The sequence below is a fragment of the Cupriavidus taiwanensis LMG 19424 genome (genome assembly GCF_000069785.1).
In the GTDB taxonomy this organism is placed as follows: Bacteria; Pseudomonadota; Gammaproteobacteria; order Burkholderiales; family Burkholderiaceae; genus Cupriavidus; species Cupriavidus taiwanensis.
In genome coordinates this window covers 1483116-1539411 of sequence record NC_010530.1, presented here as the reverse complement: position 1 = coordinate 1539411, position 56296 = coordinate 1483116, and the positions used below count along the sequence as shown (strand labels likewise).

At 67.0% G+C, this 56296-nt stretch carries 52 protein-coding genes and 2 tRNA genes (2 of these 54 only partly in view); 36 read left to right on the top strand and 18 right to left on the bottom strand.

Annotation, left to right across the window (positions count from 1 at the left end; translation table 11 throughout):
- The 5 genes from RALTA_RS22525 to RALTA_RS22505 all read left to right on the top strand — a co-directional run.
- A protein-coding gene (locus RALTA_RS22525; protein ID WP_025585127.1) for a URC4/urg3 family protein crosses the window boundary here: on the top strand, window positions 1–734 show its 3' portion. 565 nt of this gene lie to the left of the window's left edge; only the last 734 of its 1299 coding nucleotides appear in the window; the start codon falls outside the window, past its left edge; it ends in the stop codon at window positions 732–734.
- 72 nt (window positions 735–806) lie between these two features.
- Window positions 807–1502: a uracil phosphoribosyltransferase gene (gene upp / locus RALTA_RS22520; RefSeq protein ID WP_041232572.1), complete on the top strand. Its 696-nt coding sequence runs from the start codon at window positions 807–809 to the stop codon at window positions 1500–1502.
- Window positions 1502–2182: a TetR/AcrR family transcriptional regulator gene (locus RALTA_RS22515; protein WP_041232571.1), complete on the top strand. Its 681-nt coding sequence runs from the start codon at window positions 1502–1504 to the stop codon at window positions 2180–2182. The genes upp and RALTA_RS22515 overlap by 1 nt, the downstream gene beginning before the upstream one ends.
- A gap of 32 nt (window positions 2183–2214) precedes the next feature.
- Complete coding sequence (locus RALTA_RS22510; RefSeq protein ID WP_012356244.1) at window positions 2215–3501, top strand: amidohydrolase family protein; 1287 nt, start codon at window positions 2215–2217, stop codon at window positions 3499–3501.
- Window positions 3502–3597: 96 nt separating this feature from the next.
- Window positions 3598–3684: transfer RNA gene (locus RALTA_RS22505), tRNA-Leu, on the top strand.
- Between the two features lie 191 nt (window positions 3685–3875).
- On the opposite strand, the gene RALTA_RS22500 is transcribed toward RALTA_RS22505, so the two are convergent.
- On the bottom strand, window positions 3876–5714 hold the full coding sequence (locus RALTA_RS22500; RefSeq protein WP_012356243.1) for a GGDEF domain-containing protein: 1839 nt from the start codon (window positions 5712–5714) through the stop codon (window positions 3876–3878).
- A gap of 250 nt (window positions 5715–5964) precedes the next feature.
- Between RALTA_RS22500 and RALTA_RS22495 the strand changes: the two genes are divergently transcribed.
- Window positions 5965–6888 carry a hypothetical protein gene (locus RALTA_RS22495; RefSeq protein WP_012356242.1) on the top strand — a complete coding sequence of 308 codons (924 nt, stop codon included), beginning with the start codon at window positions 5965–5967 and terminating at the stop codon, window positions 6886–6888.
- 87 nt (window positions 6889–6975) lie between these two features.
- On the opposite strand, the gene RALTA_RS22490 is transcribed toward RALTA_RS22495, so the two are convergent.
- A tRNA-Arg gene (locus RALTA_RS22490) sits at window positions 6976–7052 on the bottom strand.
- A gap of 80 nt (window positions 7053–7132) precedes the next feature.
- Window positions 7133–8827: an MBL fold metallo-hydrolase gene (locus tag RALTA_RS22485; protein WP_012356241.1), complete on the bottom strand. Its 1695-nt coding sequence runs from the start codon at window positions 8825–8827 to the stop codon at window positions 7133–7135.
- 247 nt (window positions 8828–9074) lie between these two features.
- On the opposite strand from RALTA_RS22485, the gene RALTA_RS22480 reads away from it, so the two are divergent.
- From RALTA_RS22480 to RALTA_RS22455, 6 genes are all read left to right on the top strand, one after another.
- The gene (locus tag RALTA_RS22480; protein WP_012356240.1) at window positions 9075–9452 is read left to right on the top strand and encodes a hypothetical protein; all 378 of its coding nucleotides are present in this window, start codon (window positions 9075–9077) and stop codon (window positions 9450–9452) included.
- Between the two features lie 196 nt (window positions 9453–9648).
- Window positions 9649–10989 (top strand): short-chain fatty acid transporter, encoded by a 1341-nt coding sequence (locus RALTA_RS22475; protein ID WP_012356239.1) that lies wholly within the window; start codon window positions 9649–9651, stop codon window positions 10987–10989.
- 37 nt (window positions 10990–11026) lie between these two features.
- Window positions 11027–11323: a YciI family protein gene (locus RALTA_RS22470; protein ID WP_012356238.1), complete on the top strand. Its 297-nt coding sequence runs from the start codon at window positions 11027–11029 to the stop codon at window positions 11321–11323.
- Window positions 11324–11369: 46 nt separating this feature from the next.
- Window positions 11370–11654 carry a muconolactone Delta-isomerase gene (gene catC, locus RALTA_RS22465; RefSeq protein WP_041232570.1) on the top strand — a complete coding sequence of 95 codons (285 nt, stop codon included), beginning with the start codon at window positions 11370–11372 and terminating at the stop codon, window positions 11652–11654.
- Window positions 11655–11703: 49 nt separating this feature from the next.
- Window positions 11704–12483 (top strand): 3-oxoadipate enol-lactonase, encoded by a 780-nt coding sequence (gene pcaD, locus RALTA_RS22460; RefSeq protein ID WP_012356236.1) that lies wholly within the window; start codon window positions 11704–11706, stop codon window positions 12481–12483.
- Between the two features lie 229 nt (window positions 12484–12712).
- Window positions 12713–14128 carry a DUF1254 domain-containing protein gene (locus tag RALTA_RS22455; protein WP_041232569.1) on the top strand — a complete coding sequence of 472 codons (1416 nt, stop codon included), beginning with the start codon at window positions 12713–12715 and terminating at the stop codon, window positions 14126–14128.
- Between the two features lie 96 nt (window positions 14129–14224).
- On the opposite strand, the gene metE is transcribed toward RALTA_RS22455, so the two are convergent.
- On the bottom strand, window positions 14225–16615 hold the full coding sequence (gene metE, locus RALTA_RS22450) for a 5-methyltetrahydropteroyltriglutamate--homocysteine S-methyltransferase (RefSeq protein WP_012356234.1): 2391 nt from the start codon (window positions 16613–16615) through the stop codon (window positions 14225–14227).
- 130 nt (window positions 16616–16745) lie between these two features.
- On the opposite strand from metE, the gene RALTA_RS22445 reads away from it, so the two are divergent.
- Window positions 16746–17669 carry a LysR family transcriptional regulator gene (locus RALTA_RS22445; RefSeq protein ID WP_012356233.1) on the top strand — a complete coding sequence of 308 codons (924 nt, stop codon included), beginning with the start codon at window positions 16746–16748 and terminating at the stop codon, window positions 17667–17669.
- Window positions 17670–17682: 13 nt separating this feature from the next.
- Here the strand turns inward: RALTA_RS22445 and RALTA_RS22440 are convergent, their stop codons facing one another.
- Window positions 17683–18024, bottom strand: a complete 342-nt coding sequence (locus RALTA_RS22440) for a hypothetical protein (RefSeq protein ID WP_025585115.1) — start codon at window positions 18022–18024, stop codon at window positions 17683–17685.
- Window positions 18025–18176: 152 nt separating this feature from the next.
- Between RALTA_RS22440 and RALTA_RS22435 the strand changes: the two genes are divergently transcribed.
- Window positions 18177–18647: an Lrp/AsnC family transcriptional regulator gene (locus tag RALTA_RS22435; RefSeq protein WP_012356231.1), complete on the top strand. Its 471-nt coding sequence runs from the start codon at window positions 18177–18179 to the stop codon at window positions 18645–18647.
- Here the strand turns inward: RALTA_RS22435 and RALTA_RS22430 are convergent, their stop codons facing one another.
- A complete protein-coding gene (locus tag RALTA_RS22430; RefSeq protein ID WP_012356230.1) occupies window positions 18648–19178 on the bottom strand; it encodes a hypothetical protein in 531 nt (176 codons plus the stop codon).
- A 262-nt stretch (window positions 19179–19440) separates the two neighbouring features.
- Between RALTA_RS22430 and ribA the strand changes: the two genes are divergently transcribed.
- From ribA to RALTA_RS22375, 11 genes are all read left to right on the top strand, one after another.
- The gene (gene ribA, locus RALTA_RS22425; protein ID WP_012356229.1) at window positions 19441–20037 is read left to right on the top strand and encodes a GTP cyclohydrolase II; all 597 of its coding nucleotides are present in this window, start codon (window positions 19441–19443) and stop codon (window positions 20035–20037) included.
- A gap of 198 nt (window positions 20038–20235) precedes the next feature.
- Window positions 20236–20715 carry a MarR family winged helix-turn-helix transcriptional regulator gene (locus tag RALTA_RS22420; RefSeq protein ID WP_041232568.1) on the top strand — a complete coding sequence of 160 codons (480 nt, stop codon included), beginning with the start codon at window positions 20236–20238 and terminating at the stop codon, window positions 20713–20715.
- A gap of 45 nt (window positions 20716–20760) precedes the next feature.
- On the top strand, window positions 20761–22122 hold the full coding sequence (locus tag RALTA_RS22415) for a serine hydrolase domain-containing protein (protein ID WP_041232567.1): 1362 nt from the start codon (window positions 20761–20763) through the stop codon (window positions 22120–22122).
- A 289-nt stretch (window positions 22123–22411) separates the two neighbouring features.
- Window positions 22412–23350, top strand: a complete 939-nt coding sequence (locus RALTA_RS22410; protein ID WP_012356226.1) for a dioxygenase family protein — start codon at window positions 22412–22414, stop codon at window positions 23348–23350.
- A 41-nt stretch (window positions 23351–23391) separates the two neighbouring features.
- A complete protein-coding gene (locus tag RALTA_RS22405) occupies window positions 23392–24141 on the top strand; it encodes an SDR family NAD(P)-dependent oxidoreductase (protein ID WP_012356225.1) in 750 nt (249 codons plus the stop codon).
- Between the two features lie 38 nt (window positions 24142–24179).
- The gene (locus RALTA_RS22400) at window positions 24180–25064 is read left to right on the top strand and encodes a BKACE family enzyme (protein ID WP_012356224.1); all 885 of its coding nucleotides are present in this window, start codon (window positions 24180–24182) and stop codon (window positions 25062–25064) included.
- 40 nt (window positions 25065–25104) lie between these two features.
- Window positions 25105–26082, top strand: coding sequence for a quinone oxidoreductase family protein (locus RALTA_RS22395; protein WP_012356223.1), 978 nt, complete (start codon window positions 25105–25107; stop codon window positions 26080–26082).
- Window positions 26079–26420 carry a cupin domain-containing protein gene (locus tag RALTA_RS22390; RefSeq protein WP_012356222.1) on the top strand — a complete coding sequence of 114 codons (342 nt, stop codon included), beginning with the start codon at window positions 26079–26081 and terminating at the stop codon, window positions 26418–26420. The genes RALTA_RS22395 and RALTA_RS22390 overlap by 4 nt, the downstream gene beginning before the upstream one ends.
- A 133-nt stretch (window positions 26421–26553) precedes the next feature.
- A complete protein-coding gene (locus RALTA_RS22385; RefSeq protein ID WP_012356221.1) occupies window positions 26554–27648 on the top strand; it encodes a porin in 1095 nt (364 codons plus the stop codon).
- 42 nt (window positions 27649–27690) lie between these two features.
- The gene (locus RALTA_RS22380; RefSeq protein WP_041232565.1) at window positions 27691–28674 is read left to right on the top strand and encodes a tripartite tricarboxylate transporter substrate binding protein; all 984 of its coding nucleotides are present in this window, start codon (window positions 27691–27693) and stop codon (window positions 28672–28674) included.
- Window positions 28675–28758: 84 nt separating this feature from the next.
- Complete coding sequence (locus tag RALTA_RS22375) at window positions 28759–29790, top strand: LacI family DNA-binding transcriptional regulator (protein WP_085960216.1); 1032 nt, start codon at window positions 28759–28761, stop codon at window positions 29788–29790.
- A 173-nt stretch (window positions 29791–29963) separates the two neighbouring features.
- Here RALTA_RS22375 and RALTA_RS29200 read toward each other — a convergent pair whose 3' ends face one another.
- Window positions 29964–30443 (bottom strand): GFA family protein, encoded by a 480-nt coding sequence (locus RALTA_RS29200; RefSeq protein ID WP_157877226.1) that lies wholly within the window; start codon window positions 30441–30443, stop codon window positions 29964–29966.
- 575 nt (window positions 30444–31018) lie between these two features.
- Between RALTA_RS29200 and RALTA_RS22370 the strand changes: the two genes are divergently transcribed.
- On the top strand, window positions 31019–32017 hold the full coding sequence (locus RALTA_RS22370) for an alpha/beta fold hydrolase (protein ID WP_012356217.1): 999 nt from the start codon (window positions 31019–31021) through the stop codon (window positions 32015–32017).
- A 263-nt stretch (window positions 32018–32280) separates the two neighbouring features.
- Here the strand turns inward: RALTA_RS22370 and RALTA_RS22365 are convergent, their stop codons facing one another.
- A complete protein-coding gene (locus RALTA_RS22365) occupies window positions 32281–32739 on the bottom strand; it encodes a DUF2846 domain-containing protein (RefSeq protein ID WP_012356216.1) in 459 nt (152 codons plus the stop codon).
- On the bottom strand, window positions 32736–33119 hold the full coding sequence (locus tag RALTA_RS22360; protein ID WP_081479511.1) for a hypothetical protein: 384 nt from the start codon (window positions 33117–33119) through the stop codon (window positions 32736–32738). Before RALTA_RS22360 ends, RALTA_RS22365 begins: the two co-directional genes overlap by 4 nt.
- Before the next feature lie 587 nt (window positions 33120–33706).
- Here RALTA_RS22360 and RALTA_RS30415 point away from each other — a divergent pair.
- On the top strand, window positions 33707–34234 hold the full coding sequence (locus RALTA_RS30415) for a DUF5625 family protein (protein ID WP_012356213.1): 528 nt from the start codon (window positions 33707–33709) through the stop codon (window positions 34232–34234).
- Between the two features lie 72 nt (window positions 34235–34306).
- Here the strand turns inward: RALTA_RS30415 and RALTA_RS22350 are convergent, their stop codons facing one another.
- The 8 genes from RALTA_RS22350 to msuE form a co-directional block, all read right to left on the bottom strand.
- Window positions 34307–34960 carry a methionine ABC transporter permease gene (locus tag RALTA_RS22350; RefSeq protein WP_012356212.1) on the bottom strand — a complete coding sequence of 218 codons (654 nt, stop codon included), beginning with the start codon at window positions 34958–34960 and terminating at the stop codon, window positions 34307–34309.
- Window positions 34941–36080 (bottom strand): methionine ABC transporter ATP-binding protein, encoded by a 1140-nt coding sequence (locus tag RALTA_RS22345; protein ID WP_041232563.1) that lies wholly within the window; start codon window positions 36078–36080, stop codon window positions 34941–34943. The genes RALTA_RS22350 and RALTA_RS22345 overlap by 20 nt, the downstream gene beginning before the upstream one ends.
- Window positions 36081–36096: 16 nt before the next feature.
- On the bottom strand, window positions 36097–36924 hold the full coding sequence (locus tag RALTA_RS22340) for a MetQ/NlpA family ABC transporter substrate-binding protein (protein ID WP_041232562.1): 828 nt from the start codon (window positions 36922–36924) through the stop codon (window positions 36097–36099).
- A gap of 36 nt (window positions 36925–36960) precedes the next feature.
- On the bottom strand, window positions 36961–38328 hold the full coding sequence (locus RALTA_RS22335) for an LLM class flavin-dependent oxidoreductase (RefSeq protein WP_012356209.1): 1368 nt from the start codon (window positions 38326–38328) through the stop codon (window positions 36961–36963).
- Window positions 38328–39578 (bottom strand): SfnB family sulfur acquisition oxidoreductase, encoded by a 1251-nt coding sequence (locus tag RALTA_RS22330; protein WP_012356208.1) that lies wholly within the window; start codon window positions 39576–39578, stop codon window positions 38328–38330. Before RALTA_RS22330 ends, RALTA_RS22335 begins: the two co-directional genes overlap by 1 nt.
- A gap of 1 nt (window position 39579) precedes the next feature.
- Window positions 39580–40848 (bottom strand): SfnB family sulfur acquisition oxidoreductase, encoded by a 1269-nt coding sequence (locus RALTA_RS22325; protein WP_012356207.1) that lies wholly within the window; start codon window positions 40846–40848, stop codon window positions 39580–39582.
- Between the two features lie 226 nt (window positions 40849–41074).
- Window positions 41075–42313: an acyl-CoA dehydrogenase family protein gene (locus RALTA_RS22320; protein ID WP_012356206.1), complete on the bottom strand. Its 1239-nt coding sequence runs from the start codon at window positions 42311–42313 to the stop codon at window positions 41075–41077.
- 18 nt (window positions 42314–42331) lie between these two features.
- Complete coding sequence (gene msuE / locus RALTA_RS22315; protein ID WP_012356205.1) at window positions 42332–42895, bottom strand: FMN reductase; 564 nt, start codon at window positions 42893–42895, stop codon at window positions 42332–42334.
- Window positions 42896–43146: 251 nt separating this feature from the next.
- On the opposite strand from msuE, the gene RALTA_RS22310 reads away from it, so the two are divergent.
- The 8 genes from RALTA_RS22310 to RALTA_RS22275 all read left to right on the top strand — a co-directional run bounded on the left by RALTA_RS22310 (window position 43147) and on the right by RALTA_RS22275 (window position 51742).
- A complete protein-coding gene (locus tag RALTA_RS22310; RefSeq protein ID WP_050976555.1) occupies window positions 43147–44862 on the top strand; it encodes an ABC transporter substrate-binding protein in 1716 nt (571 codons plus the stop codon).
- A 126-nt stretch (window positions 44863–44988) separates the two neighbouring features.
- Window positions 44989–45903: an ABC transporter permease gene (locus RALTA_RS22305; protein WP_050976554.1), complete on the top strand. Its 915-nt coding sequence runs from the start codon at window positions 44989–44991 to the stop codon at window positions 45901–45903.
- 104 nt (window positions 45904–46007) lie between these two features.
- Window positions 46008–46865: an ABC transporter permease gene (locus RALTA_RS22300; protein ID WP_012356202.1), complete on the top strand. Its 858-nt coding sequence runs from the start codon at window positions 46008–46010 to the stop codon at window positions 46863–46865.
- 46 nt (window positions 46866–46911) lie between these two features.
- Window positions 46912–47460, top strand: coding sequence for a carboxymuconolactone decarboxylase family protein (locus tag RALTA_RS22295; RefSeq protein WP_012356201.1), 549 nt, complete (start codon window positions 46912–46914; stop codon window positions 47458–47460).
- 16 nt (window positions 47461–47476) lie between these two features.
- Window positions 47477–49219 (top strand): ABC transporter ATP-binding protein, encoded by a 1743-nt coding sequence (locus RALTA_RS22290; RefSeq protein ID WP_012356200.1) that lies wholly within the window; start codon window positions 47477–47479, stop codon window positions 49217–49219.
- 198 nt (window positions 49220–49417) lie between these two features.
- Window positions 49418–50401, top strand: coding sequence for a Bug family tripartite tricarboxylate transporter substrate binding protein (locus tag RALTA_RS22285; RefSeq protein WP_012356199.1), 984 nt, complete (start codon window positions 49418–49420; stop codon window positions 50399–50401).
- On the top strand, window positions 50394–51260 hold the full coding sequence (locus RALTA_RS22280) for a PhzF family phenazine biosynthesis protein (RefSeq protein ID WP_012356198.1): 867 nt from the start codon (window positions 50394–50396) through the stop codon (window positions 51258–51260). Before RALTA_RS22285 ends, RALTA_RS22280 begins: the two co-directional genes overlap by 8 nt.
- The gene (locus RALTA_RS22275) at window positions 51257–51742 is read left to right on the top strand and encodes a RidA family protein (RefSeq protein WP_012356197.1); all 486 of its coding nucleotides are present in this window, start codon (window positions 51257–51259) and stop codon (window positions 51740–51742) included. Before RALTA_RS22280 ends, RALTA_RS22275 begins: the two co-directional genes overlap by 4 nt.
- A gap of 17 nt (window positions 51743–51759) precedes the next feature.
- On the opposite strand, the gene RALTA_RS22270 is transcribed toward RALTA_RS22275, so the two are convergent.
- Window positions 51760–52530: a helix-turn-helix transcriptional regulator gene (locus RALTA_RS22270; protein WP_012356196.1), complete on the bottom strand. Its 771-nt coding sequence runs from the start codon at window positions 52528–52530 to the stop codon at window positions 51760–51762.
- 273 nt (window positions 52531–52803) lie between these two features.
- Between RALTA_RS22270 and uvrA the strand changes: the two genes are divergently transcribed.
- Window positions 52804–56296, top strand: partial view of an excinuclease ABC subunit UvrA gene (gene uvrA, locus RALTA_RS22265; RefSeq protein ID WP_012356195.1) — the 5' portion only. 2369 nt of this gene lie beyond the right edge of the window; the window shows 3493 of its 5862 coding nt (coding positions 1–3493); it begins with the start codon at window positions 52804–52806; its stop codon lies off the right edge, out of view.

Below are 56296 nucleotides of genomic sequence, written 5' to 3'. Positions count from 1 at the left end.
GCCTGCAGCGCATCGATGCCGACAGCATCGCCCATGCCTTCCAGGTCGCCCAGCACAACCCGCTGGTGGGGCTGGAAGGCCGCGCCGGGCTGTTGCGCCGGCTGGGCGAGGTGATGGAGGCGACCCCGGCGCTGTTCGGCCGGCCGGCGCGGCTGGGCAATCTCTACGACTACCTGAAGGCGCACGCGGTCGGCGGCCAGCTCGATGCCGGCTTCCTGCTGCGCACCTTGCTGGTCGGGCTTGGCCCGGTGTGGCCGGGGCGGATCGTGGTCGAGGGCGTGTCGCTGGGCGACTGCTGGCGCCATCCGGCGGCGCCGGGCGGGCTGGTGCCGTTCCACAAGCTGACCCAGTGGCTGGCCTACTCGCTGCTGGAGCCGCTGGAAGACGCCGGCCTGACCGTGACAGGCCTGGACGCGCTGACCGGCCTGCCGGAGTACCGCAACGGCGGCCTGCTGTACGACTTCGAGCTGATGGTGCCGCGCGACCCCGGCTTTGCCGCCGTGCCGCACGCGGTGGATGAGCCCGTGATCGTCGAATGGCGCGCGCTGACCGTGACCGGGCTGGACCTGGTGGCCGATGGGGTGCGCCAGGCGCTGGGCCTGGACGAAGCGCAGTTTCCGCTGGCGCGGGTGCTCGAGGGCGGCACCTGGGCCGCAGGGCGGCGCATCGCCGCCAAGCGCCGCCCCGGCGGCGCGCCGCCGTTTGCCATTACCAGCGACGGAACGGTGTTCTGAACGCGCCGCCCGCGCGGCGGGCGGCGTCGCAGGCAGGGAAAGCTTGTGCAACGTGGCTTCAGGAGCGTCACCATGAACGACATGTCCGCTGTTCCCGCAGTTGAGGCCCGCGCACCGGATCCCTCCGATCCAGCCAGCCTGTCCGGCGTGATGGTGGTCGACCACCCGCTGGTGCAGCACAAGGTCACGCTGGTACGCAGCGAAGACACCACCACCGACAACTTCCGCCGCCTGGTGCGCGAGATCAGCCAGTTGCTGACCTATGAAGCCACGCGCGACCTGGCGATGGAAACCATTGCGATCCGCACGCCGATCGCGGCCACGCAGTCGCGCGTGCTGTCCGGCAAGAAGCTGTGCCTGGTGTCGATCCTGCGCGCGGGCAACGGCTTTATCGACGGCATGCTCGACCTGCTGCCGGCGGCGCGCGTCGGGCATATCGGCCTGTACCGCGACCCCGAGACGCTGGAGCCGATCGAGTATTACTTCAAGATGCCCGAGGACATCCAGGAGCGCATGGTGATCGTGGTCGATCCGATGCTGGCCACCGGCAATTCGGCCATCGCCGCGCTGAACCGGCTGAAGGAGGCCGGCGTCACCACCATGAAGTATGTGTGCCTGATCGCCTCGCGCCCGGGCCTGCGCGCGCTGCGCGCCGCGCATCCGGACGTCGGCATCGTCACCGCGGCCATCGACGAGACGCTCAACGAGCACGGTTATATCGTGCCCGGACTGGGCGACGCCGGCGACCGCCTCTACGGCACGCGCTGATGGACGCGCAGGCCAGCCTTGCGCCGCCGTTGCGTCCGCCACCCGTGCGCGGGGCGGCGGGCGGCCGCATCCGGCAGGAGAACCAGGCCATGATCCTGCGCGCGGCCGAGCATGTGTTTGCGCGTGCCGGGTTTGCCGGCGCCACCATGGCCGAGATCGCCATGCGCGCGGGCGTGCCCAAGTCGAACCTGCATTACTACTTTCGCACCAAGCAGGCGCTGTACCGCGCGGTGCTGGCGCACACGCTGCATTTGTGGCTGTCCGAGGCGGACGTGATCCGCGAGGAATTGCCGCCGCAAGTCGCGCTGGAGCAATACATCCGCGCCAAGATGCGGCTGTCGGCCAGCCATCCGGATGCGTCGCGGGTGTTCGCCAACGAGCTGCTGCACGGCGCGCCCGAGATCGGCGAGGTGCTGCGCCACGCCCTGCGCGAACTGGTATCGCGCAAGGCCGCGGTGGTGCAGCAGTGGATCGACCGCGGCCAGATGGCGCCGGTCGATCCGCAGCACCTGTTCTTTACCATCTGGGCTGCCACGCAGACCTACGCGGACTTTGAATCGCAGGTGTGCGCGGTGCTGGGCGTCAGCCGCCTGAAGCCGCAGGACTATGCGCACGCCACCGAGCATGTGGTGGTGATGCTGCTGCGCGGCTGCGGCCTGGCGCCGGTGCCGCTGGCCTGAACTTACCCATCGCGGATACCACGACACCACCCATGCTCGACCTGATCCTGCGGCGTTGCAACCTGCCCGACGGGCGCACCGGCATCGATATCGGCATCGCCGACGGGCGCATCGCCGCAGTCGAGCCGGCCCTGGCCGCGCGCGCGGGCGAAGAGATCGATGCCGCCGGCCAGCTGGTGACGCCGCCGTTCGTCGATGCGCACTTCCATATGGACTCGACGCTGTCGTACGGGCTGCCGCGCGTGAACCAGTCGGGCACGCTGCTGGAAGGCATTGCGCTGTGGGGCGAGCTGAAGCCGTTGCTGACGCAGGACGCCATCGTCGAGCGGGCGCTGGCCTATTGCGACTGGGCGGTGGCGCGCGGGCTGCTGGCGATCCGCTCGCATGTGGACGTGTGCGATCCGCGCCTGCTGGCGGTGGAGGCGCTGCTGCACGTGCGCGAACGCGTGCGGCCCTACCTGGACCTGCAACTGGTGGCGTTCCCGCAGGACGGCGTGCTGCGCGCCCCCGGCGCGCTCGCCGGCCTGAAACGCGCGCTGGAGATGGGGGTCGACGTGGTAGGCGGCATTCCGCATTTCGAGCGCACCATGGCGCAGGGGGCAGAGTCGGTGCGGCTGCTGTGCGAGCTGGCGGCGGAGCGCGGCCTGCGTGTGGACATGCATTGCGACGAAAGCGACGACCCGCTGTCGCGCCATATCGAGACGCTCGCCAGCGAAACCGTGCGCCTGGGCCTGCAGGGCAGGGTGGCGGGATCGCACCTGACCTCGATGCATTCGATGGACAACTACTACGTGTCCAAGCTGATCCCGCTGATGCGCGAGTCGGGCGTGGCGGCGATTGCCAATCCGCTGATCAACATCACGCTGCAGGGACGGCACGATACCTACCCGCGGCGCCGCGGCATGACGCGCGTGCCCGAGCTGATGGCGGCCGGCGTGCCGGTGGCATTCGGCCACGATTGCGTGATGGACCCGTGGTACGGCCTGGGCTCTGGCGACATGCTGGAAGTGGCGCATATGGGCCTGCACGTGGCGCAGATGACGGGGCAGGAGGCGATGCGTGCCTGCTTTGACGCGGTGACCGCCGTGCCGGCGCGCATCCTGGGGCTGGATGGCTACGGCCTGGCGCCCGGTTGCCGCGCCGACCTGGTGCTGCTGCAGGCGCGCGATCCGGTCGAGGCGATCCGGTTGCGCGCCACGCGGCTGCGCGTGCTGCGCGCCGGCAAGACCATTGCCACCATGCCGGCGGCGACCGCCACGCTGGCGCTTCCGGGGCGGCCGGCGCAGGCGGATTTCCTGCGCGGCGGCGGTGCGGCATAACGAGCACAAAGATTTTTGCGGCCGGGTGTTGACAGTGTCGTTGGCACTCGGCATAATTTCGTTCTTCGCAGCGCTGCAGCAATGCAGCAAAACGAAGCCCAGATGGCGGAATTGGTAGACGCACTAGGTTCAGGTCCTAGCGGTGGCAACACTGTGGAGGTTCGAGTCCTCTTCTGGGCACCAAGATTCGGAAAGGCTCGCGCAAGCGAGCCTTTTTTCGTTCCAGGCCATGCTCCATGGCAACTACGTCCGCGCGATTCAATCCCGTCGTTCCCGCCTGCGCAGGAATGACAGTAGTGTTTGATGCCTTAACTGAACGGTATTGCCGCGCGAGCGGGCAATGTCCGTAGCCTTCGGACATTGCCCGCAGTGGTTCATCGTCCCGGCATCCCCTCCAGGTCCTGCGCCTCGCGCACGCAATTGCGGCCCTCCGCCTTGGCCCGGTACATGGCCGCGTCGGCCGCGCCGAACAGTCGCTGCCAGTTGCCCGCGCCGCCATGGCCGACGGCCACGCCGAAGCTGGCGGTCACGGCAAGCTGCGTCGTGCCGGACAGGTAGACCGGCCGCGATGCGATGGCCGCGCGCAGCGTTTCGGCCAGCGCCGCGGCTTCGCCGGGCCGCCCGTGCGGCAGCCATAGCGCAAACTCCTCGCCGCCGAAGCGGGCCAGCACGCCTTCTGCCGGCACCAGCGCGCGCATTTGCGTGGCGATGTTGCGCAACACCTGGTCGCCGGCGGGATGCCCATGGCGGTCATTGATCTGCTTGAAGCGGTCGACGTCGATCAGCACCAGGCTGGCGCTTTCGTGCGCCCCGTACCGGGCCGACACCAGTTCCAGCGCGCGCCGGTTCAGCAGGCCGGTCAGGCTGTCGGTGCGGGCCTGCTGCTCCAGTTGCGCGGTCAGCGCGGCGCGCTCGCGCAGCTTGCGGCGCAGGATCTCGATGGCATCGAACAGGCGCCGCATCTCGGCGGCCTGGCCAGTGCGTCCGGCCCGCGCGGCGGACGCGGACGTGGCGTCATCGTTCGCCAAGCCGCGATCCTCGGCCAGCGCAATCACCTCGGCACGTGCGCGCAGCAGCGGCAGGAACACCGCGCGCCGCGCGAACACCAGCATGTAGCCCAGTATGGCCAGGATCAGCGCCGACGCACCGCAAGCGGCCGCGAGCCGGTGCAGCGCGCGCTCGCGCGTGCTGGTGAAATGCGCCACGACTTCGTCCAGGAACACGCTGCGCAGCCGCTCCAGCGGCTCCAGCGTGGGCACGTAGCGGTTGGTCAGTTCGGTGGGCGTCATCGAGTAGTTGCCCGATATCCGCCCCTGCGCGACCAGGCTGTCGACCATCGCCATGCCGCGGCCGAAGAACTGGTGGCCCGCGTCGGCATACGCCTGTTCCAGCGCGGGCGTGGCGCCGTACAGGTTGTACGCCGGCCCGGCCAGGTGCCACAGCTCGAGCAGCCGTCCGCGCGAGCGTGTCGCGTCGACCAGGCTCTGTACCGGCATCGGCTGGCGCGCCGCCACCGGCGCCATGATCTGCGATGCCATGCGCCCGGCGTACTCGCGCAGGTCGCCCAGCATCTTGCCGGTGAGGGCGGGGGCGGCAAGCCCGTCATCGCAGACGGAAAGCTCGCGCACCTGCCAGGCGATCGCGGGCTGCAGTGCGTCGACTGCCTCGAACATGCTTTCGATGGCATGGCGGATCTCGTCCATGTCGCGCTGCTGCGGCGTGCGCGCGGCGAGTTCGTCGATCTCGGCCCGCGCCCGTGCCAGGCGCTCGCGCACGCGCTCGACCATCAGCGGCGGCAAGTGGTGGCTGTGCAGGCCGACGGGAACGGATGGCGGCGCGGACAGCCGCGCCAGTGCGGCGTCGCTGCGCGCGCGGAACGCCTGCAGGCGCTCGCGCGCCGCGCTGCCGGGCGAGGGTGGCTCACCCAGCACGCTGTTGGCCGGGCCGCGTTCCGCGGACAGCGTGTTGGCGGCGTCCAGCACGTTGCGGTACGCCGAGATGTCGTACAGGTTCTGCCGGGCCGCGGCGAAGTCGCCGTACGACCCGGCGATCACCAGCGCGGCCAGCACCGCCGTGCAGAGTCCGCTCACCGCGGTGGCCACCGCCAGCTTGCGCTGCAGGCTGCGTCGCGGCCCGCTGCCGGCGGCGCTGCCGGCGTTCATCGCACTGCCGTTACCGGGCTCAAGCCGTCGGGCGCGTTGCCTCAGGGCCATGCTGTCTCCACCCGGCAGCCAGCGGCCGGGTCATGCGTGGAAATTTTGTCATTGCCGACATTATTGACGAAAAGGCTGCGGCAGCTGTCCAAATCTTCCGCAATTTGCGCCAGCGACACCGGCACGCGGTGCTGCCCGGCAGCTTCTCCGGGCGCGCGCCGCCGAACATTCGCGGCTAACGCTGGCGGGGCATTTGACCTATGCTCAAGCTCATCGGGCAGGCTCTTATAACGTCCCGAAGGTGGTTGCCATGACTGTGGTCTTGTCATCATCGACAGAGAGGGAGGCGGGGACGAACCCCGGAAGGCACGGCTGTGCCGCACATCCCGGCATCGTCCCCCATCACCTGCATTACTGCGCCATCCTGGCCATGCTGATGTGTGCGCTGGCCCACGCAGACGAATCCTTGCCGGATCTCCACGACGCCTCGGCTGATGACCTGCCATTGCAGGCAAGCCTGGCGCGGCCGGGGCCGGCGGAGCCCGCCGAACCGGCACAGGTTTCCGATACGCTGGCCGACAGCTCCGGGCCGGGTGGCTGGATGGTTCAGCCGGTGGAGCCGGTCGTCGTCGAATACGCGGCGTTGGGCCCGCCGTCCGCGCCGTCTTCCGCATCGCCGCGCGCCATGGGTGCCGGCCCAGATGATGATGCCCCGGGCCTTGCTGCCGTCGATCGCGAAACCGCCTCCATGCCCGAGCGTCCGCGCCGGCTGTCGCTGCATCTCGATGACATCACCACCGCCAGCGGCTTTGCCGACAACCGCATGCGTACCATGGCGCTGGCGGTCGATGCCGTGGTGCCGCGCGCCGGCGGGCTGACGATTCAGCCGCGGCTGCAGCTGGCCTACCAGCCAGGCATGGGTGCTGACCCGAACGTGCCGCCGCAAGCGATGCCGGGCGATGCCAGTGCCACCGGCATCGGCGTGCGCCTGTACGGCGCACAGCCCACGCGGCTGGCCGGGATCTATCCGTTCGTCGAGGCTGACTGGTGGCAGGAGAGCCGCAAGCAGGTCATCAATATCAACGGCACCAAGATCGATGCAGACCTGCTGCGCGGACTGTTCTCGTTCAACATCGGCGCGCACGGCAATACCAAGACCGGCGTGAAGCTGTGGTTCAAGGTCCGGGCGGGACGCAACCCGAGCGGCACGGTCGGCGCGCGATATCGGTGGTAGGGTTGGTGGGGGCAGCAGCGCGCGAACGGCGCGCGGCAATGGAAAAAGGGCTTCCGTTTCCGGAAGCCCTTTTTCTTTCTGCATAGGTGGCGCGGCTGGCAGGATTCGAACCCACGACCCCTTGGTTCGTAGCCAAGTACTCTATCCAACTGAGCTACAGCCGCACACGAGAGGCGCTATTGTATCGCAATTATTCATATGCGCAAGCCCCTCGCCGAAAAAACTTCAACAGGAGCTGCCGGCATCAGCCCGCGGCTTCCGACCAGGCGCCTTCCGCCTCCTGCGCCTTGCCTTCGTCGCGCAGCTTGAGCAGGTGCGCCAGCAGCGAGCGCTGCGCCACCGGATGCATGCGCGACGGTACATCGTCATAGACGCGCAGCACCAGTTCTTCGAGCGAGGCCGGGCCGAGTTCGCGCAGCGCGCCGGCAACCTTGGCCTCGCGCTGCAGGCGGTGGCGCACCAGGATGCGGATGGCGTCCTGCGGCCGGGCGATCAGGAAGCCGTGCCCCGGTGCCAGCCAGTCCAGGTCTTCTTCCTGCAACGCGGCGAGCGAGTCGAGATAGGCGCGCATGTCGCCATCGGGCGGGCCGATCACGACCGTCGATCCCTGCATCACGTGGTCGCCGGTGAAGAGCGTCTTTTCTTCTTCCAGCAGGTAGCAGAGGTGGTTGGAGGCATGGCCGGGGGTGTGGCAGACCCGCAGCGTGCAGTGTTCAGCCAGGGCCAGGCGCTCGCCGTGCGCCAGTTCGCGCTGCGGCGCGAAGGTGGCGTCCTGCCATGGGCCGGCGGGCGCGGCACGCCCCAGCACGGTGGCGCCGGTGGCGGCCTGCAACGCCACGGCCGCGGGCGAATGGTCCAGGTGCGTGTGCGTGGCGAGAATCCAGCGAATCGGGCCGGGCGCTGCCGCCAGGATGGCACGCACGTGCTCGCCATCGTCCGGGCCCGGATCGATCACGGCCCATTCGTTGCGCGCGCCGCCGCCCACCAGGTAGGTATTGGTGCCCGGGCCGGTCATCACGCTGCCATTGCTGGCCGTCACGCGCCATACCCGTTCCGACAACTGCACCGGTACGCCCGGTGCAAGCTCGTAGCGCCCGTGCACCTTGCCGTCGGGATCGATGCGGCCGATCTCGGCGTAGCAGGGCTCGTTCGGCATCACCGGGCGCACGCCGGCGGCGCCGGTGGCGAGCCGCGGCATGATGCAGGCGATGCCGCGCAGCTGCGAGAAATACGCAAAGCACGCCGCGGCAGTCTCGAACTGCGCAATCGAGCTCAGCGTCCGGCGCGTGACATGCATCATCGGCAGGCCGCTGGCCGGGTCGGCGGCCTCGGCGGGCCGTACCCAGCGGTGCTCGACGATCTCGGTGCCGTCGGGCACGGCAAGCTGGCCTTCGGGTGCGATCGCGACAAAGAAGCGGGTATCGAACCGCTTGGGCAGGCCGGGCGGCGTCAGCCAGTAGCTGTGATAGGCCAGGCGGTCAGCCGCCAGGCGCAGGCCGAGTTGCTCGCAGGCGTGGGCCAGGCCGGGGCCGCCCCGTTGCACGGCCTGGCGCAGCAGCTCCTGCTGCGCTGCATCCAGCTCGTGCGGCGAGCGCAGGCGCCCTTCATGGTCGCAGGCGAACAGCAGGCCGGCCTCTTCGAAGCATTCGCGCACCGCGGCGAGGTAGAAGTCCAGTCCGCTGGCTGGCAGACCCAGGCGCTCGCTGGCGAGTACATCGTCGAGGCCGTGGGCATGCGCATGCAGGTGACGGTCTTGCGCATCGAGAGTGCCGCCGGGAAAAACATAAGCGCCGCTGCTGCGGTCGTTGGCGCGTTCGACGCGGCGCACCAGCAGCACTTCCATGCCGGCGGGCGCGTCGCGCACCACCAGCAGGCTGGCGGCCGTGCGCAGCAGCGGCGTGGGGGTGGCGGGGCTGCCGCTTGTCTCTGTGGTTGTCATTGTGTCGGCATCGTGGTTTTGTACGCGCGGCGCGCCGGGGGCAGGGCGGGGCGCGGCCGCGTGCGCTAGTTTAGCCGCGTTCGCGGATTCGAAAGTCCGGGGAATCCCGGCGCCCCGGCCGCAGTGACAAGAAGCGGACCGGCGGCGGCGGCCGGGCTTTGGCTTTTCCGGCCACAGGCAGTAACCTGACAGCTCCGCTTCACTTTCCGGAGCGCCGCCACCGGCGTTCCAATCGGAGGAGGTCCGCGTGATCCGAGCTTCTTACCTGTGCCTGGCGGTTGCGTGCATGGTGGCGGCCTGCGAGACGCCGCCGCAGCGGGCAACGCGTCCGTCGCCGCCGCCCGCCACCCGCATCACCGTTGACGCCCAGGCCATGTCGCGGGCTGCCTCCGCCGCGTGCGAGCCGGCTGTGGCCGAAGCCCTCCAGCGCCGCTATCCGCAGCCCGGCAGCGTCATGCTGATGGCCGACCGCGAGCAGTACTACCAGCGCCCCAACGCGCAGACATCGGTCAATGGCGAAGGCGTGTTCGAGCCGGATGACAGCTCGTCGGCGATCGGCTTCCACTACGTCTGCCTGTACAACGCGCGCACCGGCAAGGTCGACGATGTCCAGATGCGGTACTGAGCGCGCTGTCGCGCCTGCGCAAATACCGGCCGCGCTGTCGTCTAACTATTGCGATAAATAGCGGTAATCGCCGCTTCCCATTTCCTTGACCTACCGGTCGAACGGCCTTTAGCATAGCCACGCGCCTGCTTTAAGTTCGCATATAGAACTGTAGTTCTAATGGCGTAACTTTGCCGATTCTGGAGACAAGGAAGTCATGAACAAGATCGCCGGGTTCTTTACCGAACTCATGCGCCGGTACCTGCCGGATCCCTTTGTGTTTGCCATTGGCCTGACATTGCTGACGATGGCGCTGGCGGTGCTGGTGCAGGGGCAGGCGGCCCCCGCGGTGATCGCCAGCTGGGGCAAGGGCTTCTGGAACCTGCTGGCCTTCACCACGCAGATGGCGGTGATCCTGGCGATGGGCTACGTGCTGGCCACCGCGCCGCTGACCGACCGCATGCTCGACCGCATCGTCGGCGCCGTGCACACGCCGCGCACGGCGATCATCGTCGCCACGCTGGTGGGCGGCATCGGCAGCTACCTGAACTGGGGCTTCGGGCTGGTCATCGGCGGCATCATCGCCAGGAAGCTGGCGCTGAAGGTCCGCGGCGTGCATTACCCGCTGATCATCGCTTCGGCATACAGCGGTTTCACGCTGTACGGGCTGGGGCTGTCGGCCAGCATCCCGGTGCTGATCTCGACCCCGGGGCACCCGATGGAAAAGGCGATGGGCGTGATCCCGCTGTCCGAGACCATCTTCTCGACGCCGATGCTGCTGACCAGCCTGGCGGTCATCGTCACGCTGCCGCTGCTCAACGCCTGGCTGCATCCGCGCCATCCGGCCGAAGTGGTCGAGATCCGCCGTGACCAGGAACCGGCGCGCGCCGAGGCTGCCTCGGCCCACAGCATCGGCGGCGACAACACGCTGGCCGGGCGCCTGAACAACAGCCGCATCCTGAGCCTGGCGATCGGACTGTGCGGCATGGCCTATGCCGTCATCTACTTCACCCAGGGCGGCTCGCTGGACCTGAACCTGATCAACTTCCTGATCCTGTTCGCGGGGGTGCTGCTGCTCGGCACGCCGGTCAACTACGTGGCCAAGCTCAACGAAGGCATCAAGACCATTTCGGGCATCATCCTGCAGTACCCGTTCTATGCAGGCATCATGGCGATCATGGCCGGCTCGGGGCTGGTGGACACCATCTCGCGCGTGTTCGTCGACATCGCCACGCCGCAGACGCTGCCGTTCTGGGGCCTGGTCAGTTCCTTCGTGATCAACTTCTTCGCCCCGTCCGGCGGCGGGCACTGGGTGATCCAGGGCCCGTTCATGGTGGATGCGGCAAAGGCCATCAACAGCTCGGTCAGCCAGACGTCGATGTCGGTGATGCTTGGCAACGCCTGGAACGACCTGGTGCAGCCGTTCTGGATCCTGCCCGCGCTGGCGCTGTCGAAGCTGAACCTGAAGGACGTGATGGGCTACACCGTGATCATGATGTTCTGGGTGGGCCTGATCTATATCGCTGCGATGCTGATGTGGGGCGCGCAGATTGCCTGACTTTGACGCCCGGCCGCAAGGCTGGCAGGAGAAACGCATGCCATACCTGATCGAAACCCTCGACAAGCCCGATCACCAGCACGTGCGCCAGGCCACCCGCGCCAGCCACCTGGATTACCTGGAAGCCAACAAGGCGCTGCTGCTGGCCTGCGGCGCCAAGCTCAACGATGACGGCTCCGACGCCGGCGGCGGCGTCTATATCGTCGATGTCGACAGCCGCGAGGCGGCGCAGCGTTTTATCGACGCCGACCCGTTCGCCGCGGCGGGCCTGTTCGCCGAGGTGCGCATTGTGCGCTGGCGCAAGGCTTATCTCGACGGCACCTGCCGTCTCTGAGGCGGCCGCTGCAGGCCCCATCCCACCCTCAACACCAGGAGACCCCATGCTGTTCATGGCCGAAATGACCGTCAGGATTCCCGCATCGCTCGACCCGCAGTTCGTCGAGCAACTCAAGGCCGATGAAAAGGCGATGTCGCAGCGCCTGCAGCGCGAAGGCAAATGGCGCCACCTGTGGCGCGTGGTGGGCCAGTATGCCAACGTCAGCATCTTTGACGTCAGCGACAACGATGCACTGCACACCTTGCTGACCGCGCTGCCGCTGTACCCGTACATGGAAATCAAGGTCACGCCGCTGGCCCAGCACGGCTCCGCCATCGCGCAGAACTGAGCCGGCCGCGCTCCGCAACACCGCCCGTGATTCCCGACTGACCGACACCATGCCCTTCGCAGATCTTCCCGACGTTCGCCTGCACTACCGCCTCGATGGCGCCGAGCACCTGCCGGTGCTGGTGCTGTCCAATTCCCTCGGCACCAACCTGGACATGTGGGCGCCGCAAGTGGATGCCTTCAGCCAGCATTTCCGCGTGCTGCGCTATGACACGCGCGGGCATGGCCAGTCATCGGTGCCGCCCGGCCCCTACAGCATGGCGCAACTGGGCGGCGACGTGATCGGGCTGCTCGACCATCTTGGCATCGGCCAGGCCAGCTTCTGCGGCCTGTCGATGGGCGGCATCACCGGCATGTGGCTGGCGCTGAACCATGCCCGGCGCCTGCACAAGCTGGTGCTGTGCAATACCGCGGCGTACATCGGCCCGCCCGAGAACTGGACCAGCCGCGCCGCGGCGGTGGAACGCGACGGCATGGCTGCGATCGCTACGGCGGTGGTCGACCGGTGGCTCACTCCGCCATTCGCTGCCGCGCATCCGGAGCTGGTGGCGTCGCTGCGCGCCATGCTCGGCGCCAGCCCGGCAGCGGGCTATGCCGCCAACTGCCTGGCGGTGCGCGACGCCGACCTGCGCGCGGCGATCGGCGGCATCGCCACGCCCACGCTCGTCATTGCCGGTTCGGGCGACCTGCCCACGCCCCCGCGCGACGGCGTGTACCTGGCGCAGACGATCCCCGGCGCGCACTACGTCGAGCTGGAAGCCGCGCATATCTCCAACCTGGAGCAGGCAGAGGCCTTCAGCAAGGTCGTGCTCGATTTCCTGGCCCGCTGATCCGCCGCGGCCGGGCCTTTCCGTAGCCCGGTGGCGTGGCTTATCATGCACCCCTTCGCCGTCGTGTCATGCCGTTGGTGCGCCCGGTCTCGGATCCCCGCATTCGAGGAATTGACAGGCCTGTAGTGCACGGACAAGATGCGACGGACAGATGCGCCTCCGGGACGACATGCCGGCAGTCATAGCCGAAATGCCCGGAGAACACGCAAGAACTTTGGGAATCGGGGTCATGAAGCCTATCTTTCGCCAATTGGCGGGCGCGGTCACGCTCGCCGTCATGCTGTCCGGCTGCGCCACCACCGGGCCCGACTATGCCGGCAACCCGGCCGCTGCCGAGCAGCCGCCGTCCGACCAGGCCATGAAGGCCTTGTCAGCCGAGGTCTTCACCTTTGCCTATCCGATGGTGCTGATGGACGTGACGCGCGAGCTGATGACGCAGCGCACGCCGGCCAACACCTTCAGCCACAAGCGCACGTTCCCGGACGCCACCTTTACTGAAGTGGTGAGCCCCAATGCCGATACGCTGTACTCGTCGGCGTGGCTGGACCTGTCGGGCGAGCCGGTGATCCTCTCCGTGCCCGACACCCGCGGGCGCTATTACCTGATGCCGCTGATGGACGCGTGGACCAACGTGTTTGCCGCACCGGGCAAGCGCACCACCGGCACCCGCCGCGGCAATTTCGCCATCACCGGCCCGGACTGGCGCGGCACCTTGCCGAAGGGCATGCAGGAGATCCGCTCGCCCACGTCGATGGTCTGGCTGATCGGCCGCACGCAGGCCAACGGCAAGCAGGACTTTCCGGCGGTGCACCGGCTGCAGGACCAATACCGGCTGACGCCGCTGTCGGCCTGGGGCGGCGGCCGCCGCGTGCCGGACAAGGCCGCGCCGCGGTCCGCGCTGAATCCGGACAGCGCCCCGGTGGAGCAGGTGGCGGCCATGGACGCGCAGGCGTTCTTCACGCGCTTTGCCGCACTGCTGCCGGCCAATCCGCCGGCGCCGGCCGACAGCGCCATGGTAGAGAAGATGCGCCGCATGGGCATCCGACCGGGCGTGCCGTTCAAGACCACGGTGATGGAGCCGTCCACCGCGCGGGCCGTGCAGGAGGGCGCCACCGCGGCGCTGGCGGCCATCGAGCAGGCGGCGCGCAAGGGCAACGCCGACGCCGGCAACGGCTGGGTCATGCATCGCGACCTGGGCACCTACGGCACCAGTTATGGCCGCCGCGCGGTCACCGCATGGGTGGGGCTCGGGGCAAACCTGCCGGAGGATGCGATCTACGCCTCCACCCGCACCGATGCCAACGGCAAGCCGCTGCAGGGCGGGACGCGTTACGTGCTGCACTTCGACAAGGAACAGCTGCCCCCGGCGCGCGCGTTCTGGTCGCTGACGCTGTACAACGAGCGCCAGGCCTTCGTCCCGAACCCGATCCAGCGCTACGCCATCGGCAGCCGCGACCGCCTGCGCTACAACCGCGACGGCTCGCTGGACATCTATATCCAGCATGAGCGCCCGGCCGGCGCCAGGGCCGCCAACTGGCTGCCGGCGCCGCCCGATGGCCTGAACATGATGCTGCGCGCGTACTGGCCGGAGCAGGCACTGCTGGACGGCACCTGGATGCCGCCGCCGGTGATGCCGGTCAACTGAAGCGCAAGGCGCTGTAAAAAGAAAACAGGCCGCATGCCCGTCGGGGCATGCGGCCTGTTTTTTTTTACGTGGCGGTGCGCTGCCTGAGGCGGCTTGTCAATGCGCGTGCGTGGCGCAGGCGGTGCAGGCGCCGGCCGCGTGCGGTACCGGCGCGGCGCCGGTCGTGGCGGTACGCGTGACGCGCTTCCACGTTGCCACTTCCGGCGCCGACAGGCGCTGGCGCAAGGCGCGGGCCGCGCTGACCATATTGGCCAGTGCCGCTTCGGTTTCCTCCCAGCCGCGCGTCTTCAGCCCGCAATCCGGATTGACCCACAGCCTTTGCGGCGGCACTACCTCGCAGGCGCGCTCGAGCAGCCGCTCCATCGCCTGCACCGACGGCACGCGCGGCGAGTGGATGTCATAGACGCCCGGCCCGATCTCGTTGGGGTACTCGAAATCGCCAAAGCCCTCCAGCAGTTCCATCGCCGAGCGCGAGGTCTCGATGGTGATCACGTCCGCGTCCATCGCCGCGATCGCGGGCAGGATGTCGTTGAATTCGGCATAGCACATATGGGTGTGGATCTGGGTCTGGTCCCGCACGCCGCTGGCCGACAGGCGGAACGCGGTCACGGCCCAGTCCAGGTAGGCGTCCCAGTCGGCGCGGCGCAGCGGCAGACCTTCGCGCAGTGCCGGTTCGTCGATCTGGATCACGCGGATGCCGGCCTGCTCCAGGTCGCACACCTCGTCGCGAATGGCCAGCGCAAGCTGGCGCGCGGTAGTGGCGCGCGGCTGGTCGTCGCGCACGAAGGACCACTGCAGCATGGTGATGGGGCCGGTCAGCATGCCCTTCATCGGCCGCTCGGTCAGCGACTGCGCGTAGCGGGCCGTGTCGACCGTCATCGGTTCGGGGCGGTACACGTCGCCGTAGATCACCGGCGGCTTGACGCAGCGCGAGCCGTAGCTCTGCACCCAGCCGTTCTCGGTGAAGCCATAGCCGCACAGCTGTTCGCCGAAGTATTCGACCATGTCGTTGCGCTCGGCCTCGCCGTGCACCAGCACGTCCAGCCCCAGCGCTTCCTGCTTGCGCACCGCCAGCGCGATCTCTGCGCGGATGCGCTCCAGGTATTCCAGCGCGCCGATCTCGCCGCGCTTGAACGCCGCCCGGGTCTGGCGGATCGCGGCGGTCTGCGGGAACGAGCCGATCGTGGTGGTCGGCAACAGCGGCAGCGCGAGCGCCTTGCGCTGGTGCTCGATGCGCTCGGCGAAGGGGCTGGCGCGGTTCGCCATCGCGTCATTCACGCCAGCCAGGCGCTGCTGCACGCGCGGGTTGACCACGCGCCGCGAGGCCCGGCGCGACGCCTGGGCAGCATCCGAGGCGGACAGGGCGTCGGCGACGGCCCCGTCGCCCTGGTTCAGCGCGCGGGCCAGCACCGACAGTTCGTCCAGCTTTTCGGTGGCGAAGGCGAGCCAGGATTTCAGCTCGGCGTCGAGCCGGGACTCCTGCGCGAGCGACACCGGTACATGCAGCAGCGAACATGAGGGCGCCAGCCACAGGCGTTCGCCCAGCTTGCCGTGCAGCGGGCGCAGCAGGTCCAGCACGCGGCGCAGGTCGGTGCGCCAGATATTGCGGCCGTCGATCACGCCCAGCGACAGCACCGCATGCGCCGGCAGCGCGGCCTGCCATGCCGCCAGTTGCGCGGGGGCGCGCACCAGGTCGATATGGAAACCGTCGACCGGCAGCGCGCAGGCGCGCTGCGCATGGTCGGCGGCGGTGTCGAAATAAGTCGCCAGCAGCAGCTTCGGGCGCGCCGTCGGGCCATCCTCCTGCAGCGCGGCATAGGCGGTGTCGAAGGCATCGAGCCAGGCCGGCTCCAGGTCCAGGCACAGCGCCGGCTCGTCGATCTGCACCCATTCGATGCCGCGTGCCTGGAGCTGGCCCAGGATGCGGCGATACGCCTGCAGCAGCCGCGGCAGCAGCGAGAGCCGGTCGAAGCCCGGCACATGGCTCTTGGACAGCCACAGGTAGGTGACGGGGCCGATCAGCGCCGGACGGGCGCGCAGCCCCAGGGCCAGCGCTTCATCGGTTTCCTCGAAGAACCATTGCGGTCCGCCGTCGAAGGTGGTGTCGGCGTCCAGTTCCGGGACCAGGTAGTGGTAGTTGGTGTCGAACCACTTGGTCATTTCCATGGCCGGCTGCTCGCGGTTGCCGCGGGCCAGTTCGAAATACTGCGCCAGCGTCAGTTGCGCCGGATCGAAGCCGAAGCGGCGCGGCAGCGCGCCCAGCAGCGCGGTCAGGCTCAGCATCTGGTCGTACCAGGCAAAGTCGCCGGTGGCGACGGTGTCCAGGCCGCGCTCGGCCTGCAGCTGCCAGTGGCGCCGGCGCAATTGCGCGGCCACCGTACGCAGTTCGGCCTCGGTGCGTTCGCCGCGCCAGAACGCTTCTTGCGCGAATTTCAGTTCACGGCGTTCGCCGATGCGGGGAAAGCCGAGGATATGGGTGCGTGCCATCGATGTTGCTCCGGTAGAGGTCTGGCGCACAGTGTCGGTTTGCCCATAAAATGAATCAAGCGACAAGTTTTAAACAACATATGAATCAATTTCATATCAAGCGCGAAGCGCTGCGGCGCGGAGGCGTTGCATGATCGAGGTCCGCCATTTGCGTTCGCTGGTGGCCATCGCCGAATCCGGCAAGCTGGCCACGGCGGCCGAGCGTGTGCATGTGAGCCAGTCGGCGCTGTCGCACCAGATCAAGGCGATCGAATCACACTACGGCGTGCCGCTGTTCGACCGCACCCGCCAGGGCCTGCGCTTCACGCCGGCGGGCGAGCGCCTGCTGGCGCTGGCGCGCGAGGTGCTGGCCGCGATCAGCGCGGCCGACCGCGATATCGAACGGCTCAAGGGGGACACCCGCGGCGAGCTGCGCGTGGTGCTGGAATGCCATACCTGCTTTGACTGGCTGATGCCGGTGATGGACGAATTCCGCCGCCGCTGGCCCGAAGTGGAAGTGGACCTGGTCGCGGGCTTCCACGCCGATCCGATCGCGCTGCTGCGCAACGGCCGTGCCGACATGGTGATCGGATCGCAGCCGGCCGCGCGGCGCGGGCTGGAGGTGGCGCCGCTGTTCCGCTTCGAGATCCTGGCGGTGATCGCCAACGAACACCGGCTGCGCAACAAGCGCCGCATCGAAGCCGCCGACCTCGCCGGCGAAACGCTGATCACCTACCCCGTACCCGAGTCACGCATCGATCTGATCCGCGAGGTGCTGGAACCGGCCGGCATCCACCTGGAGCGGCGCACCGCCGAGCTGACGGTGGCCGTGCTGCAACTGGTCGCCAGCCGCCGCGGCGTGGCGGCGCTGCCCAACTGGGGCGTCAAGAACTATGTCGACCACGACTATGTGCTGGCCAAGCGCATCGGTGCCCGGGGGCTGTGGAGCGAACTCTACGCGACCGTGCCGGCCGCGATGGCGCGGCGGCCCTACGTGGCGGATTTTGTCGCGATCGTGCGCGATACCTGCGCGGCGCAGCTCGACGGGATCGAGTTGCTGGCGCCGGCAGCGTAGCGGCACCATCGGTTCAGGCCGTCAGCATCGGCTCCGTGGCGCGGTCGCGACAGGTGGCGGCGCGCGGCGCCGGCTCCGCCACCGTGTCGTCGTCCGGATCCTCGACGTCGGCAACCAGCAGTTCCACGTCGATGCCGTTATCGAGGCGGCGCAGGAACAGCCACAGCAGGCTGGCATCGTCTGCCGTCAGCGTGGCATGCATCACGGCCTGCGGCGCGGCGTCGAAGGTCACCTGCTGCGGCGCCAGCCCGGTACGGCGCGCATTGGCCAGCACCCATTCCATGGCGCCGAACAGATCGGCCGGGGCAAGGCGCAGCGAGAGGCGCAAGGTGGGGAGGGGCAGGGTGGCTGGCATGTGTCGTTTCCGGCAGGCTTTCTATGCAGGTAAATTTACCAGCGGGGACGCAGAATTGGCTTTCTGATTTTCTCCATATGTAGGTCAATATCAGAAGGATCAACCTTTTTTGATAGAATGTAAGAAAGACTATTCTTGAGAGAGGGTATTCGATGGCACAGTCACCCAAGCTGGACGATACCGACCGCCGCATCCTGCGCGAATTGCGGCGCGACGGCCGCCTGTCCAATGCGCGGCTGGCGGAGCAGGTGGGACTGTCGGCCACGCCATGCTGGAACCGCGTGCGGGCGTTGGAAGAGAGTGGGGTGATCGAAGGCTACGCCGCACTGCTGAACCAGAAGGCGCTGGGCTTGCCCGATACCGTGCTGATCGAAGTCACGCTGGAGCGGCACGACGACGACATGCTGTACCGCTTCGGCAAGGCTCTGGCGGAGTTGCCGGAGGTGATGGAGGCCTACCTGCTGACCGGCGAGTATGACTACCTGATCAAGGTGGCGGTGGCCGGCACGCAGGGCTACGAGGAATTCCTGCGGCACAAGCTGTACAAGCTGCCCGGCCTGCGCCACAGCCGCTCGACCTTCGTGCTGCGCACCCTCAAGCGCGAGACCTCGGTCGAGCCGTGATCAGGCAGTCCTGAGCACTTCGCTGGTGGTATTGCGCAGTGCGCGCAGGGCCTCGTTGCATTGCTGCGGCGTGGTCGGGTGCACCAGCACCGCCCAGCGGCCATGCTGCACGGCCTCGCGCACCGGCGTGATCACCAGCTGGTGATCCGGCCGTGCCGTCATCAGTCCGGCCAGCAGCATGCCGAACACGACCCCGAGGAAAATCGCCGCGCCAGCTGCCAGACCCGGGCTGTGCATCACGGCGTCGATTTCCTGCCGGTGCAGGATACCGACCACGGCGAGCCCGATCACGGCGCCGAGCGCCGCCATCATCAGATGGGAGCGCACCGCGGTCTGGACGATGCCGTCGTTCTCCGGCTCCAGCTTGCGGCCGAAATGGGCTTCGTACGGGTGTACCAGCCGCACTTGCCCCCGCTTCAGGTGCGCTTCGTAGCAGACGCGTTCGGCCGCATTGCTTGCCGCGACCTTGGTGTCGAACAATGCCGCGATCTTGGTGCTCGCTGCCTCGGCATTCAGTGGATTGGCTGTCATGGCGACTCCTGCTGCGGCCGTACCCGAGCGGCGGGCGCTGCGCATCGCAATCCTGCCCGCCGGGGACGGCCCTTGTCCTGTAAACCGAGTCTACAGACCCGTTTGGGGCGGCTGCATAAGTGGACTGCGCTTGCGCTTGTAGGATTTGGCCGACCAGGCGCGGCGCCAGGCCCCGCGGGGAATTCCAGCGCGAACGCCCGATTCCGCTCATAATGTCGGCGGTGCCGGGCTGCGCCCCCGCCTTTTGACCAAGAATTCCGGTATGAATGACACAGAAATTGAGCTGATCGACTCGGCGCGCCTGCCGACCCGATTCGGCGACTTCACGGCGCACGCCTTCAAGGGCGCCGATTCAGGCATCGAGCACCTGGCCCTCAGCGTGGGCGATGTGGCAGGCGACAACGTCCTGATCCGCATGCATTCCGAATGCCTGACCGGTGACGTGTTCGGCTCTTGCCGCTGCGATTGCGGGCCGCAGCTCGAACTCGCCATGGAAAAGATCGCCGCGGAGGGCCGCGGCATCCTGCTGTACCTGCGTGGACACGAAGGGCGCGGCATCGGCCTGGCCGAGAAGATCCGCGCCTATCGCCTGCAAGATGGCGGGCTCGATACCGTCGACGCCAACCTCGCCCTGGGCCAGGCCATCGACGCCCGCAACTACGCCTTTGCCGCGGACCTGCTGCACCAGTGGGGCGTCAAGTCCGTGCGCCTGATGAGCAACAACCCGCTGAAGGCCGCCGCGCTCGAGAAGGCCGGCATTACCGTCTCTGAGCAACTGCGCCACATCGTGCCTGCCAACGCCGAGAACGAGAAATACCTGGCGACCAAGCGCACGCGGATGGGGCATCTGCTGGACTGAAACAGCGCTGACAGGCGTCACTTCCCCGGGGCGACGCGGGATGTAATGACGCCTGCTTTCCATTTGCAGGACGCCTCCGGCTCGCTGGCCTGACCGGCGAGCCGCGCCGGCCTTGGCATGGTGGCTTGCTCCGGCCATATAGTTGCCAACGGAAACTATTGCCCATAGAATCCATTTGCCGTCCGACTTCCCTCCGCCATGTCCAACGCCACCCGTTCCACTCACTCGATTCTTGAATTCATGTCGTTCCGCCTGAACCGGCTCTGCGAAATGACGAAGAACTCGGCCTCCGGCTTCTACGAGCGTGAATTCGGCATCGGCCTGCGGGAATTGCGTGTGCTGCGTTTCGCCGGGCTGGAACCGGGTTTGACGCTGACGCGGCTGATGGAACTGGTGCTGCTGGAAAAGACGGTGACGTCGAAGCTTGTCACCGCGCTGGCAAGGCGCGGCCTGCTGCGTCGTGAAGTGGGCGAAGCCGATGCCCGGCAGCTGAACCTTTACCTGACGCCGGCCGGCGAAGCACTGGTAGCGCAGACCTACCAGCGTGGCGACGTGCTGGAGAAGATGTTCCTGTCGGTGCTGACCGAGGCCGAAGTCAAGACGCTGGATCGCTGCATCGACAAGCTGACCAGCGCCCTGATCGCACACCAGCAAGGTTCGGAGGCATCGGTGGACTGAGGCGAGGCGGCAATCCCCGATCCAAAAATAATGCAAGGAGACAGCATGTTGTGGAAGCCCCATCGGAAATCCCCGCGGCCATGGCGAAGCCTGGCTGGCGTGGCCCTGTTCGCGGCAAGCCTGCCGGCGTCGAGCCAGCCCGCCGCCAACGCTGCTGCCGCGCCCGCCGCACCGGCGACGACGGTGGCCGCGGCGCTGGCCACCGACCCGAACGTCGTCGGCTGGATGCAGGGCTTTCCCCCGCCTCCGGACAAGCTGATCACCCATGTACCGGGGGGCAACCAATTTCCACGCAATCGCTGGCTGTTTTCGCACGTGCGCGAACTGGTGCCGACCGCATCGGTATGGCGCGGAGCCGGCCCGGCCAGCGTGCTGCCGCGCGCGGAACAGCCGATCGGCGCGATCCCGTTCACCGATGCCGACGGTACGCGCCGCACCTTCGACGAGATGCTGGCACTGACCTATACCGACGGCATCCTGGTGATGCACAAGGGCAAGGTCATCTACGAGCGCTATTTCGGCGCGCTCGACAGCCATACGCCCCATATCGCGATGTCGGTGACCAAGTCGTTCGTCGGCACGCTGGCCGCCATGCTGGCGGCAGAGGGCAAGCTGGACCCGGCCGCGCCGGTGACGCGCTACCTGCCGGAGATGGCCGGCACGGCATACGGCGATGCCACGGTGCGGCAGGTGATGGACATGACCATCGGCGTGCGCTACTCGGAGGACTATGCCGATCCCAGGGCCGAGGTGTGGGACTACGCGCGCGCCGGCGGCATGCTGGCCCGCCCGGCCAGCTACAACGGCCCCGGCACGTTCTATGACTTCCTCAAGACGCTGCAGAAGGACGGCGGCCACGATGCCGCGTTTGCCTACAAGACGGTCAATGCCGAGGTGCTGGCGTGGATCGTGCGCCGCGCCTCGGGCCAGTCGCTGGCGAAGCTGCTGTCCGAGCGGATCTGGCAGCCGATGGGCGCCGAGCAGGACGCCTATTTCACGGTCGACAGCATCGGCACCGAATCCGGCGGCGGCGGCCTGAACACCACGCTGCGTGACCTCGCGCGCTTTGGCGAGACCATCCGCGGCAACGGGCGCTTCAACGGCAGGCAGATCATCCCGGCGTCGGTCGTGGCCGACATCCGCCGCGGCGGCAGCCGCGAGCTGTTTGCCAGGTCCGGCAGCGCCGCGGTGTTGCCGGGCTGGAGCTACCGCGACATGTGGTGGGTCTCGCACGACAGCCATGGCATGTTCCAGGCCGCCGGCATCCACGGCCAGCGCATCTACATCGACCCGCAAGCCGAACTGACGATCGTGCGCTACGCCTCGCATCCTGTGGCCGGCAACGCCGCCAACAACGCGATTACGTTCCGCGCGTTCAGGGCAGTGGCGGAAGCGCTGTCGCGATAGCGGGGTGCAACGGTACGTGGGCTGCCGCGCAAGCCCACGTACCGGAACCCGGTCCGCGCGACCCTTGCCGTGGCGCTGGTGCCAGCGCCGGCGCGCCATCTTCTTTGCTATCTCCGCACTTTGCTACGCCTCAGGGTTTCTCCCGACGCCGCGCCGTAGCGCCTTGAATCTATTGAGCTAATCGACGCTGTCGTGCCATTCGGCCGGCACCGCGCAGCGAAATCACCTTGACCGGATTTCGCTGGCGACGATAATGCAAGGCACTGCAAACGTTTGCAAAGGAGGGCAGATGGATACGTACCTGGAACACGAGCAGCGATCCCTGGACCGCCCGCTGTCGCTGATCGACGACGAGCAGTCGGTCACCCACATCGTCGAGGCCGCGATGGCGAAGACGTCCGATCCGCGCCTGCGCTTTGTCATGGGTGCCCTGGTCAGGCACCTGCATGCCTTTCTGCGGGAAGCGCACCTGACCGATGCGGAATTCGAGTTCGCGCTCGAGTTCGTGGCCCGCCTGGGCCAGGCCACGCATGCCACGCACAACGAAGTCGTGCTGGCCGCGGACGTGCTCGGATTGTCGACGCTGGTGACCGTGATGAACAACGGCACGCGGCACGGACGCACGCCCGGGGCGCTGCTGGGACCGTTCTACCGCGCCAATGCGCCGCGCTATGCGTGCGGCGACTGCGTGGTCCAGGACAACGCGCCCGGCCTCCCGCTGTTCGTCAGCGGCACGGTGCGCGCCACCGACGGCACGCCGCTGCCGGGGGCGCTGGTCGAGGTCTGGCAGGCTTCGCCGGTGGGGCTGTACGACAACCAGGATCCGAACCAGCCCGACCGCAATCTGCGCGGCTGCTTCCATGCCGATGAAGGCGGCCACTACCATTTCCGCTCCGTGCGCCCGGCAGGCTATCCGGTGCCGACCGACGGCCCGGTGGGCACCCTGCTGGCCGCGCAGCGACGCCATCCGTACCGGCCGGCGCATATCCATTTCATCGTCGCGGCACCGGGCTACCGCACGCTGGTGACGCAGGTATTCGCCGACGAACCGGCCCAGCTGGAATCCGATGTCACCTTTGGTGTGCACCGGCAGCTCGTCGGCCAGCTGCAACGGCACGACCACGGGCACAGCCCGTGGGGCAACGTGCCGGTGCCATTCTTTACGCTCGGCTTTGACTTCACGCTCGAGCCCGGCGAGCAGACCTTTCCCAAGCCGCCCATCGACTGAGCGCTGCTTTCGCATCATCCCTGACGACCCACATCGAAACCATGAGCGCATCTTCTCTTTCCGGCAAGGTAGCCGTGATCCTCGGCGGCAGCGGTGGCATTGGCCTGGCGGCCGGTGAAACGCTGGCGCGCCTGGGCGCCAGCATCGTGCTGGCCGGCCGCGATGCCGACAAGGCGGCCAGCGCCGCGGCCGCGCTGCCGGCCGGCAACCACCTGGCCGCGGTGGCCGACATCGGTGACAGCGCATCGCTGCGCAAGCTGGCCGACGACATCTGCCATCACTACGGTCGCGTCGATATCCTGGTGAACTGCGCGGGCTTTACCCGCGCCATTCCGCATGCCGACCTCGACGCGCTGGACGACGCCCTGATCGACGCGCTGTTCGCCGTCAACTGGCGCGGCCAGTTCGCCGCGATCCGCGCCTTCGCGCCGCTGCTGCGTGCCAACGGCGACGGGCTGGTGGTCAATGTGGGCTCCATCGCGGGCCGCACCGGGCAGGGCAGCAACGTCGCCTACTGCGCGGCCAAGGCCGGCCTGGACGCCATGGCGATATCGCTGGGACGCGCGCTGGCCCCGGCGATCCGCGTGCTCAACGTCTCGCCGGGCGTGGTCGACACCGGCTTCGTGCCGGGGCGCGATGACGGCTTCAACGAGCGCGCTGCCCGGACCACGCCGCTGCGCCGCATCGGCCAGGCCCAGGACGTGGCCGATGCCATCGCCGCCTGTGCCACTTCACTGCGCTTCACCACCGGCACCACCATCGTCGTCGATGGCGGCCGCCAGCTGGGCTAGCGCCCAGCCACGCCAATCACGCAACCCCTGGAAACGCCATGCATGCACGCAAGACCATCATTACCTGCGCGGTGACGGGCAACATCGTCACCCCGGAGCAGCACCCCGGCCTGCCCGTCACGCCGGCACAGATCGCCGATGCCGCGCTGGAGGCCGCCGAGGCGGGCGCCGCCGCCGCCCATATCCATGTGCGTGACCCGGAGACCGGGCGCCCGTCGATGTCGCTCGACTACTACGCCGACGTCATGGACCGGATCCGCAAGCGCAACCGTTCGCTGATCATCAATCTCACCACGGGACCGGGCGGGCGCTTCGTGCCGAGCGAGCACGAGCCGCGCGTGGCCGCGCCCGGGACCACGCTGCTGCATCCGTCGAAGCGCGTCGAACACATTGCCGCGCTGCGGCCGGACGTATGCTCGCTAGACCTGAACACCATGAATTCCGGTGCCGACGTGGTGATCAATACGCCCGCCAACGTGCGCAAGATGGCGGGCATCATCCGCGCCGCCGGCGTGATGCCGGAACTGGAGATCTTCGATTCGGGAGACCTCAACATGGCCCTCGATTTCATCCGCGAAGGGGTGCTGGACGGTCCCGGGCTCTGGACCTTCGTGCTGGGCGTCAAGTATGGCTTTGCGCCGACGCCGGAAACAATTTTCTATGCCCGCAACATGCTGCCCGCGGGCGCGCACTGGTCCGCCTTCGGCATCGGCCGCGCGGAATTTCCCATCGTCGCGCAGGCGTGGCTCGCCGGCGGCCATGTGCGCGTCGGCCTGGAAGACAACATCTACCTGGAGAAGGGCGTGCTCGCGCCCGACAACGCCGCGCTGGTCGCCAGGGCGCGCGATATTGTCCGATCGCTCGGCGGCGAGCTGGCCTCGCCGGCGCAGGCGCGCCGCACGCTGGGCCTGCGCGAGGCCTGAAGCAACGCCGCACCGGATTCCAACCAAAACCGAAGCCATCATGAACGCTATTCGAGTCAACCAGAAAGCCACCGATATCGAGACCCTGCAGCTGGAACTGCTGGGCCTGCCGCGTCCGCAAGCGGCGGCTGACCAGTGCATCATCGAAATCGCCAGTGCCGGGGTCAACCCCAGCGACGTCAAGGCCACGCTGGGCCTGATGCCGCATGCGGTCTGGCCGCGCACGCCCGGCCGAGACTATGCCGGCCTGGTGGTCGAAGGCCCGTCGCAACTGCTGGGGCTGCAGGTGTGGGGCAGCGGCGGCGAGCTGGGCATTCGCCGCGACGGCACGCACGGCAAGTACCTGCGCATCGACGCCGCGTCGGTGCGCGCCAAGCCGGAATCGGTATCGCTGCTGGAAGCGGGCGCGGTGGGCGTGCCGTTCATCACGGCCTATGAAGGATTGCGCCGCGCGGGCATGCCGCAGGCCGGCAGCACGGTGCTGGTGTGCGGCGGCAATGGCAAGGTCGGGCAGGCCACCATCCAGATCGCCACGGCGCGGGGCGCGCGTGTCTTTGCCGTGGAGCGGACGGCCCAGCCTTACCGCGGCCATTCGAGCGGCACCGTCCGCATGATCGATGCCAGCCGCGAGCCGATTGCCGAGGTCGTGCGCGAGGAGACCGGCGGGCACGGCGCGGACATCGTCTACAACACCGTCGGCAGCCCGTATTTCGAACAGGCCAACCGCAGCATGGCGATCGGCGCCACGCAGATCTTTATCTCGACCATCGAGAAGCCGGTGCCGTTCGATATCTTCGCCTTCTATCGCGGCCAGCACACCTATGTGGGCGTGGATACGCTGGCGCTCGACAGCAACGCCTGCGCGCGCATCCTGGACCAGCTTGCGCCGATGTTCGCCAGCGGCAAGCTGCGGCCGTTCCCGGTGCTGCCCGACTACACCTATTCGCTGGCGCAGGCCAGGGAGGCCTATCGTGCGGTGCTGCAGGGCGCGACCGAGCGGGTGGTGCTCAAGCCATGAACATCACACGGTTCGCCCAGGCGCCGGCGTATTTTCCGGCCAACCATGAGGGCATGCATTGCCTGCGCCTGCAAGGCCATGAAGCGGGGCCCGCGGCGTCCCTGTGGCTCGGCGTCTCGGTGCTGCTGCCGGGCGGGCATACCGCGCTCGATGCCTCGGCGGTGGAGAAGCACTACGTCGTGCTGGAGGGCGAGGTCTGCATCCGCACGACGGAACAAACGGCACTGCTGGGACAGTTCGATTCGGTCCGGCTTGCGCCGGGGGAGTCGCGCCAGGTGTCGAATCCGGGCAATCGAGCGGCGATGCTGCTGCTGGCGATGCCGTTTCCGCCAGGCTGATTTTTTGGCGCTATTCTGCAAACGATTGCAATAGCAGTGGATCGCCTGCCGGGCACAAGCGCGACAACAACCACGACACCACCACAGCGACAACCACAACAAGGAAAGGGAGACACCGATGACAATCGCCCCCATGCGCAGAAGGGCCTGGCTGCTGGCCGCGAGCGCCGCGGCCGGCTGGGCCGGGCAGGCTGGCGCCCAGTCCAGCGTGACCCTGTATGGGCGCCTTAACACGGCACTGGAATATGCCCGCGCCAACACGGCCACCGATGGCACGCATCTCGGCGGCACGGGCCGGCTGACCAACAACCGCTCCGTCTTCGGCATGCGAGGAGAAGAAGGACTGGGCGGCAGCCTGAAGGCCATCTGGCAGATCGAGAGCAACCTGTCGCTGGATAACGGCCAGGGCCAGATCGCCGGCCGCAATTCGCGCATCGGCCTGCAGGGGAAGGCCGGCACCGTGTTCATGGGCCACTGGCAGACGCCCTATACCGAGGCGACCGCGGGCTATGACCCGTACTACCCGACCACCGCCGGATACATGGCGCTGATGGGCAACGGGTCGGCGTCGAGCACGGACAACGTGCAGGACACCAGCGCCTTCGACCGTCGCCAGAAGAACATCGTCGTCTACAAGACGCCCTCGCTGGCAGGGTTCAGCGGTGCCGCGGCCTGGGGTGTCAACGAGGAGAAGATCAGCGTGCCGCGCAATCCGGGGCTGTACTCCTTTTCCGCGGCCTATGACAGCGGTCCGCTCAACGTGGTGCTGGCGTACGAACTCCACCAGCACTACCAGACCGCGGGCCGCAATGACGATGCGATCAAGGCGGGCGTGTCCTACAAGTTTCCCAGCACGACCGTTGCGCTGGTCTATGAACGGCTGCACTACCGCACCGCCACCGGCGATCTGACGCGTAACGCCTATTACGCGTCGCTGGTGCAGAAGCTGGGCCCGGGCAGCGTGCGCGTGGGCGTGGCGCTGGCCGGCAATGGCGCAGGCGACGCCACCGAGACGGTGGGCTTTTTCCGCAGCGGCGCGGAGACGGGCGCCACGCAGGTGACGGTGGGCTACGACTATCCGCTGTCCAAACGCACCGCGCTGTACGCCTATTACAGCCGAATCAATAACAAGCGCAATGCGATCTACGACTTTGCCATCAATGAACTGGGTGTTAGCGCCGGCGCGGACCCCCAGACCTTTGCCCTGGGCATGCGCCATGTCTTCTGAGGCATGCCGCTTAGAACCGATCCGGTAGTGAGGAGACAGACCATGATTCGATCCATCCGAGGCGCCGTGGTGGCGCTGAGTTCATCGTTGATGCTTGCCGCCGCGCCCGCCGCGGTGGCCCAGGCGCCGTACCCTGCCAAGCCGATCCGCCTGGTGGTGCCGTTTTCGGCGGGCAGCGCCACCGACATCCTGGCGCGCATCATCGGCACCAAGATGAGCGAAGGCGGTACCTACCAGGTGATCGTCGACAACCGCCCGGGCGCCGGCGGCACGCTCGGCGCGACCGGCGTTGCCAAGGCGGCGCCGGATGGCTACACGCTGATCCTGGTGTCGGTGGGCCATGCCATCAACGCCACGCTGTATCCCAGGCTGGCTTACGACACGGTCAAGGACTTCGCGCCGGTGTCGCTGGTGGCTACGGTGCCCAACGTGCTGGTCGTCAACGCCGGCAGCAAGTACAAATCGGTGCACGACCTGGTGACGGCTGCCCGGGCGGCGCCAGGAAAGCTGAATTTCGATTCGGCCGGCTCCGGCAGCTCCACGCATCTCAGCGGCGAGATGTTCAGGATGCAGGCGGGTATCGACATCGTCCATATCCCGTACAAGGGCACGGGCGAGGCGCTGACCGACGTCATGGCCGGCCGCGGCGACATGATGTTCGCCCCGACGGTGTCGGCCATGCCGTTCGTGCGGCAGGGCAAGCTGCGCGCGCTGGCGGTCACCACGGCCAGGCGCAGCAGTTCGCTGCCCGATATTCCGACCGTGGCAGAGTCCGGCTTGCCGGGCTATGCCTTCGACTCGTGGTTTGGCATCCTGGCGCCGGCCGGCACTCCGAAGGAGATCGTCGATACCCTCAACGCGGAAATCGGCAAGGCGCTGGCCGCGCCCGACGTGCGCGAACGCCTGGCGGCGCAGGGAGCAGAGCCGAAACGCTCGTCGCCGCAGGAATTCGCGTCGTATATCCAGGCCGAGATCGGCAAGCTTGCGCCGGTCATCCGCCAGTCCGGGGCGCTTGCGGGGCAGTAGCGCCGAGCGGAGCGGGGCGCCGGGAGACGGATTGCGCGCTGGCTTAAAATGGCGTACTTCCATCCTTCCCGGCCCTCACCCTACATGCCCCAGCGCAAGCGCCTCACCCTCAAAGACCTGGCTGCCGAGATCGACGTGCATTACTCGACCGTGTCGCGGGTGATGAACCCGGCGACGCGGCATCTCGTGGCAGAGGACGTGGCGGCACGGGTGCTGGCCGTTGCCGAGGCGCGCGGCTTTTCCCCCAACCGCATTGCCGCCGGCCTGCGCACCCAGCGCTCCGGGCTGATCGGCGTGGTGTTGCCCGATATTGCCAACCCGGTGTTTCCGCCGATCCTGGCCGGGATCGAGGTCGTGCTCGCGCAGCAGGGCTATGTGCCGATCGTCGTCAATGCCGGAAGCGACAAGGGCCGGCAGCGGTTCGTGATCGACCAACTGCTCGGGCGGCAGGTAGAAGGGCTGGTGCTTGCCACCGCGGAACGCGAGGATCCGGTGCTCGAGTATTGCCTGGCACGGCACGTCCCGGTGGTGACGGTCAACCGCGGCGAAGGATCGGGCAGCGTGTCCTCCGTCGTGAGCGACAGCGTGCGCGCCATGCAGCTGACCGTCGATCACCTGATGGAGCTGGGCCATCGCCGCATCGGGCATATCGCCGGGCCGGCATCGCTGTCAACCGGCTACCTGCGCCGCGAGGGCTTTATCCAGGCCGTCAGGCGCCATCGCCTGCGTCGTGCGGACTGGCACGTGGTCGAGGCATCCAGCTATTCCCGCAATGCGGGCCGGGTCGCCTGCGCGCAGCTGATGACCGTGTTTCCCGCCCTGACCGCGATTGCGGCGGCCAATGACCTGGTCGCGATGGGCTGCTACGACTACCTGCGCGAGCAGGGCCTGCGTTGCCCCGACGACATCTCGGTCATCGGCCACAACGACATGCCATTCGTCGATGCCCTCACGCCGCCGCTGACGACGATCCGGATCGCCGTGCACGAGATGGGCGAGGAGGCGGCGCGCCTTCTGCTCAGGAAGATCAGCAAGCCGGCCTCGGATCCGGTCACGGTGCAATTGCAGCCCCACCTCATCGTGCGGGGATCCACGGCGGCGCCGCGCATGGCGTGAAACGCCGGCCCATTTTGGGCACTTCTCATTGCACAACTTCTCACCGGATCTCAGTGGCTCTTGCCGACCCGTAATGGCCGATGAGGGGCGAGGGACCAATGTCAGCCGATGAGCGGCAATGCGGCGTTCGGAAGCTGACCAGATGGCTCGAGCGGCAGTCGTAGAAGCAGGCACTAATCGCCCGCGCCACTCCTCCTTCCTTGCTGCCACAGAGTAATTAGCATCTTTGGGTCCGCAGGATAGGTCTCGAATTGAGCCACCGAGTCTGGAATGAGAAACCAGGATTGCTTACTACGCGTGTAGACGTGAGCAACCGGTTCGAAGCTCCGCTGATCGTACAGGTTACCCGGCCTGAGTATCGAGATGTTGGGCTTGTCCAAGGGTTCTGCCCAAAGTCGCGTCTCACAACGCGGGCATATTCGGCTACGCCGTCGATGCTTTTCGTTGACCTGGAACTCTACTAGAGGAGCTTCGCCCGACAGAATATGCAGATGAGTTCTGGGGACCAGCATGACGGGGAGGGCCGCCCCCCCGGTTCGACGTTGGCACACGGTGCAGTGGCATACATAGAAGGTGAGAGGCTCACCAGCAAGCTCAAACTCCACTTGCCCGCAAAGGCAGGCTCCTTTGTAAGACGATGCGCGCTGATTCATTTGGAGTTTCGAAGACTTACGAAATTTGTGGCTCCGCGGCATCTTACGCCTTCCGCACGCGCTTGGCTGAGTGCAAGTCGAGAGTTCCTATGAGCGTCCGTTTTGCATGTAGGTCGGACCTAGGTCTGCCGTATCGCGTCCGGCGGTTCATGGCCGACAAGCGCCGTCCCCGAGTGAAGCAGGACGGGTTGCGACAAGGCGCGTCTGCAGTCACGAACCGTTTTTCGCGTGGGGCGGCACTGACTACACCTCTCGGGGATATGTACGCGACCGGTCAGCCATGGCTCGCACGCTGCTTTCTACAATACTCCACGCCTAAATTGCTCCTCGCCACGGAGTGATCTCAGTTTGCTGCGCGGCGGGTGAAAGCCCGATCACGCTGCCTCTGGTAAAGCCGCGGGTGGCCCCCTTTTGGACCCAGTACGGGGCTCCAGGAAATTGTTGTCGCGTGACGGCACGAGAATTGCGTTCCCCAGCCCCATCATTCGGTTTGCCTTCGCGATGACGTCATCTCTCCAGACGTTTTTTTTGTGTCAAGCGAAGCCACAACGCCTTCTCTTCCACCCGAGAATCCTATGTCCACGTCCAACAGCAAGTCCCATGCATCGTCAACGGGTGTGTTCGCTACTTTGGCCAGCGTCGTTGCAGTGGCTGGAACCGCCGCGTGGGTGCATCACCGCGCGCGCCAGGCAGAGCGTGACCATCCACCGCAGGGAAGCTTTCTCACGGTCGACGGGGTGCAATTGCATTACATCGACGAAGGCGAAGGTCCAGCTGTGGTGCTCCTTCACGGCAATGCAGTGCTGCTTCAGGACTATGTCGCCAGTGGATTGCTAAGATCTTTATCCAAGCGGCACCGGGTCATCCTGTTCGACCGCCCCGGCTTTGGGCATAGCCAACGCCCGCGGGACCGTCGGTGGACACCCCGGGCGCAGGCGGCTTTGTTGCGAAAAGCCTTGGCACAGCTGGGGGTCGAGCGTCCCCTGGTAGTAGCGCATTCACTGGGCACACTGGTGGCGCTTGGCATGGCGCTTGAATCCACAGTGAACGTTCGCGGCCTTGTGCTGATTTCCGGTTACTACTATCCATCCGCAAGGGTGGACGTCCTGCTGACTTCGCCTGCAGCCATCCCTGTGGTAGGTGACGCGCTCCGCTATACCGTGGCGCCCCTGGCCGGACGACTGCTTCTGAAGCGCGCGTTGCGGCAAATGTTCGCCCCGGCGCAGCCCCCCCCAATCTTTTTTGACTTGATTTCCCGCGAGATGCTGCTGCGACCGTCGCAGATCAATGCTGCGGCGGAGGATGCGGCATTCATGATCCCAGCCGTTTCAGAATTCCGCGAGCTCTATGCCGGACTGCAAGTTCCCGTGACGCTGGTGGCGGGAGCGGGGGATAAAATCGTCGACGCAGCCTCGCATTCGACCGCACTGCATCGTGAATTGCCAAATAGTACGCTGGTGCTCGTTCCCGGCGTGGGCCACATGGTCCACTATGCGGCGACGGAGGATATCGCGCGGACAGTGGAACGAATGACGGGCGCCTCAGGTGCACCGTTCATCCAATCTGTTCAATGAAGTGAGGGCAAGGGAGCGATCGCCGTCCCACGGGCGATGGCATAACGGCCATCGAACGCCGCAGAGCAAGATCTGCCACAGAACGGCACGCCGCAGTGGCTCCACCGGGCCTACAACCCTACGCGGGGCTTCAATTTCTCGCTTGAGGCCTGATGGGCTTCGACCTAACCAGACGCTCAACCGACATCCGGCTGTCGGGTCGTTGTCTCAGTGCGGAAGGAAAGAATGCCGGAGGCTCGTTCCGCCTCCGGCGGGGCTGGACCTTACTTGGCAGCGGTCTTGACCGGCACACCGGTGTAGCTCAGCGAAGATAGTTCTTCCTTCGCTTTTTCGGGCGTCTCGAGTTCGAGCACGACACGGCCTACCATCAGACCCAGCGAAGGCGAGCTTCGCACGTACTTTGTTTCGCCGGCATCAAGCACGAAACTGAGCGTCTTCTCGGTTTCCGTAGCAGCCGACGCGACGTACTTGCCAGCCGGACGATCGACAAAGAAAAAGCCACCGGGCTTCGATTCGCCCACTACTTCGTTGTTCAGACGGATATCGGGCTGAATGGCAGCGCCGAACATCGATGCGGACCGTAGAAAGTAGACGCGCCCTTCGCCCGCCTTCACAGTCGGAATCGATGCGGCCATCTCGCTATGCTTGACCCCGGAGGCGCAACCAGCCAGCAGCGACGTAGCGGCTACCGCGGCAACCAGCATGCGTGCGACTTGTTTCATTGTATTTCCCCTGTTGTAATTGGAACTGCCATAGAAAGAGGTGAGTAGCTCTGCTCACCCGGAAGGTAGAAGCCGACAAGCCGCTTGCCTTGAATGACGAGATACGCCTCATGTACCTGCCGGCCTTCGATCGTGAAGACCGTGCCTGCGGGCCGATAGACTGTCCCCTGCGGCAACCGCCCAGCCGGCTTCCAGATCGAACTGCGGGCAAGCGTTCGGGTGTAGCCGGTATCGAGACGAAGGTCGGTGCTGGTCTCGAAACGGATGGCTGGCACCACCGCATCATCCGTGAGCGGCGTCAGTTGCACCGGTGCCGTTTGGATCATCGGGGCACACCCTGCAAGTGTTAGCAAGGCAATCAACAAGAGTCGATTTTTCATAGGTCGGTTATTATTGGTGCGCCCTGCGGGCCATCGCGTAGGCGTCAGGTCGTAGCATGGCGAGAAAGATAGCAAATGACACCGCCACGTAAAATGCCGTCGCACCCCAGACTGATGGGATTTGTATGAAAACCGCAACGTACGCTGAATGGTGCCAAACATATTCCATTCAGTACCATTACCGAAAAAATAAATCGCTACAGACGGATTGGGGAAGTGCGTCGGTCGTATATCGGGCCCCGCCAGCCTAAAGCTGCCGCCCGCTGTGCCGATATAACGTTCCTTATGGTCGGATCCGCTCGCATTGCTGCGCAATTTTCCTGGCCAGACGTCCGCGCCCCCCTCTAAAGTGGGATTGGCAGTAAGCTGCGCAATTCTGCTTTCTTGCGCTGGGTCCTTGTGCGCGAAATGGTGCTATACGAAGACGTATCCGGAGGAGCCAGTGTCAACCGTATCGCCGCCGTACTCCCGCAAGAGGCTGCTGCAGTGCCTTTAGCTGCCCACGATGGCCGCCGCGCAAAATGGATCCTCGAACATGGCAAGAGAGAGTAACTGAAATGGGAACGCGGGAACGTGATCGCGGGACCATGCGTCAACTCCTGATTTTTTTGTTAGCCTGGTTGGCAGTTGTGCAGGTCGATGCCGTTCAGGCTGCCTTTGGCACCCCGCCTTTCACTGTTCCGTTGGACCCAAGCAAGGCTGGAAGTCGAATCGAAAGAGAATTCAGAATCCCCGAGCGACAACTTTACGCCTTCATTGTTGGCTTTAAGTATCGAGAAAGGGACCAGGCGGATCGAGCCAGAGCCAGGCGACTGTCGGGGAGCTATGAACGTGATAAGAATGGGAAGATCATTACACCAGGCGTTGCTTTTTCGTTACGAGTGACCGTGGTAAAAACCTCGCCGGAAGGCGAAAGTACGGTCATTGACCGCGAGATTAACGTCGAGGAGATTGCCCTGTTTTCGTGGAGCAAAGACGAATTCGATAAAGAGATGGCTGCCCTTCCTTTAGAGAAGGGGCGCTACCGGATTGTTGTCGAAACTACTAAGGCGGCACCGGAGATGAAAGGCGCACCGATCATCTTTTCAGTCCACCGAGCTTACCGTGGGAAGTGAGCCAATTCGTGCTGGATCTGTGCCCATGGGCTTGCCAATAGCCTCGTCCGTTCGCGGCCGCGCCGTCAGAGTCTAGCGCTCTCGCAGGCGATGCACCAGGCGGTCGCCACTTGCCTGCACGACCGTGACCAGCGCAATCAGGATCACGATGACGACCGCCATCACCGTGGTATCGAAACGTTGGTAGCCGTACCGGATCGCGAGGTCGCCGAGCCCGCCCGCGCCGACCGCGCCGGCCATGGCTGAGGCGCCAATCAGCGAAACCACGGTGATGGTAAAGCCGCCGACGATCCCGGGCAGCGCTTCCGGCAGCAGCACGTGAAGCAGGATATGCCGGCGCCGGCAGCCCATGGCCTGTGCGGCCTCGACCAGGCCCGCATCGACTTCGCGCAGGCTGATTTCGGCAATGCGTGCAAAGAACGGCGTGGCGCTGACGGCCAGCGGCACCACCGCGGCCCAGACGCCGATGGTTGCACCGACGACCAGCCGCGTGAACGGCAGCAGCGCCACCAGCAGCACGATGAACGGCGTGGCGCGGAAGCTGTTGACCACGCTGCCGAGCACGCGATGCAGGCGCGGCGCGGGCCGCATGCCACCGGGCGCGGTGACCACGAGCACCAGCGCGAGCGGCACACCCGCCAGCACCGCAATGGCGGCCGATGCGCCGACCATCGTCAGCGTATCGAGGAATCCTTGCCAGAGGCGTTCAATAAGAATCGGCGACATAGCCCAGTGTTTTCACGTATGGGGAAAGGGGAGAGCGCAGCGAATCCGGATCCGTGCCGGTGCCTGCCAGCGACCACAGCAGGCGGCCTTGCGTGTGGCCCTGGATGCGGTCCAGGCTGCCGTGCAGCAGTTGTGCGCCCGTGCCGAGTCCGGCGGCGAGGCTGGCGAGGTCCGGCGCGTGCTCGCCGCTGCCTGCATAGTGCAGTTCGGCGATGCGCCGGTGCGGCCCCGCCGGCGGCTCGGGCAGCAGCCGTGCGGCGAGGTCTTGCGGCAGTCCCGGTGTCAGCGGCGCCAGCAGCGCCTGCGTCGCCGCGTGCCGCGGCTGTCCGAATACCTGCCATACGGGCCCGGCTTCGGCAATGGCGCCGTGCTCCAGGACCAGCACCTGGTCGCAGATTTCGCGGATCACGCGCATCTCGTGCGTGATCAGCACGATGGTGAGCCCGAGGCGCTGGTTGATGTCGCGCAGCAACTGCAGGATCGATTGCGTGGTTTCAGGATCCAGCGCGGAGGTGGCTTCGTCGCACAGCAGGATCTCGGGGTGGTGTACGAGCGCGCGCGCAATGCCGGCACGCTGCTTCTGTCCGCCCGACAGGCGGCCGGGATAGGTATCGTGCTTGCCTTCGAGGCCAACCAGGGCGAGCACCTCGTCCACGCGCCACCCAATGGCGTCGCGCGGCACGCCGGCTACCTTCAGCGGCAGCGCCACATTTTCGCGTACCGTCTTCGCCGAAAGCAGGTTGAAATGCTGGAAGATCATGCCGATACGGCGGCGCAGTGCCACGAGGCCGTTTTCGTCGAGCGTCGAAATATCCTGCCCGTCGACCAGCACACGTCCATCCGTCGGCGCCTCGAGCCGGTTGATCGTGCGCAGCAGCGTGGATTTTCCGGCGCCGCTGCGCCCGATGATGCCGAAGATGCCGCCGGGCGGTATGTCGAGATCAATGTCGCTGAGGGCCTGAACGATACCGGCGCCGCTCGCATAACGCTTGCTCACGCGTTCGAAGCGAACCGCGCCGGTCGCGGTCCGCGCATGGCCGCCACGCGTGGCGGCAGCGGCGTCGGAGCGTGTCGCCGCGGGCAGGAACCCGCGGCGCAGCAAAGCAGTGGTCATGCTCATGGCAGTCCCCTGTGCGTCACGGTTGCGCCTTGAGCCACGGCAGGCTGTACAGCTTGTCGTTGTTGGCATAGGACGTGCCGAGCTGCTTGCGCACCGCTGGCGAGTCCTGGTAGATCTTCACGAAGCGCGCCACGCGCGGATCGGCGGCGTTGTCCTCGCGCGTGACGAAGCGGATCGCGAAATACGTATCGTCGATGCCCGAGTACAGCAACCCGGCACCGGCCACCTGGGCCTTGCCGGCGTTGACGAAGTGCGCGGGGAAGCCCTGCGCCAGGTCTACGTCGTCCAGCGCCCGGACCAGTTGCGGTCCCTCGATCTCGATCAGCTTGAGCTTCTTCGGATTCGCCACGATGTCGTTGACGCTGCCTTTTGCGCCCACGCCGTCGCGCAGCTTGACGAGGCCAGCCTTCTGCAGCAGCAACAGGCCGCGGCCCTGGTTGACCGGATCGCTTGCCACGCCGACGCGCGCGCCTTCCTTCAGCTCGTCGAAGCGCTTCACGTGGCTCGAATACAGGCCGATGTTCGGCAGCACGCCGAGCGCCACGCTGCGGAACTTGTAGCCGCGTTCCTTGACGGCGTTGTCGAGGAAGGCCTGGTGCTGGAAGTAGTTCACGTCGAGATCGCCGGACGACAGCGCGACATTGGGCGTGGTCCAGTCCGTGAACTCGACGACCTTCACGTCGAGGCCCTGCTTGCGAGCTTCGGCGGCCGCTACTTCGACGGAGTCGGCGAGTGCGCCCGGTGTGACGCCGATGCGCAGCGGCGCGGCATGGACGGCCGGCAGCAGCGCTAGCGAAGCAAACAGGGCGGCAACGGTGGCCGGCAGGAGGCGGGAGATCTTCATGGTGTCAGTGGTGAATGCGGACAAGGGAGGGATGCGTCATGCGTGACGGAACGCGTCGGCCGCGTGGCGCGCCGGCAGCCGGTCGCCTTCGGCGAACAGCTTGTGCCGCAGCGTGCCGTCGGCATACGCGGTCTTGTAGCGGCCGCGCTCCTGCAGTGCGGGGACGACGAGGTCGACGAAGTCCTCGTAGCTCTCCGGCACCACGGTGCGGCTCAGGTTGAAGCCATCGATGCCGGTCTCGTCCACCCATTCGGCGAGCGTGTCGGCCACCTGCGACGGGTCGCCGACGATGGCCGGGTAGCGTCCGCCCAGCTCGAACAGGTCCAGCAGCTTGCGGCGCGTCCAGCCATGCTGGGCGGCGGTCTTTGTCGCCGATTCGATGGCGTTGCCGCCTTCATAGTTCACGGGGTCGTCGAGCCCGTAGCGCGCGAAGTCCACGCCGGTGCTGGCCGCGAAATGGGCGAGTCCGGCCTCGCGGCTCGCATAGTCGCGATACTCGGCATGCCTGGCGCGCGCCTCGGCCTCCGTGCGGCCCGTGACCACGGCTGCGCCCATGAAGACCTTGACGTCGTCCGGACGGCGCCCGGCTGCTACCAGCTGCTCGCGCAGCGCGGACACCGTCTTGCGCGCCGCTTCCTTGCTCGGCGGGGAAATGAACACGCATTCGGCATGGCGCGCGGCAAAGCGCTGGCCACGGCCCGAGCTGCCGGCCTGGAACAGCACGGGCGTGCGCTGCGGCGAGGGTTCCGACAGGTGATAGCCGTCCACCTTGTAGTAGCGCCCGCTGTGGCTGACCTTGCGCACCTTCGATGGATCGGCGAACACGCGCGCGGCCTTGTCGCGCAGCACGGCGTCGTTCTGCCAGCTGCCTTCCCAGAGCTTGTAGAGCACGTCGAGAAACTCGTCGGCGCGGTGGTAGCGCTCGTCGTGGGCGAGCTGTCCTTCGAGGCCCATGGCGCGCGCCGCGCTGTCGAGGTAGCCGGTCACGATGTTCCAGCCGACACGTCCCCGCGTCAGATGGTCCAGCGTGGAAAACCGGCGCGCCAGCAGGTACGGCTGCTCATAGCTCATGTTCACCGTGACCCCGAAGCCAAGGTGCCTGGTGGCCGCGGCCATGGCGGGGACGAGGAGCAGCGGGTCGTTGACCGGAAGCTGGATCGATTCCTGCAGCGTGACATCGACGTTGCCGCGGTACACGTCATAGACGCCGACGATGTCGGCGATGAACAATCCGTCGAACAGGCCGCGTTCGAGCGTGCGCGCCTGGTCCACCCAGTATTCCAGCGTGTTGTACTCGGCCGAGCGGTCGCGCGGGTGCGTCCACAGCCCGTGGTTGATATGCCCCACGCAGTTCATGTTGAACGCGTTGAGCAGGATCTGCTTGCGCGGTCCATGGTTCGCCATCAGAGCGCTCCATGCCGCGGCGGCAGCTTGTCATTGAGATGGAAGTTGCCGACCGCGTGGTACTTCCAGCGAACCGGATCGTGCAATGTATGCGTGCGCGCGTTGCGCCAGAAGCGGTCCAGACCCTGGTTGTCGAGCGTGGCGGAGGTGCCGCCCAGCTCGAACAGCCGCGTGCCGGCAAGCAGCGATGTGGTCGTCGTCAGCGCACGCGCCGCAGCAACGGCCAGCGATGCCTGCGCGACGGTTTGCTCGCCGGGCGCCCGCTGCGCGGCATCGGTGGCACGGCCGGCGCGGCGCACCAGTGCTTCGGCGGCACGCAGCCGCACCTGGACCTCGCCAAGCTGGTGCAGCGTCAGCGGGTCGTCCGCCGCACGTGCCACGCCGGCATCGATCCACGGCCGTGCGTGATCGCGCAGGAATGGCAGCGTGGCTGCCAGCGCGCCCCGGCCGATGCCGAGGTCGATCGCCGCATGCAGCAACTGGGCAAAAGGACCGATGGTCGTGGGCCGCTCGAACGAGGCGAGGAACGGCACCACCCAGTCGGCCTCGACGCGTACGTTCTCGAACGTCACCGAGCCGCTGCCGGTGACGCGCTGGCCAAAGCCGTCCCAGTCATCCGTGATGCCGACACCGTCGGCCGTGCGCGGCACGAACGCGAGCCGCGTGACTTCGCGTCCGGCTTCCTCAGCCACCACGAGCGTGGGAATCCAGTGCGCGTACAGCGCGCCGGTGCAATAGAACTTCTTGCCGTCGATGCGGAAGCCGTCGCCGTCAGGGGTCAGCCGCGTGCGGCGGCGGAAGTCCTTGTGGCCGATCTCGGCCAGCGCATTGCCGAAGCGCTCGCCAGCCAGTGCGCGCGCATAGAAGAATGCCCGCTGCGCCGGCGTGCCGCCAACACGCAGCACCTCCAGCGCATAGAAGTGGTTCTGCGGAATCTGCCCGAGCGAGCCATCCGCTGCGGCGATGATGGCGATGACCTCCGCCAGCGTGGTGTTGGACACGCCGGCGCCACCGTATTCGGGCGGCACGGTGATGCCCCACAGGCCGCTGGCGCTGAAGGTTTCCAGTTCATCCCAGGGCAGGCGCCGTTCGCGGTCGCGCCGGGCCGCTCCGGGCGCAAAGTGCGCGGCGAGCCGGCGCGCGATGGCGATCGCTTCGGCGTCGCCGCGGACAAGATGCGGAACCACGGCAGGCGCGGGCGCTGGCTGCGCCCGTCCATCGGCGGGCGGCGGATTGAAAAGCAACGACATATCAGTTCCAGGAGTGCCGCTTGGGCAGCGCGTTGTTCAGGTAGTAGTTGCCGATCAGATGCAGCTTCCAGCGCACCGGATCGTGCAGCGTGTGCGTGCGCGCATTGCGCCAGTGGCGGTCGAGGTTGTGCCCGGCGCGGGTGGCGGAAGAGCCGGCCAGTTCGAACAGCTTCTCGCTGGCCTGCAGCGCCGCTTCCGTGGTCAGCACCTTGGCCTCGGCCACGGCGACCGAAGCCTGCGCGCTGCCTACCTCGGTGACCGGTTGCTCCGCGATGGCATCGAGCGTCAGCGCGGCTTCGCGCAGCACTTCGCGCGCGGCGTCGAGTTCGATCGCCAGGCGGCCAACGTCGCCGATCAGGTGCGGATCCTCGCTCGCACGCGCGACGCCTGCATCGATCCACGGACGCGCGTGCTGGCGCACGAACGCGATGGCATCGTCGAACGCGGCCTGGGCGATGCCGAGATCGATCGCGGCCTGGATCAGTTGCGAGTTCGCGCCGTAGAGGCCGGGCCGGTCAGCCAGTTGCCACACGGGGATCACGTCGTCCTCGGCGACTGCGACGTGATCGAACACCACCGTGCCGCTCGCCGTCGTGCGCTGGCCGAACGACGACCAGTCGTCGACCACGGTCAGGCCGGCGGCATGGCGCGGCACCCAGACCTGGACCGCGCGGCCCTCATCGTCGAGCGCACGCGTTGGCACGCGGTGCGCGAACAGCGCGCCGGTGGAGTAAAAGCGTGTGCCGCTCAGGCGCAGCCCATGCGCCGTGCGACGCAGGCGCGTGGTGCCGTCGAGGATGGTCTGGCTATCAGCGGAGCGCCGCTCGGGCCCGGCGTTGCCGAGGCGTTGCCCAGCCAGCACCTCGGCGTAGAAGCGGCGCTTCTGGGCCTCGGTTCCCGCTTCGCGCAGCACGCCAAGCAGGCCGAAGTGGTTCTGCGGGATCTGGCCCAGCGATGCATCGGCGGCGCTGAGGATCGCAAAAACCTCGGCCAGCGTTGCATGGGAGACGCCGGCGCCGCCGTAGGCTTTGGGCACGGTGATGGCTCCCAGTCCGCTTTCGGACCAGCGCTCGAGTTCATCCCACGGCAGGATGCGTTCACGATCGCGCACCGAAGCGCCTGCACGGAATGTCTCGGCGAGCGCCCGTGCCGCATCGATGGCTTCTGCGTCGTCGCGGATGCGCCGCACGCTTGCGGGATCGGGCAGGGCGGGTTCACGCCCGGCAGCGGCGGGCTGCCTGGCTGCGTAGATATCGGAGAGATCGGTCATGACAGGTCGTGAGGATGCGTTGCACCGGGCATGGCGGTGGTGTCTCGCATCGAAAAGGGCTGACGATTGATTGGAGCATGCGCGTCCACGGCTTTCCCACGAATATTTCCGAGGATGCTTAGAAGCGTGGCTGCGGTGACGGTGAGGTGGTTGATGGCGTAGAACCCACCAATGTTTTCCCCCTCTGCGCCAAGCGGGAGGGAGCAAACATTGGGGGCGCGCTTTGTCAGGCAGCCCGCGTACCGACCGACCAGTAATACGTCGGCGCCGTGCCGTTGATCGCATGGTCGCCGACGATTCGTGCCTTGTAGATGGCCGGGTTGTGCGAGGCCAGTGTGCGTGCGTTGCGCCAGTGGCGGTCGAGCTGGTGCGCGGCGTCGAGCGCGGAGGCCCCGCCGACGTCGAACAGCCGGCCGGCCGCGCCGAGGACCAGGTCGAGCATGCCGACCTGCGCGCGCGATGCATCGAGTTCGACGTCCTGCAGCAGGGCATCCGGCACCGCTTCGCCGCGCTGGCGCAGCGTATCCACCTGGTCGAGTTTCGCGGCAACGGCACCGACCGTTGCCTGAGTCACGAAGGCGACGCCCGACAACTGGCCGACCACCTGCTGCACGAGCGGATCCTCCGCCGCCGTCGGCGCGCTGCCATTGCTGTACACGCGTTTGCGCCGCCGCACGAACGCGGCAGCGTCGCGCTCGATGGCGCGCGCGATGCCGGCAAGCGTGGCCAGGTGTACGAGCTGGAAGCACGCCGTGACCGTGGTCGGGTCCGTGCGCGAGAACGACAGCACGTGCTCGTCGGGTACGGCAACGTCCAGGAAACGCGTCGTGCCCGATGCGCTCAGGCGTTGGCCGAAGCCATGCCAGTCGTCGAGCCGGTCGACGCCTGCCGCATCGGCCCGTACCAGCACATAGGCCGGGCTGCCGTCATCGGTGCGGGTGGCCGACACGGCGATCCAGTCCGCATACAACGTGCCGGTGCTGTAGTACTTCTCTCCGTCCAGACGCCAGCCTCCGGCGCCGTCCGGCGCGAGCGTCGTGCGGTACCGGCCCAGCTGGCCGTCGCCGCGTTCCATCGCGGCATTGCCGAAGATGGCGCCCTGCGCTGCGAGCCGGAGCCACGGCGCGCGCCGTGACGGCGCGATTTCGGCATGCAGCCGTTCGATAAAGCCGAAGTGTGCGCGCAGGATCTGCGGCAGGTTGGAGTCGGCCGCGCCCAGTTCGATCAGCAGCGCATACAGCTGCGACGCGGAAGCACCCAGGCCGCCATGTTCGTGCGGCACGCGCAATGCACCGAAGCCGGCGTCGCGCAGCAGTGCAACCGCGTCGTGGGCCAGTGTGCGCGTGCGTTCGCGTTCGAGTGCGCCGGCCGCGATCTGTGCGAACACCGGCCGAAAGCGCTCGGCGAGCGATGAGAACGCCGGTGCCGCGTGGGCGAAAGGTGAAGCAGGAAGAGGGTGTGGCATGGGCGGATGATTAAGCGCTCACGCGGCCTTCAATGCAACCCGGCGGTGCGCCGCGAACAACGGCGCTGCGCGATCGGCCGCGAGCCGGATACGCTCGCGCAGCGCGGGGCTCTGCACGGTGTAGTTCTCGAAATCCAAAGGGGTTGCATAAACGCCGATAGGCAGCGTCAGCGCCTGCAGGAAGCCGAACAGCGGCCGCAACTGGTGTTCGAGCACCAGTGCATGGCGGTCGCTGCCGCCGGTGGCGGCGAGCAGCACGGGCTTGTCGGCCAGCGCTTCCTGGCCGATCAGGTCGAACAGGTGCTTGAAGTGGCCCGGATACGCGCCGCGATAGACCGGCGACGCGGCGATGACCAAGTCGGCCGATTCGATTGCCTGCAGTTGCGATTCGATCGCGGTCGGCAGTTCCCTGCGCCACAGCGCGCCACCAAGCGGGCGCGCAATATCCGCCAGGTTGATGACATGGGCGTCGACATGCAGTCGCGCGTCGAGCTCGGCAATCAGTGCTTCGACCAGCGCAAGCGTGCGCGAGGGTTGCTGGGTACTGCCGTTGACGGCAACGATCTTCAGGGGCTTGGACATGTTTGGCTTTCGGAGAGCGTGATGGCGTTGGTGTTGTCGAGGGCTGCAACGGTATGGTCTTCCTGCTGCGCAGGCTGGAGGGTGCCAAGACGATACTGCTGCGCGGCCGCCGTGCGAACGACGCGTTCGTTCTATCCATAGGCGATCCGTGCGCATAAGGGCATGCGCAATCGTTCGTTCCGGGCTGACAGGGGCGTCTCTATAGTTGGTCACCCTTGCAGACATCGGCCATCTTGCCGCCCAACACCATCATGAAGAACCCGTTCCGGCCATCGCGGCCTTCGCAACTATTCCGGCCGTTCGCGTTCCTGGCTCCCGTGGTGCTGTCGCTGCCTCTGCTGGGCGGCCTGCTGGCGGCACCAGCCAGCGCCGCTGCGCCAGCACAGGCCGCGGAAGCGCCGCGGGCCGGCGGCACGCTCACGACCATCATCCAGCCCGAGCCGGTGATCCTGACTTCGGCGCTCAATTCAGCCGCGCCGACCGGCTTCTTCAGCGCGAACGTCTTCGATGGCCTGATCGAGTACGACAACGACTTCAAGCTCAAGCCGGCGCTCGCGCAGCGCTGGGACATCTCGAAGGACTCGAAGACGCTCACATTCCACCTGCGGCCTAACGTGAAGTGGCATGACGGCAAGCCGTTCACGTCGGCCGACGTGAAGTGGACGCTCGAGAACGTGTGGAAGAAGCTGCATCCGCGCAACCAGATCCTGTTCGGCAAGGTCACGCGCGTCGACACGCCCGATGCGCTGACCGTCGTGCTGCAGTTCTCCGAGCCGTCGCTGGCGGTGCTCAGCTCGCTGAACAGCAACGGTGCGCAGGTGCTGCCCAAGCACCTGTACGAAGGCACGGACATCCTCAACAACCCGTACAACAACAAGCCGGTGGGAACGGGGCCTTTTGTCTTCAAGGAATGGAGCAAGGGCAACTACATCGTGCTGGAGCGCAATCCCGACTACTGGGACAAGGGCAAGCCGTACCTCGACAAGATCGTCTTCAAGGTGATCCCCGATGCCAGCGCGCGTGCCGCGGCGCTGGAGAAGGGCGAAGTCCAGTACGCACCGTTCAACCCGGTGCCGCTGAAGGATGCGCAGCGCCTGTCGCAGCTGCCTTCGCTGAAACTGGAGACGCGCGGCTACGAATGGCTGTCGCCGTGGCTGTTCATGGATGTCAACATTGACCGCCCGTACTTCAAGGACGTGCGCGTGGGCCAGGCACTGGCCCATGCGATAGACCTGAACACGCTGAACAAGGTGGTGTGGTTCGGCTTTGGCAAGCCCGCGGTGAGCCCGGTCGTCTCGACGCTGGGGCAGTTCTTCAACCCCAGCGTGCCGAAGTATCCGTATGACCCGGCCAGGGCCGAAGCCCTGCTCGACGCTGCCGGGCTGAAGCGCGGTGCTGACGGCAACCGCCTGAGGATCCAGATCGACTACCTGCCGTACGGCGACGACTACAAGCGCAGCGCGGAGTACATCAAGCAGGCGCTCAAGCGCGTGGGTGTCGACGTGACCGTGCGCACCCAGGACACCCCCACCTATACCAAGCGTGTCTACGGCGATCGCGACTTCGACCTCGCGGTGGTCTGGTTCGCGGGCTTTGCCGATCCGCTGGTTGGCGTGACGCGCGCCTATCGTAGCGACACGGTCGGCAAGAATATCCCGTGGTCGAACGGCTCGGGCTATCGCGGCGACGAAGCGAACCGGCTGATCGACCAGGCGCAGGGCTCGCCAAGCCAGGCCGAACGCGTCGAGCTGTTCCGCAAGTTCCAGTCCGTGGTGCAGACGGACCTGCCGTCGATCCCGCTGCTCGAGCTGCGCTTCTTCACGGTGCAGTCGTCGAACCTGCGCGATACGGTCAGCGGCGTGGACCAGGTCTATGCCTCGCTCAAGCGCGCCTGGCTGGCGCCGGCTGGCACGGCCGTGGCCACGGCCACCACGCCCGCTGCCGCTGCGGCACAGGCCGCGCGCTGACGACGGGCGATGACCATGCCCACGATCCAGCGCGACACGCCCGGACGCAAGCCGGCATGGCTGGCACGCGTGCCGTGGCGGACGGCCTGGCGCAGGCTGCTGCAGCTAGCCGGCATCGTCGCCGGCATGGCCGTGGTCAATTTCTTCCTGCTGCGGCTCGCGCCCGGCGACGCCGCGCAGGTGCTGGCGGGGGAGGCGGGTGCCGCCACGCCGGAGTACCTGGCGGCGCTGCGCGCGCAGTTCGGACTTGACCAGCCCTTGTGGGTACAGCTCGGCAAGTATCTGTGGCACCTGGCGCAGCTCGACCTCGGCTATTCATTCCGGCAGGGCATGCCGGTGCTGGACCTGATCCTGCAGCGCCTGCCTGCCACGCTGCTGCTGATGGGCGCAAGCATCGCGCTCGCGGTGGTGATCGGTGCGGGCCTCGGCGTGCTGGCGGCGGCGCGCGCCGGGCGCGCGCTCGACACGCTGATCTCCTCCGTGGCGCTGCTGTGCTTTGCCACCCCGCTGTTCTGGGTGGGCCTGATGCTGGTTCTGGTGTTTTCGGTCCGCCTCGATTGGCTACCGGTGGGCGGCATGTTCACCGTGGAAGCCGGGCTCACGGGCTGGGCGTATGCCGCCGACGTGGCGCGGCACCTGGTGTTGCCGGCCGCCACACTCGGCCTGTTCTATATGGCCGTGTATGTGCGGCTGATGCGCGCCAGCATGATCGAGGTGCGGCGGCAGGATTTCGTGCGCACGGCTGTGGCCAAGGGCGCGCCCGCCGGCCGCGTGCTGACGCGTCATGTCCTGCGCAATGCGCTGCTGCCGCTGGTGACCATGGTGGGCGTGCAGGCCAGTTCCGTGATCGGCGGCGCGGTGCTCGTGGAGACGGTGTTCTCGTGGCCAGGCCTCGGCCGGATGGCGTTCGAGGCGCTGTACCAGCGCGACTACAACCTGCTGCTCGGCATCCTGCTGTGCAGCGCCGTGGTGGTGGTGCTGGTCAACTGGCTCGTCGACGCGGTCTACGCGCGGGTGGACCCGCGCATCCGGCTGGCATGATGCGGCCCCGGCGTTTGCAGGAGTATCGCTTGTCTTTGCCTTCTTCCTCCCTTCCGGCGCCTCTGCAGGCAGCTCATTCCGATGCGCACGGCACCGCGGCTGACATGACTGTGCCTCCGCTGCCGGCCGCGGACCGGCGGCGGCTGCGCCGGCTGCTGTCGTCACCCAGCGCCGTGGCGGGCCTGGCGCTGCTGGCCGTGGTTCTCGCTGCTGCGCTGTCGGCTGGCTGGGTATTCCCCGCCGACCCGCTCGAAATGGCGACCGAACCGCTGCTTTGGCCGGGGCGCGATGCCGCATTTCCGCTCGGCTCCGACATGCTGGGCCGCGACATTCTCGCGGGCCTGTTCCATGGCGCGCGCGCCTCGCTGCTGATCGCGGGTGTCTCGACGGCGCTGGCCGTGGTGCTTGGCGTCGCAGGCGGCGTGACGGCCGGCTACTTCGGTGGCCGCGCTGACCGCTTGTTCGGCACGCTGACGACATTTTTCCTGACGATCCCGTCGTTCCTGTTCGCGCTGGCCATCGTGGCGGTGGTGCAACCTTCGGTATGGAAAATCGCGCTCGCGATCGGCATCACCTCGTGGCCCGCGCTCGGGCGGCTGGTGCGTGCCGAGGTGCTGCGGCTGCGCCACGGCGACATGGTGCTGGCAAGCGAGGCGGTGGGCGCCAGCCACGCGCGCATTATCATCGAGGACATCCTGCCCAACACGCTCACCCCCGTGCTGGTGTCGGCGTCGCTGATGGTGGCCACGGCCATCCTGACCGAATCGAGCCTGGCGTTCCTCGGCCTGGCAGATCCCAACGTCGCGAGCTGGGGAAACATGGTCGGCGCGGGCCGCGAGGTGTTGCGCACGGACTGGTATGTGTGCGCATTGCCCGGCCTGGCGATCGTCCTGACCGTGCTGGCGCTGAACCTGCTCGGCGACGGACTGGCCACCGCCTTCGATCCGCGCGAGGGCCGCTGAAGGCCTTCGCCGTCCCCATTCCCAACTGACTTCACAGGAGAGCGTCTTGGCACGCATTCACGACATCGATCCCGACGCCCTGCAGGGCGAGGCCCGCACCACGTTCGAACGCGTGGAGCGCGAGTACGGCGCGTTCGGCAACATGCTGCGCGTGCTCGGTCACCGGCCGCCCGCGGTAGCGCACCTGTTCGGCCTGCTGCTGGATTCCGCTCGCGACGCACTGATTACGCGCCGGCATCTGGAGATCGTGCTGGTCACGGCATCGCGGCTGAATGCGTGCCACTACTGCATCAGCCATCACGTGCCAAGGCTGGAAGCGCTGGGCGTGACGCCCGAAACGGTAGAGCGGATCCTGGAGCCCGACGTGCCCGGGCTGGACGCCGTGGAGCGCCTGGTGCGCGACTACACCGTGCAAGTCACGACGCAACGCGTCACCGACACGGTGGTAGCGCGGCTGCGCGAGCACTTCACCGAAGCGCAGGTCGTGGAGCTGACACTGCGCGCGGCGCTGTGCGCATTCTTCGCGCGCTTCAATGAAGCGCTGGAGATCCAGGTCGAGCCCGAACTGCTGGCCGCCGAAATCCACGCCACCTGATTTTCCCAGAGGCATCATGACGCCGTTGCTTTCCCTGCAGCATCTTTCCATCCGCTATCCCGGCAGCGCGCGGCCCGCGGTTTCGGGCCTGAGCCTCGATGTCGGCGCCGGCGAGACCGTCGCGATCGTAGGCGAATCGGGCTGCGGCAAATCCACGACCGCGCTGGGGTTGCTGCGGCTGCTGCCTGCGTCCGCGCAGGTGAGCGGGCGCGTGCTGCTGGAAGAGCGCGACCTGCTGACGCTGCGCGAGCGCGACATGACCGCGCTGCGTGGCAACGCCGTGTCGATGATCTTCCAGGAGCCCATGACCTCGCTCAACCCGGTGCTGAGCGTCGGGGCACAGGTGGTCGAAACGCTGCGGCTGCATACGGCGCTGTCCGTGCAGGCGGCCCATGCGCGGGCGGTCGAATTGCTGGACCAGGTACGCATTCCCGAACCGCAGCGGCGCTTCCACGCCTATCCGCACCAGTTGTCAGGCGGACAGCGCCAGCGCGTGATGATCGCCATGGCGATCGCGTGCACACCGAAGCTGCTCGTGGCCGATGAGCCGACCACCGCGCTCGATGTCACCGTGCAAGCCCAGATACTGGAGTTGCTGGACACGCTGCGGCGCGAGCTACGCATGGCGATGCTTCTGATCACGCACGACCTTGGCGTGGTGGCGCGCTGGGCCGATCGCGTCGCGGTCATGCACGACGGCATCAAGGTGGAGGAGCAGCCTGCCAGCGCTTTGTTCCGCGAGCCTGCACACGCTTACACGCGCGGGCTGCTCGGCGCGTCGCTGAGCGCCGCGGACGGCGTGGTGCCGCACTATCGGCAGGTCCGCCTGCCCGAGATCCGCGTGGATCGCCGTGCCGACGGCACACCGGCGGCATTCCGGCTCGAACGTCCGGCGCTGCGTTCGGCTGGCGGCCCCGCCGCCGCGTCGGCACCGCCCCTGCTTGATGTCGAGGATCTCCACGTGACCCACCGGTCCGGCGCCCACGCTACGGTTGCCGTGCAGGGCGTTTCGTTTTCCATAGCTGCGGGGGAGACCGTTGGCCTGGTTGGCGAATCCGGCTGCGGTAAATCCACGCTCGCGCGGGCAGTGCTGCGCCTCGCGGACCATGACGCGGGACGCATCGTCTTTGACGGCGCGGACATCGCGCCCGTCAACCGCCGGCGGATGCGCCCGTGGCGCGGCGCCGTGCAACTCGTGTTCCAGGACCCGTACAGCTCGCTCAACCCGCGCAAGACCGTCGCCGAGGTGCTGGAAGGCGCGCTGCAGATACACGGCGTGCGCGGCCGGCAGGAACGGCGCGCACGCGCGGCGGCGATGATAGACCGCGTGGGCTTGCCCGCCGCGGCGCTGCACCGCTATCCGCACGAGTTTTCCGGCGGCCAGCGCCAGCGCATCGGCATCGCCCGCGCACTGATCGTCAGGCCGCGCCTGCTCGTCTGCGATGAACCAGTGTCGGCGCTCGACGTTTCGGTGCAGGCGCAAGTGCTGAACCTGCTCGCCGACCTGCAGGCGGAGTACGGGCTGTCATGCCTGTTCATTTCACATGACCTTGGCGTCGTGCGTTATATCGCCGACCGCATCCTGGTCATGCGCGAAGGCCGCCTCGTCGAGAGCGGCGACCGTGACGACATCTGGAACCGGCCCGCGCATCCATACACGCGGCAACTCCTGGCTGCCGTGCCACGGGCACTGCCGGCGCAGCGCCATGCGCCACTTTCGCAACATGCAGAAACGCAGGCGTCCGGCGTATTTGGCTAGCCGATTTCGGACGCGTGAGGCTGACGAAACCGGTCAAGCGCGACCGGCGTCCATGCCGTCCGCGACGGCGAAGAGGCCGAGCAAAGAAGAGAGTCTTGCCCGGCGCATGCGCATTTCGGATGGCTCAATGTCGCATGCCGGTTCGTAGCCAGCCCGACACGTTCGTAGACTCCATGCATTCCAACAAGCGGAGTGCACATGTCCATCCTCTCCATTTCAACGCGCAGGGCCCGCGGCGCGGTGCTGGCGGCCGCGGCTGCAGCAGGTTGCGTCGCCGCGCATGCGCAGACCTGGCCATCAAAGCCGATCACCGTGGTCGTGCCATTTCCGGCCGGCGGCGGCACCGATCTGGTGGTGCGCTCCATCCAGCCGCTGCTGCAGCGTGAGCTCGGTCGCCCCGTCGTGATCGACAATCGCAGCGGCGCAGGCGGCACGCTTGGGTCTGCCTATGTCGCGCGGGCTGCGGCCGATGGCTATACGGCCGGGGTGGTCACGACCAGCACGCACGCGGTAAGCGTCGCCCTGTATCCAAAGCTGACGTACAACCCGGCTAAGGACTTCGCCTATGCCGGATTCATTGGCACGTCGCCTTATGTGCTGGCCGTCAACAACACCTTGCAGGTGGCGGATGCCAAGGCGCTTGTCAGCAGACTGAAGGCCGACAAGGCGCAGCACAGCTTCGCTTCGGTTGGTGTTGGCACCGTGTCGCACCTGATGGGCGAGCAGTTTCAGAAGCTCGTCGCCGTGCCGATGGTTCACGTCCCGTATCGTGGTGCGGCGCCGGCATACACTGATCTGATTGGTGGGCAGGTGCAAATCATGTTCGACAATCCGGTGGGACTGGCGCCATACATCAAGGCACACAAGATTGCCGCCATTGCCGTAACGGCTCCGACACCGCTGCTGCCCGATGTGCCGACGTTCGCCAGTCAGGGCGTACCAGGCTTTCAGCAGCAACTGTGGTATGGCATCGCCTTTCCCAAGGGAACGCCCGCTGCGATCGTCGAGCGCTTCAATGCAGCGCTGAACAAGGTGCTCTCTGAGAATGCAGTCGTGGCCGATCTGTCGAGCAAAGGTGTAACGGCGCGCCCCGGTACACCCGCCGCACTGCAGGCTGCAATTCAAGCAGACATCCCGTACTGGGGCAAGATTGCAGGTTCCGTGGGGGCTACAGGTGAGTAATGTCAGTCTGATCCGGGTCTTTGTACGCGATGGGCGAGGCGGCAATCCGGTGCCGCTGGTCGCCGATGCCCGCGGCATGAGCGCGGCGGAAATGCGAAGGGTTGCTGCCGCATATGGGCACGAGTCCGCCTTTGTATTGCCGAGCGATATCGGTTGCGACTGGCGTTTCCGATTCTTCGTTCCGCAGCACGAGATGGAGATGTGCGGCCATGCCACCGTGGGCACGCTGTGGGCGTTGCGCCAATGGGGCCGCTGGACGACCCCGGCGGTGCGCATCGAGACGCCGAGTGGCATCGTGCTGGCGTACTGGGACGATGCGCAGCAATCCGTTTGGGTCTCGCAGCCGGCGGTGCGTACCCACGCGCTGGACGCCGGGGCATCGGGCCGAGTAGCGGCGCAACTTGGCCTTCCGGCCGGTACGTATGCGGCCACCAATGCCGCGACGAGTCGCGTCAAGACGCTCATCGCCTTGCCTTCCGTGGCGGTGCTCGACAGCTTGCAACCGGACTTCTCGACAATGGAGTCGCTCTGCGCATCGATCGGCTCGACCGGGCTCTATCCCTATGCATTTGGCGTATCGAAAGCGGACGGCCGACCCGTAATCCATGCGCGGCAATTTCCAAAGTCGTCCGGCTATCCAGAGGATGCCGCCACCGGCATAGCGGCGGCTGCCTTATGGGGCTTTCTGAACCAGGCGGGTGAACTGGCGGGCCCTGATGGAAAGGTGTCTTCCATCGCGGTCTGGCAAGGCGATGCCATGGGCAGCCCCTCGGAAATTCTCGTGGCGCCGCGCCATACGGATTCGGGCGTGCCTGACGGATGCTGGCTCAGCGGCAGCGTGACTTGGAACAATGAATGACGGACAGCTCCCCCGAGGCGCGGCTGGCCGCAGCCGGATTCACGTTGCCCGAAGTGTCAAGTCCACGTGGCAGCTATGCGCCGTATTGCGCGATCCAGGTCGGCACATCGCAATGGGTGTCGATTGCCGGTCAGGTATGCCGGCGTAACGGCGTGGCCGTGGCCGGCCAATGCCGGACCGACGCTGATCTGGAACCCGCCCGCCATGCCGCCGAAGTATCGGTCCTGAATGCACTGGCCATACTGCGGCTGGCTTGCGATGGCGAGTTGTCGCGCGTGGTCCAGATCGTTCGCTTGCGTGGCTTCATCCGCGCGGCACCGGACTTTACACGCCATGCGGCAGTGCTCGATGCGGCCTCGGCGGTTATGCGCGCAGCATTCCCCGGTCAGCCGTTGCCGGCACGCAGCGCCCTTGGCGTAGCGAGCTTGCCGGACCGGGCCTGGACGGAGATTGAGCTCGACGCCATTGTGATGACGGCCTGAAGGCACGGGCCGCCAGGCTACGACTGCGCCGGCACCTCGCGCAGCAGCCGGTGCAGATGCCCGCTGGAGGCAAAGCCTAGCTCCATGCTGACGCAGGCTGCGGACCGGCCTCCTGCAATCAGCTTGCGTGCATGCTCGGCCAGAATACGGCGCCGTATCGTCACAGGCGTCGCGCCGAACTCGATCTGACAGGCGCGCTGTAAATGTCGGATCGAGATACCCAGTTCGCCGGCCACAGTATCGATCGATGGCAAGGGCATGTCGCGTTCGAGCGCCACATGGAAGCGCTGGACCATGCGCAGTGCGACGGACGCCGGCTCTTCGGGCATCGCCAGCGGCCGGCTCGCCGTGATCTGCGCCACGATGGCGCGCACGAGCCAGGACGCGCTGTCGCATGAGATCGTAGGCGCGAGCAGTGCCTCAAGCATCGCGATCGTCGCGGCGTCAAGGTGCATGGCGCCGAACCGTAGGCACGCCGGCAGGCGATCGGGCGGCAGATAGAGTTCCCCATGCTGCTGGAGGCCGTGCTCGGATGCCGTCAGGTGCGACGTTGACGCATGGAGCAATACAGCAGTGCCGCGTACCAGCGAAGCGGTATGCAGGGCGTCTGGCTCACCGGACGAATCGTTCCAAACCGTCCTGAGCCTGCCCATGCGCGGCCACAGCAGCATGCCGCAGTCGTGGACATGCCATGCTCGGCGAAACGCAGGCTGTCGGCTGTCATGCAGGGCGAATCCATGCTCGGCGGTCAGGTGAAGCTTGGGAGACAGGTGAGGATCATTGGTCATCGGCGGGCGTTCCGGCAGTCACAGGCGGAATGCCACCGATGATACGCCGTTGCGTGGACTAGGGCAGGAGTGGTGGCAGCGAAGCGCTAAATCGGCGGATCCGCTCACGCGGCGAACAAAAACGCGCCTGGTCGGGCTAATCCCGGTTGCCCTGCACCCCGCCGATCCAGGCAATCGATACGAATTCCTTTCCAACCTGATAGACTGTATGGATGTACAGTGGTCCGGGTGTCTCCCGGCATTCCCCTAACGTCCTGATCCGAAAGAGAAATCGTGTCGAGCAAGCAGCTAATCCGCATTCGCGGCGCCCGCCAGCACAACCTCAAGGATGTCGATCTCGACCTGCGTCCTGGCGAGATGACCGTGGTGACGGGGCCGTCCGGCTCCGGCAAGTCCAGCCTGGTGTTCGACACGCTCTATGCCGAAGGCCAGCGCCGCTACGTCGAGACCTTCAGCGCCTACGCGCGCCAGTTCCTGGACCGGATGGACCGGCCCCAGGTCGAGCGCGTCGATGGCGTGCCGCCGGCCATTGCCATCGACCAGACCAACCCGGTGCGCAGCTCGCGTTCGACGGTCGGCACGATGACCGAGCTGAACGACCACCTGAAGCTGCTGTACGCGCGCGCGGCGGAGCTGTTCGACAAGCAGACCGCGCTGCCGGTGCGGCATGACTCGCCCGAAACCATCTACGCCGAACTGGTGGCGCGCACGGCCGTCGGCCAGCCGCACCACGACGCGCGGCTGGTGGTGACGTTCCCGGTGGAGCTGCCGGAATCGGCCACCGACGAGGAGGTCCAGCAGTGGCTGTCGGTCAGCGGCTATACGCGCGTGCAGGCCCAGCGCGTGGTGCAGTCGCCCACCGGCGCGCGCAAGCTGCTCGACGTGGTCGCGGACCGCTTCCGCATCGGCAATGCCGAGAAGGTGCGCGTGGTCGAGGCCATCGAAGCCTCGCTCAAGCGGGGTGGCGGGCGCGTCAACATCTACGTGCTGACCGATGGCGACGATGGCCCGGTGTGGCGCTATTCCACCGGCCTGCACAGCCCGGACAGCGACCTGCGCTATGCCGACCCGCAGCCCGCGCTGTTTTCCTTCAACTCGGCCTACGGCGCCTGCGAAACCTGCCGCGGCTTCGGTCGCGTGATCGGGGTCGACCTGGGCCTGGTGATTCCCGACGCGCGCAAGACGCTGCGCGGCGGCGCGATCAAGCCGATGCAGACGCCGGCCTGGAAGGAATGCCAGGACGACCTGATGCGCTATGCCGGCAAGGCCGGCATCCCGCGCGACACGCCCTGGGCTGAGCTGACCGAGGCCGAGCGCGATTGGGTCATCCACGGCTCGCCGGACTGGAACGGGCAGTGGAACAAGCAGTGGTACGGCGTGATGCGGTTCTTCAACTACCTCGAGTCGAAGGCCTACAAGATGCACATCCGCGTGCTGCTGTCGAAGTACCGCAGCTACACGCCGTGCGAGACCTGCGGCGGCGCGCGCCTGAAGACCGAGTCGCTGCTGTGGCGCCTGGGCTCGAAGGACAATGCCGACGCCGTGCTGGCGCCGCAGCGCCGCTTCCTGCCGCGCGGCGTCGACTGGGACCGCACCCGGCTGGAGGCGCTGCCGGGCCTGACCGTGCATGACCTGATGCTGCTGCCGATCGAGCGGATCCGCCGCTTCTTCGACGACCTGTCGTTGCCCAGCGCGATGCTGGACGACGCGCTCAAGCTGCTGCTGGCCGAGGTGCGCACGCGCCTGAAGTACCTGTGCGACGTGGGGCTGGGCTACCTGACGCTGGACCGCCAGAGCCGCACGCTGTCCGGCGGCGAAGTGCAGCGCATCAACCTGACCACGGCGCTGGGCACGTCGCTGGTCAACACGCTGTTCGTGCTGGACGAGCCCAGCATCGGGCTGCACCCGCGCGATCTGAACCGCATTGTCGAAGCCATGCACCGCCTGCGCGACGCGGGTAACACGCTGGTGGTGGTGGAGCATGATCCGTCCGTGATGCTGGCCGCCGACCGGCTGATCGACATGGGCCCGGGCCCTGGCGAGCGTGGCGGCAGCATCATCTTCGACGGCACACCGGCGGCGATCCGCCAGGCCGGCACGCTGACCGGCGAATACCTGGCAGGGCGCCGCCGCGTGGCCGATGCCTCGCACTGGCAGCGCCGGCCGGTCGATGGCAAGCTGCCGCGCATCGTGCTGGAGGGCGCGACCGAGCACAACCTGCAGGATGTCACCGTGGAAATTCCGCTGCAGCGCCTGGTATGCGTGACCGGCGTGTCCGGTTCGGGCAAGTCCACGCTGCTGCAGGACGTGCTGTATCCCGCCATGGCGCGGCACTTCGGCAAGGCCACCGAGTCGCCGGGCGCGTTCCGCCGGCTGAGCGGCGCGGAGCTGGTCGACGACGTGGTCTTTGTCGACCAGTCGCCGATCGGCAAGACCGCGCGCTCCAACCCGGCCAGCTATGTCGGCGCCTTCGACGAGATCCGCAAGCTCTTCGCGAAGGCCCCGCTGGCGCTGCAGCGCAGCTATACCGCGGGCACCTTCAGCTTCAACTCCGGCGACGGGCGCTGCCCGACCTGCGGCGGCTCCGGCTTCGAGCACGTCGAGATGCAGTTCCTCAGCGACGTCTACCTGCGCTGCCCGGACTGCGACGGCACCCGCTACCGTCCCGAAGTGCTCGAGGTCAAGATCGAGCGCGCCGCGCCCGGCCAGCCGCCACGCCTGCTCAGCATTGCCGACGTGCTGGAACTTACCGTCAGCGAGGCCGCGGCCTGCTTTGCCGGCGACGCGGCGGTGCTGCGCGTGCTGCAGCCTATCGTCGATGTCGGGCTCGAATACATGAAGCTGGGGCAGCCGGTGCCGACGCTGTCGGGCGGCGAGGCCCAGCGCCTCAAGCTGGCCGGCTTCCTCGCCGAAGCCGCGCAGGCGACGCCGTCGCGCACCCGGCCCAGCACCATGCCGCGCCGGCTGTTCATGTTCGACGAGCCCACCACGGGCCTGCATTTCGACGACATCGCCAAGCTGATGCAGGCCTTTGGCAAGCTGCTCGATGGCGGCCATTCGCTGATCGTGATCGAGCACAACCTGGACGTGATCCGCGCCGCCGACTGGCTGATCGACCTGGGCCCCGAGGGCGGGGACGCGGGCGGGCGCGTGGTCTGCACCGGCACGCCCGAAGACGTCAAGCGCTGCGCCGACTCGCATACAGGCCAGGCACTGATCCACTATGACGCGGCGCTGGGTGAAGCCGGCACGCTGGCAGCCGAACGCGCCGAGGCCGAAGGGGTGCCGCTGCAGGCCGCGCTGCAGGCGCGGCGCGCGCGCCGCGAGGTGGAAGGCGAGGACGTGGTGCGCATCGTCAATGCGCACGAGCACAACCTGAAGGCGCTGAACGTCGACATCCCGCACGGCAAGTTCAACGTGGTCACCGGCGTATCGGGCTCGGGCAAGTCGACGCTGGCGTTCGATATCCTGTTCCACGAGGGGCAGCGCCGCTACCTGGAATCGCTCAATGCCTATGCGCGTTCGATCGTGCAGCCCGCGGGCCGGCCCGAGGTGGACGCGGTCTACGGCATCCCGCCGACGGTGGCGATCGAGCAGCGGCTGTCGCGCGGCGGGCGCAAGAGCACGGTGGCGACCACCTCCGAGGTCTGGCACTTCCTGCGCCTGCTGTACGTGAAGCTGGGCATCCAGCATTGCGTGCACGACGGCGCGCCGGTGACCTCGCAGAGTCCCGAGTCGATCGCCGCGCAGCTGCTGCGCGACCATC

Bases quoted from the DNA above. Each gene is read 5' to 3' on its own strand.
- RALTA_RS29200 (WP_157877226.1), bottom strand. From the start codon at position 30,443: ATGAATCAGCGCGCATCGTCTTACAAAGGAGCCTGCCTTTGCGGGCAA.
- RALTA_RS22340 (WP_041232562.1), bottom strand. From the start codon at position 36,924: ATGAAGATCTCCCGCCTCCTGCCGGCCACCGTTGCCGCCCTGTTTGCT.
- RALTA_RS22475 (WP_012356239.1), top strand. From the start codon at position 9,649: ATGAACAAGATCGCCGGGTTCTTTACCGAACTCATGCGCCGGTACCTG.
- RALTA_RS22455 (WP_041232569.1), top strand. From the start codon at position 12,713: ATGAAGCCTATCTTTCGCCAATTGGCGGGCGCGGTCACGCTCGCCGTC.
- upp (WP_041232572.1), top strand. From the start codon at position 807: ATGAACGACATGTCCGCTGTTCCCGCAGTTGAGGCCCGCGCACCGGAT.
- RALTA_RS22365 (WP_012356216.1), bottom strand. From the start codon at position 32,739: ATGAAACAAGTCGCACGCATGCTGGTTGCCGCGGTAGCCGCTACGTCG.
- RALTA_RS22515 (WP_041232571.1), top strand. From the start codon at position 1,502: ATGGACGCGCAGGCCAGCCTTGCGCCGCCGTTGCGTCCGCCACCCGTG.
- metE (WP_012356234.1), bottom strand. From the start codon at position 16,615: ATGGCACGCACCCATATCCTCGGCTTTCCCCGCATCGGCGAACGCCGT.
- RALTA_RS22275 (WP_012356197.1), top strand. From the start codon at position 51,257: ATGACGGACAGCTCCCCCGAGGCGCGGCTGGCCGCAGCCGGATTCACG.
- RALTA_RS22430 (WP_012356230.1), bottom strand. From the start codon at position 19,178: ATGACAGCCAATCCACTGAATGCCGAGGCAGCGAGCACCAAGATCGCG.
- RALTA_RS22370 (WP_012356217.1), top strand. From the start codon at position 31,019: ATGTCCACGTCCAACAGCAAGTCCCATGCATCGTCAACGGGTGTGTTC.
- RALTA_RS22495 (WP_012356242.1), top strand. From the start codon at position 5,965: ATGACTGTGGTCTTGTCATCATCGACAGAGAGGGAGGCGGGGACGAAC.
- RALTA_RS22325 (WP_012356207.1), bottom strand. From the start codon at position 40,848: ATGACCGATCTCTCCGATATCTACGCAGCCAGGCAGCCCGCCGCTGCC.
- pcaD (WP_012356236.1), top strand. From the start codon at position 11,704: ATGCCCTTCGCAGATCTTCCCGACGTTCGCCTGCACTACCGCCTCGAT.
- RALTA_RS22300 (WP_012356202.1), top strand. From the start codon at position 46,008: ATGACTGTGCCTCCGCTGCCGGCCGCGGACCGGCGGCGGCTGCGCCGG.
- RALTA_RS22310 (WP_050976555.1), top strand. From the start codon at position 43,147: ATGAAGAACCCGTTCCGGCCATCGCGGCCTTCGCAACTATTCCGGCCG.
- RALTA_RS22500 (WP_012356243.1), bottom strand. From the start codon at position 5,714: ATGGCCCTGAGGCAACGCGCCCGACGGCTTGAGCCCGGTAACGGCAGT.
- RALTA_RS22290 (WP_012356200.1), top strand. From the start codon at position 47,477: ATGACGCCGTTGCTTTCCCTGCAGCATCTTTCCATCCGCTATCCCGGC.
- RALTA_RS22345 (WP_041232563.1), bottom strand. From the start codon at position 36,080: ATGAGCATGACCACTGCTTTGCTGCGCCGCGGGTTCCTGCCCGCGGCG.
- RALTA_RS22380 (WP_041232565.1), top strand. From the start codon at position 27,691: ATGATTCGATCCATCCGAGGCGCCGTGGTGGCGCTGAGTTCATCGTTG.
- RALTA_RS22510 (WP_012356244.1), top strand. From the start codon at position 2,215: ATGCTCGACCTGATCCTGCGGCGTTGCAACCTGCCCGACGGGCGCACC.
- RALTA_RS22405 (WP_012356225.1), top strand. From the start codon at position 23,392: ATGAGCGCATCTTCTCTTTCCGGCAAGGTAGCCGTGATCCTCGGCGGC.
- RALTA_RS22385 (WP_012356221.1), top strand. From the start codon at position 26,554: ATGCGCAGAAGGGCCTGGCTGCTGGCCGCGAGCGCCGCGGCCGGCTGG.
- RALTA_RS22395 (WP_012356223.1), top strand. From the start codon at position 25,105: ATGAACGCTATTCGAGTCAACCAGAAAGCCACCGATATCGAGACCCTG.
- RALTA_RS22420 (WP_041232568.1), top strand. From the start codon at position 20,236: ATGTCCAACGCCACCCGTTCCACTCACTCGATTCTTGAATTCATGTCG.
- RALTA_RS22445 (WP_012356233.1), top strand. From the start codon at position 16,746: ATGATCGAGGTCCGCCATTTGCGTTCGCTGGTGGCCATCGCCGAATCC.
- RALTA_RS22440 (WP_025585115.1), bottom strand. From the start codon at position 18,024: ATGCCAGCCACCCTGCCCCTCCCCACCTTGCGCCTCTCGCTGCGCCTT.
- RALTA_RS22375 (WP_085960216.1), top strand. From the start codon at position 28,759: ATGCCCCAGCGCAAGCGCCTCACCCTCAAAGACCTGGCTGCCGAGATC.
- RALTA_RS22410 (WP_012356226.1), top strand. From the start codon at position 22,412: ATGGATACGTACCTGGAACACGAGCAGCGATCCCTGGACCGCCCGCTG.
- RALTA_RS22350 (WP_012356212.1), bottom strand. From the start codon at position 34,960: ATGTCGCCGATTCTTATTGAACGCCTCTGGCAAGGATTCCTCGATACG.
- RALTA_RS22415 (WP_041232567.1), top strand. From the start codon at position 20,761: ATGTTGTGGAAGCCCCATCGGAAATCCCCGCGGCCATGGCGAAGCCTG.
- RALTA_RS22270 (WP_012356196.1), bottom strand. From the start codon at position 52,530: ATGACCAATGATCCTCACCTGTCTCCCAAGCTTCACCTGACCGCCGAG.
- msuE (WP_012356205.1), bottom strand. From the start codon at position 42,895: ATGTCCAAGCCCCTGAAGATCGTTGCCGTCAACGGCAGTACCCAGCAA.
- RALTA_RS30415 (WP_012356213.1), top strand. From the start codon at position 33,707: ATGCGTCAACTCCTGATTTTTTTGTTAGCCTGGTTGGCAGTTGTGCAG.
- RALTA_RS22305 (WP_050976554.1), top strand. From the start codon at position 44,989: ATGGCCGTGGTCAATTTCTTCCTGCTGCGGCTCGCGCCCGGCGACGCC.
- RALTA_RS22485 (WP_012356241.1), bottom strand. From the start codon at position 8,827: ATGACAACCACAGAGACAAGCGGCAGCCCCGCCACCCCCACGCCGCTG.
- RALTA_RS22390 (WP_012356222.1), top strand. From the start codon at position 26,079: ATGAACATCACACGGTTCGCCCAGGCGCCGGCGTATTTTCCGGCCAAC.
- RALTA_RS22435 (WP_012356231.1), top strand. From the start codon at position 18,177: ATGGCACAGTCACCCAAGCTGGACGATACCGACCGCCGCATCCTGCGC.
- RALTA_RS22285 (WP_012356199.1), top strand. From the start codon at position 49,418: ATGTCCATCCTCTCCATTTCAACGCGCAGGGCCCGCGGCGCGGTGCTG.
- catC (WP_041232570.1), top strand. From the start codon at position 11,370: ATGCTGTTCATGGCCGAAATGACCGTCAGGATTCCCGCATCGCTCGAC.
- ribA (WP_012356229.1), top strand. From the start codon at position 19,441: ATGAATGACACAGAAATTGAGCTGATCGACTCGGCGCGCCTGCCGACC.
- RALTA_RS22470 (WP_012356238.1), top strand. From the start codon at position 11,027: ATGCCATACCTGATCGAAACCCTCGACAAGCCCGATCACCAGCACGTG.
- RALTA_RS22320 (WP_012356206.1), bottom strand. From the start codon at position 42,313: ATGCCACACCCTCTTCCTGCTTCACCTTTCGCCCACGCGGCACCGGCG.
- RALTA_RS22335 (WP_012356209.1), bottom strand. From the start codon at position 38,328: ATGGCGAACCATGGACCGCGCAAGCAGATCCTGCTCAACGCGTTCAAC.
- RALTA_RS22330 (WP_012356208.1), bottom strand. From the start codon at position 39,578: ATGTCGTTGCTTTTCAATCCGCCGCCCGCCGATGGACGGGCGCAGCCA.
- RALTA_RS22360 (WP_081479511.1), bottom strand. From the start codon at position 33,119: ATGAAAAATCGACTCTTGTTGATTGCCTTGCTAACACTTGCAGGGTGT.
- RALTA_RS22400 (WP_012356224.1), top strand. From the start codon at position 24,180: ATGCATGCACGCAAGACCATCATTACCTGCGCGGTGACGGGCAACATC.